This is a genomic window from Treponema brennaborense DSM 12168, assembly GCF_000212415.1.
Lineage (GTDB): Bacteria > Spirochaetota > Spirochaetia > Treponematales > Treponemataceae > Treponema_F > Treponema_F brennaborense.
On record NC_015500.1, the window covers coordinates 2076177 to 2133847 of the forward strand.

Genomic DNA, 57671 nt, shown 5'->3' on the forward strand with positions numbered 1-57671 from the left:
TGACAAGCGGTTCGTACTACATCCAGATTGCAACGCTGGCGCAGGAAGACAACATCAACGCAATTATTGAAACGTACGGAATAAAATATCCGATCGTACTCGTACCGTTAAAGAGCGGCAGTGCGTATCAGATTATGATCGGCCCGCTTTCCGTGGACGAATACGGAACGGTTCTGGCCCGATTCAAATCATACGGATATAAAGACGCGTTTTTACGGAAAATAAAATAGGAAACGCAGCGATCGTTCATAAAACAAACGGGGCAGCCTGAAAGATTTTCTTTTCGGACTGCCCCGTTTTCATTCGGAAACCGTACTAGATAACGGTACCCGGCGGAATGATCGCATTTTTTCTGATAACGATAATTCCTGCCGAACTGTAAAATTCACCGTGCGGACCGTGTTCGCCGTCTTCATACGTTTTTCCGCTCACCCCGATCTGGCAATTATCGCCGATGCGTGCGTTTTTATCTATAATCGTATGCGAAATTTTGCAGTTACGGCCGATACCGAGCGCCGGAACACCAGCTTCAAGGTTGAGACGGCGCTGTTCCGCGTTCTCATAATAATCGGCTCCCATGCAGATAACGCCGTTCAGTTCGGAGCCGCTTTCGATGGCACTGCGAACGCCGATAACCGAATCGGAAATCTTCGCGTTGGTGATAACGCAGCCTTCGCTCGCGATGGAATTATTCATTTCGGCGCGGTTCAGTTTTGAAGGAGGCAAATTGCGCGGATGCGTATAAATGGGCATGTCTTCGTCGTAAAAATTGAATTTCGGATTGATACGGGTCAAATCGAGATTCGCGTCGTAGAAGCTGCGGATCGTACCGATATCTTCCCAATACCCGTTGTAAACGTATGAATTGACTTTACGCTTTTTGATTGCCATCGGGATAATTTCTTTACCGAAATCGGTAAAGTCGTTATCCAAAGCGGACTCCATCGCTTCTGCGTTAAAAATATAGATTCCCATTGAAGCGAGATAATCCTTTCCTTCGGGAATATCCGCATGCGCATCCGCGGGAATTTTCCAATCGTCGATAGCCAATTCGGGCGCCGGTTTTTCCATAAAAGCGGTGATGCGGTATTTTTTGTCGATCTTCATGATACCGAACCCGCTCGCGTCTTCACGGGTAACCGACGTCGTCGCGATCGTGATGTCGGCGCCGGATTCTATATGCTTATCGAGAAATTTTTTCAAATCCATGCGATACAGCTGATCGCCGGATAATATGATATAATGCGTCGGATTCTGCGTTTTAAAATGGATAAAATTCTTGCGAACGGCGTCGGCGGTTCCTTCGTACCAGCCCGAATGTTCCAGCGTCTGCTCTGCCGCCAGAATTTCAACGAAACCGTGAGAGAACCGGTCAAAATTATACGCATTCGATATGTGCATATGAAGCGATGCCGAATTGAACTGCGTCAACAAATATATCTGCCGGAATCCGGAATTGATGCAGTTCGAGATCGGAATATCGACGATGCGATGATTTCCGCCGAACGGAACGGCGGGTTTAGACCGCTCTTTTGTCAGCGGATACAACCGAGTTCCTTTTCCGCCTCCCAGAATGATAGACAAAACTTTCGCCATTAATTTTACCTCCGTATTTTAAAAAACAAAGATCCCTTTCTTGTTGAGATAGTATAAACCCGTTCTTTTGAAAAAGCAACGGAAAATTTTTTGAATATTCCGCTTGAATCTTTGAACATTTCACTTGACCCGCGGTTCACGCATGACATACTATTAATCGCATGGATCGGCTGAAAGTGATTTATAAGGCGGAGCGGTAATGACGTGGATATTTTTTGCACTCGGCTCGGCGCTGTTCGCGGCGCTTCAATCCATACCGGCAAAAGCGGGTATGAAACACATAGACAGTACGGCTGCAACCGCGCTGAGAACGACGGTCATTCTGCTGTTCGCGTGGCTTATGGTATGGATAACCGGACAAAGCGCGCCGCCGCACATCAGCGTAAAAAGCTATCTGTTTCTGGCGCTATCGGGCGTCGCGACCGGCGCGTCATGGCTTTGCTACTACCACGCGCTGCATCTGGGAACGGTCAATAAAGTAACCGCCGTAGACAAATCGAGCACCGTGCTCAGCATGCTGCTTGCGTTCGCCGTACTGCGCGAACCGCTTTCGGCCAATATGATCGTCGGAATGATCGCAATCGCCGGAGGAACCGTCCTCATGCTCAAAAAGGGAAAACGGGAACAATCGGCGGCTGACGGTCAATCCGGTGCCGAAAACCGAAAATGGTTCGCGTACGCCGCCCTTTCCGCAGTATTCGCCGCATTGACGTCGATTCTTGCAAAATACGGAATAGAAAACGTTCCGTCCAATTACGCCACCGCGTTCAGAACCGGCATCGTACTCGTTATGGCATGGCTGGTCGTATTCATACAGAAAAAGCAAACCGCGCTGAAAAACGTCCGGAAAAAAGACATCGTTTTTATCGCGCTTTCGGGCATAGCGGGCGGCGCTTCGTGGCTCTGCTATTATCGGGCGCTGCAGAGCGGACCGGCGAGCGTCGTCGTTCCCATAGACAAACTGAGCATTTTGGGAACGGCGCTGTTCGCCCGCATTTTCTTTCACGAAAAACTGAATCCGTATCAAAAGACGGGGCTCGTGCTGATCACCGCCGGGACGCTGGTACTGTTAGTACATTTCTGACGTTCGGACGGTAACTCCTAGCACCCGGACGGTATGCTTCGGATTACACGGCCGGTATGTTTCTGACGTCCGGACGGTAACTCCTAGCACCCGGACGGTTAATCGGCTCCGGCGGGAAGCGGCTTAACTTCTTTTTTATATATGTAGCGTAAAAATACCGTGCTGCAGATGAGCGACGCGATTTCGGCGATCGGAAACGACCACCACACCGCACTGATATCGCCGGTTCGAGACAGCAACCAGGCAATCGGCAGCAATACGACCAGCTGCCGCGCAACGGAAACGATCAGACTGAGCACACCGTTGCCGAGCGCCTGAAACACCGATCCGCAGATAATGCAGAACCCGGCGAACAGGAAACTGATGCTGATGATGCGGAGCGCGGGAATACCGATGGCGGTCATCTCCGGCGACGCGTTGAACATCGACAGAAGGAACCCGGTGCATAGGTGAAAAAGCGCGAATCCGACGATCATCATCCCCATCGCGTAGATAACGCACAATTTGACGGTTTTCATAATGCGGTGCCGGTTCCGTGCACCGAAATTGTATGAAATAATCGGAATCATACCGTTGTTCAATCCGAATACCGGCATGAACACGAAACTCTGCAATTTGAAATAAACGCCGAACACGGCCACCGCCGTCGAAGAAAACGCCATCAGGATTATATTCATGCCGAACGTCATTACCGACGCAATGGATACCATGATGATCGACGGAAATCCGACGGAATAGATTCCCCTGATAGTCTGCAAATTCGGCCGGAAGGAACGAAAGGCGAACGTTATTTCATGGTTTTTTTTCAGATTGAATATGATCGACATGAACATACCGGCAATCTGACCGATAACGGTCGCAACGGCGGCTCCCGCGACGCCCATCGCCGGAAAGCCGAAAAGTCCGAATATCATAATCGGATCCAAAATTATGTTGACGACCGCACCGAGCCCCTGCGTGAACATCGTATACAGCGTTTTGCCGGTGGACTGAAGCAGCCGGTCGAACGTAATTTGTCCGAACAAACCGAAACAGAATATGGCGCAGATTTTCATATAATCACAGCCGAACTCGATGATTTCGGGAATATCCGTCTGGCTTTCAAAATAAACACGCACGAAAAACAGGCCGAACAGTAAAAACAAAACGTAACTGCATACGGCAAGAAACACGCCGTTCGAGGCGGTTCGGTTAACGGCGTCGAAATCCTTGCGCCCCAAGTTCATGGACAGCAGCGCGTTTATACCGACGCCCGTACCCGTTGCAATCGCAATCATCAGATTCTGGATCGGAAAGGCAAGCGAAACCGCGGTCAGTGCGTATTCGCCTATCATCGAAACGAAAATACTGTCCACGACGTTGTACAGCGCCGTTACCAACATGGAAACCATCATGGGTACCGACATCGTGATAATAAGTTTATTTACGGGCATAACGCCCATTTTGTTTTCCTGAATCTGATTTTGCAAGATATACCTCAAATAGCAGAAGATTTCTACTATTCTACAGCAAAACGCATAAAAAAGTAAAGTATACCGGAATCTCATTCCGTTTACTTGCATTGACAGAATACTTTCAGCATGATAAAATTATTAAATATCTACTATATTATAACTGAGGACATAATTCGTATGAAAGAAGCAGAAAAAGGAAAATTTTCAGCCGATACTCGAAAAAAAGAACATAAACCCATGAAAAAGGTTTTTCTGAGCATCGGTTCCATATTGATTTTGATTCTTGCGGCCGTTTCGTTCATTTTCATTCCGGCGATGGTACAGGGCTCCGGAACGGAACTGCCGCCTTTCGGTCGTTTCAATAAAAAACCCATTGAATATAAAACGGGATCGTATTTCGCCTCTATGGTGCAGTATTATTCCGAGCAAATGAAAAATAACGGAAGCCAATTGGACGAATCGGCATATTTTTCCATATTCAACACCGCGTTCAGTTCAACCGTTCTGAATATGGCTTTTACCCAGGCGGTGGAAGCGTCGGGCTACATCGTACCCGACGCGGCGATCGACCGTTCCATGCTGCCGTACTTCTACGATTCAAACGGAGTGTATTCTCCCAAAATTTTCCGCGACACACCCGATACGGACAAAATCGAACTGCGGAACCAGATTGCGAACGGTCTCGTCTATCAGCGTTACTACGACGACTCGTTCGGTTCGCAGTCCGAAGCATTGGGAGATTCGCCGCTGTACGGAATAAAAACCGCTTCCGCGGAAACGCCGTTTCTCCAGCGCATGGGAGAACGTCAGCGGAGTTTTGAATACGCGGCGTTCAAAACGGCGGATTATCCCCGTACGGAAGCTGCGGCATGGGGGATGCAGAATCCCGATCTGTTCACCAAATACGATATGTCCGTCGTTTCCGTCTCAGATGAAAACACCGCCAAAAAACTGCTCAAACAGCTTCAGAACAACGAATTGGTTTTTGAAGACGCCGTTGCCGAATATTCGCGCAATTATTACAGCAGTACGGACGGGAAAGTGGTCAACTCGTACCGGTATCAGCTGAAAAGCATCATGAAGGACGAGCAGTCGCTGAACGAATTGACCGGACTCGAGCCCGGAGCGATCAGCGGCGTCATTCCGACAGTCAACGGATTTTCCATTTTCAAACTGAACGCGCCGGCCGTCGACGCCGATTTTACCGACAGTGCGATGATTGAAACCGTGTACAGTTATATGAATTCGTACGAAGCGGGCGTTATCGAAAGATATTACGTCGATACGGCCAAAGATTTTGCCGCCGTCGCGACGCGCAGCGGATTTGATGCCGCCTGTGCGCAGTACGGTCTCACGAAAGGGGCGCTTGATGCGTTTCCGCTCAATTACAACGACAATCCGCTGCTGAAAACGATGTCCGCCGCGGATACCGCGCTCGCCGGCGCTTCTTTGAACGATAACTTCCTGAAAACGGCGTTCTCCATGCAGAAAGATGAAATTTCAAGCCCAATCGTCGTCAACAAAAACGTTATCGTCCTGAAAATGACCGAAGAAATCACGGTGCCGGCTGAACAAAATTCAACGGTGTCAATTCTGTATCCGTATTATATCACTCAGTTCGATCAGTCGTCAGTACAGTCCGCCATCATGTCGAGCGACAAACTGCAGAACGATTTCATACAAGTATATTTCAACAATTTCATGAAATACTAGGAGTACATGAATTCTGCAGATATACGCGACGAGCCCTGTCTGGTGCAAACCGGGCGGGGCTTGTCCGTTTTATACGGAAACCGATATCTTTATTCGCGCTACGACCCGGCAGCGGCAGCGGAACGGCTCGCAGATTCCGTGCAGCTGCGTGAAGACACGCTGATTTTATGTTTTTCACCGATTCTCGGATACGGACTGCAAACACTCGCCGCCAAGCTGCGGCAAAATTGCCGTATCTGCGTCGTGGAAGCGGATCCTCTCCTTTTCAAATTATACGAGTGCGCTTCGTATCCGAAAGGAACACTGGTCGTCGCGCCGAAGGACGTTCCGCGGCTACCGCAGATACTGGAACGGCGCAACGCAGCCGACAGTTTCGGGAACCTTTTTCCGCCGCCGGGCACGTTCCGCCGCTGTCTGCGGCTCGATTTTTCCGCCGCGCCCGCCCTGCGGGAACAGACGTACCGGCAGATACACCAAGCCGCGGACGGTGCGATCGCTTCGTTTTGGAAAAACAGGCTGACCCTCATTCGCATGGGGCGGACGTATCATCGGAATCTGTTCCGAAATCTGGGACTTCTGCCTTCGTCGAAGCCGTTCGCCGCCGGCTCCGTCGGAAAACCGATCGTCGTCGCCGGCGCGGGCCCTTCCGCGGACGGCGTGCTGGATGCGATCGCGGCGCTGCCGCCGGATACGAGAAACCGCCTGTACATCATCGCGGTGGATGCGGCGCTCGGCGCGCTGCTCGGCCGGCGCCTTGTTCCCGATGCGGCGGCGACGGTCGAATGCCAGTTCGCAATCCAAAAAGCCTACTACGGCGCCGCCGGGAAACGGATTCCCCTATTCGCCGATATGACGTCGCGCAGCGCCGCTGTACGGCCGGCGACGCACCCCGCGAACGGTGAAAGCGGCAGCGGAAGCACCGGCGGCCCGGTCGTTTTTTTCAGCTCGGCGTTTGCAGACACCGGTTTTCTGGACACGCTGCGAGCAGCAAAATTATTGCCGCAGGCCGTACCGCCGCTCGGCTCGGTCGGGCTTGCGGCAACGGAAATCGCGCTCATGCTGCGCGCGGACATATCGGTTCCGGTATTCGTTACGGGGCTTGATTTCGCCTTTCCACCGGGAAAAACGCATTGCCGAGGCACGCCGCAGCTGCAAACCGTGCTTATCGAGCAAAACAGGCTTTCGCCGTGCGGGAACCCGGCCGCTGCGTACCGAAACGGCGTTTCAGCGGTTTCAAAGCGCGCCGGAAACGTCGTAACGGACCGCGCGCTCGCCGGTTACGGAGCGCTTTTTGCCGACAGATACGGGACGGTTCCGAATCTGTTCGATCTCGCGTGCATCGGACTGCCGCTCGGCCTGCCGGTTCGTACGATCGGCGACTTCGTTTCGTTCACCGCCGCCTTGCCCGATTCCCCGGCACACGCTGCGGCCGGCGGGAGCGGCGACGATACCGGTTCCGATGCCGCCGCGTGCAGACAGGCCGTACTCGACTTCTACGACAAAGAAGAAACGGCGCTTGAAAAACTGAAATCATACCTCGTACGCGGCGGCGCGACCGACGCGCAACTGCGCGAACTGCTTTTGAACAGGGAATATCTGTATCTGCATTTTCCCGACGGATTCAAGCCGTCGACGGACGTTCCGTTTTTGAAACGAGTACGGGCGGAAATAGATTTTTTTCTGAAAGACATTCGATCGGGGCGGAAAAACGTCCGCGCCGGAACACGTCCGGAAACGGAAAACTGACCGGCTCCGGACGCGGCACGAATCAAGAACCGCACTAAGCCATAGCCGCGCACCGATTCCGCGAAAGACGTATGCGAAACCGGTGTTTTACGCTATTCTTCTTTCGATTTCAGCACGGCGAGGAACGCGGACTGCGGCAGTTCGACGTCGCCGACCATTTTCATCCGCTTTTTGCCTTCTTTTTGTTTTTCAAGCAATTTGCGTTTACGTGAAATATCGCCGCCGTAACATTTTGCCAAAACGTCTTTGCGCAGCGCGTTCACCGTTTCGCGTGCGATGATTTGACTGCCGATCGCGCCCTGAATGGCTATTTTGAACTGCTGCCGGGTTATTTCTTCTTTCAGCTGCGCGCACACGTGCCGCGCGCGGTCGTAGGCGTTACCCTTGAACGAAAGCTGCGCGAGTGCGTCCACACTTTTACCGTTTATCAGAATGTCGATTTTTACCAGATCCGTCGCCCGATACCCGATAACGTCGTAGTCGAACGACGCGTAACCGCGGCTGTAACTTTTCAGCCGATCGTAAAAATCGAACAGCACTTCCGCCAACGGCATTTCGTACGTGATTTCAACCCGTTTTTCATCAAGATACTGCATGTTCGTTTGAATACCGCGCTTTTCGGTGCACAGCGCCATAATGGATCCCAAATACGTCGCGGGAGTAATGATCGACGCTTTTATGTACGGTTCCTGCGCTGCCGAAATGCGTCCCTGTTCGGGATAATCAGCCGGATTGTCGATATATTTTTCTTCACCGCTTGTCAGCGTAACCAGATATCGGACGGACGGTGCGGTAAATATGACCGATTGGCCGTAATCTCGTTCGAGCCGTTCCTGAACGACTTCCAAATGAAGCAATCCCAAAAAGCCGCAGCGGAATCCGTGCCCCAGTGCGAGCGACGCGTCTTTTTCATAAATCAGACTCGCGTCGTTCAGCGTCAATTTTTCCATACTGTCGCGCAATTCTTCATAATCGTTTGAATCGATCGGATAAATGGAAGAAAAAACGACCGGCTTCACTTCCTTGAATCCCGGCAGAATTTCCGTCGCCGGATTATCGGCAAGAGTGATCGTGTCTCCGACCCGAACGTCGGCAACCGTTTTGATTCCGGCTATGATATAACCGACGTCTCCGGCAGACAATTCACCCGTTTCTTCAAGTTTGATCCGGAAAATACCGACGGTTTCGACTTTGTATTCGGTTCCGCTGTGCATGAAGCGGATAATCTGACCGTTTTTCAGGGAACCGTCTATCATGCGGATATGCACGATGACGCCGCGGTACGGATCGTAATGACAGTCGAAAATGAGCGCGCGCAGTTTTCCGGCGGGATCTCCGGACGGCGGAGGAAACCGGGAAATGATAGCCTCAAACAGTTCGTCCACGCCTTTGCCGGTTTTTGCCGACACCAGTACCGCGCTTTCACCGTCGAGCCCCAAATCGTGCTCGATCTGATGCTTTACGCCCGGAATATCGGCAGCCGGCAAATCGATTTTATTGATAACGGGAACGATTTCAAGATCGTGTTCCAGCGCCAAATACATGTTCGACAACGTTTGCGACTCAACGCCCTGCGCCGCGTCCACGAGCAGCAGCGCGCCTTCGCAGGAGGCTATCGCCCGCGACACTTCATATGAAAAGTCGACGTGCCCCGGCGTATCGACAAAATTCAGTTCATACGAAACGCCGTCGACTCCGACATACGGAATCGTTACGGCCTGACTTTTGATCGTAATACCGCGCTCGCGTTCAATATCCATGTTGTCGAGAATTTGATTCTGGAATTGACGGTCGTCGATGATACGGGCTTTCTGGATCAAACGGTCCGCCAGCGTAGACTTGCCGTGATCGATATGGGCAACGATACAAAAATTCCTTTTGCGGGATAAATCAGTCATTCGCCCATTGTATTGGAAATACGAAAATGATTCAACATGCCGATGCAAAAATCATACGCCGCGAAGCAGATTTTCGGAACGCCCTCACCGACACGCTGAACGCCTCCGCCGACATGAGGGGCAGTCGCGGTAACGGAAGCATACCGCGGCTGTAAGCGGTATCCGCCGCACGACTTAGAAATAGTACGGGCTGTCCAGCTGCGCACCGACGGCGATGTTTACGTCAAGATATCCGCTTTTGCGCTTTTTCGTGTACACCTGAACGAAAATGCCGTCTTTATCCGGAGTTATTTCGATTTTGATCAGTTCCACCGGATCGTACACGGAAAATCCCGCTTCATCAGCGGAACTGCCTTTCAGAATATTCGTCACCGTATATTTTTTCTTATCGGACACCGAAACCGGCGTCAGCTCCATGCCGAAAATGGGAATGAACGCTTTCGCCGTCACGTCGCTGCGGTAAATGAGGTAGCCGGGATTTTCGGGACGGGCTTCTATATACACGGTGAACGTTTCACTGCCGCCGTCCGCTTTTACCGTATCAACGGTAACGATCGTATCGGCCATCATATGAAGCAGCGCCGACTGAAACGCGTCGAGTCCGTCCACCGCAGTGCCGTTCACTGCGGTGATAACATCACCGGCGGCTATGCCGGAACGGTGCGCGCTGCCTCCGGGCATGACGTACTGCACTTCAAGCCCCGCAGGCCGCCCGGTAATGGGATCGGCCTTGATGTCTTTGCCGAAAGCGCCTATCCATCCGTGTTCGCGCTTTCCGCCTTTAAAAAGTAGCGGTAATTCGGCCTTCAGATATTCGACGGGAATGGCGAAATTAAGCCCCTCGTATGCGAGCATTCCCGCAAAAACGATCGCCTGCACGTTCCCCTTGCCGTCTATGATAGGACCGCCGGAATTTCCGGAATTAACGGCGGCGTCGATCTGCATGATGCTGCCCACCGTAAACAGTTTCCGGTCCACCGCCGAAACGATACCCGACGTCAGCGTCCGTTCCAAACCGACCGGAGAACCGATTGCAAAAATCCGGTCTCCGATGTCCAAATCCGCAGACGAACCGAGTGAAAACGAGAACGGTGCGTCCACTTCGACTTTCAGCAGCGCGAGGTCGAGCACCGGATCCCAACCGACCACTTTCGCGGGTATGCGAGTATCCGAATCTTCGGCAAGTTTTACGTACAGACGGGAATACCCTTCGTACGCCGGATCAACTTCCGACTGGATAACGTGATAATTGGTAACGATATAACCGCTCGGATCGATGAAAAATCCGGAACCGATGACCCGATCCGCGTAGCCGACGCCTTTCGTCACGCGGATTCCCAAATCGACCCATACGGTGACGGTTCCGTTTATGAACGACGACACCTTCGCAGGCGCGGAAACCGGTACGGCGTCGGAGGCAGCGTTTCCGGCGGAACCGACCGCTCCGCCCAATCCGGGAACGGAACGCACGACGCGGGAAGCCAAGGATTCCGCGGAAAACGGAATTTCGGACAACAGCGGATACTGCACCGCTTCGAGCGATGTATACAAGCGGAGCGCGTTCAGCACGTCGTCGGAAGCTTCGCTTGCAACGCAGCCGGCCGCGACGACGGCCGCGCATTCATCGTACAGAGCCGCTATTTCGCCGACGACGTCGCCGCTGCCCGCGCCGTTCCGTTTCAGCAGAAAAACGCGCCACAGCGCGGTAACCGGTTTGTCCGCAAGCATTCCGCGGACGGTACCGATTTCATTGCGGACGACGTCGTTTTGTGAATAATCGAACGGAACGTATACGTCCGGCTCGGACGCACAGGAGGCGAACAGTAAAACCGACGCGCAAACGGACAAAAAGACTTTATTCATTCTGCAGAACTCCAAAGACGAATTCGCCGATTCTGACTGCCGAAACGCGGGGAACGGAACCGTCGTCAGCAGGCTCTCCATCGACTACCAGAGAAACACCTTGACTGCCCGTTCGGTTAAGCGAATCGAGTACTTTTTTTGCAGTTTTCGCCGATGCCGCTTTTCCGAGCCAATATACGCCGGTATCGTCCTGCGAAACGGGCAGGTCGCGCGCATAACTGCCGTTTACTGCCTGCACCGTAACGCGCACCGGTACGCCGTTTTCCATCCGGACAGTAACCGATTCGCCGCCGAGCGGCAGACGGAACTGCGCTTCCGCCGTTTTTTTATCGGGAAGCACGGAATATCGGGCTGACCAGCCGCCGGTCGTCTGGTCGAGCCAGGTGGAAACGCGCGCACCTGCGGCGGCGTATTCTTCCGTAAAATCGACTACGGTATCCCGGTCCCGATCTATCGAAACCGACCGGATGAACACGCCCGGATCAAAAGCGAGCGGCCCGAACAGCTGTCCGTACAGTGCGTCCGTTTCCGATTCGTCAGCGTAAGAACCGGAGCGCGCCGGATCGAACCCGAACGTTTCCGTCAACTCGAAAAATCCGTCGCCGTCGGCGTCTACCGTCCGCACGGTCGGAATTCCGTTTGAAAACTGCGTCTGCGCGTACAGCGTATCACCGGTAAAATACTGTGCGAGCCGGAATTTTCCGTCGAGCACGGCGAACCGGATACGCGCCTGAGAACGCTCATCGGACGGCACTTCAACGGATGAAGCCGCCGCCGCAAGCGAGCGGCGATCCAAAACCGTCTGATCGGATTTCGGCGCGGGAACGAAAAAGTCGAATCCGCCGAGCGTTTCTTTCAATTCCCGATCCGCGTACAGCGTCAGCGGCGTCCACGCCAACGTGTCGGCAACGAGGCGGTATATCGTGCCGTCGGTAAACTCAACGCGGGAAACGAACGGATACTTTCCGTAATGAACGGTGTACCCGCTCTCCGGAACGATAATCCGTGCCGGCACGCCGAAGTCGCATTCCGCGGTCCATTCGATCATTCCGTCCTGATTCGCATCGTACGACACGCGCGCCGGCCGACCCCGCGCGTACGAAATCGACGCGTCGGTCAAGCCGTCCCCGGAATAATCGCACAGCAGAATGCCGTTGTATGCGTTCAAAAACGATTTGAACGCGGCAAGAACCGCATCGTCTTTCAGCAGGGAAGCGAATCTGACGAGCTGCGGCAGCGGAACGCTTTCTTTTGCGAACGAACAAAAATATTCGTACGCGTCGGCTTCGGCAATGAGTCCCGCCTTCAGCGCGAGCGGCGCGTACAACGGATGCCGCAGTCCCGCCGCGTTAAACGCACGCAGCATTCGCTCCCCCGGCTCTCCTGCGGTAAAAGCCGCCGCGTATATCGAAAATTCCGCGGAATCGGTCTGCAAGTCGGAAAAACGGGTGATCAGCGCGTCGGCGAGCGGCTGAACGGAAGGATCGTACGATAGATCGTTTTGCAGTTCGTATGAAAAAAAAGCCAGCGGAAATCGGGAATCCGCCGGAAAAACACGCGACGAAGCGTCGACCTTTTCCCGGGCGCGGCGCGTACCGTCGGAAGTTCCCAACCGGTAATACGCCAACACGCGGATGTATTCGGCTTCAGCGGCGTACAAAAACGTCCCGGAATCGAGTACCTCAAGCGCCCGGCCCGGTTCACCGGTATCGCACAGCAACCGCGCGTACAGCAGACGCGCGTTGTCGCGGCCGGAATCGACCCAGACGTTCTTTGCAAAGGCAGAATCGAGCGTGCTCAGCACTTCGGCGCGGGGTGCGCCGGATTCATTCAGTGAAGCGGCGAGCACGTACCAGAGTTCGGATATTTCCGCGTCGTACGCGAGGCCGAGCTCAGCCTGTCCGGCGGCGTTCCGATATTCCCGGCGCAGCAGATAGTCTTTACTCAATTGCAGACACCGCAGCGCCGTTCTCCGATTCGCCGCGTCCGCATACGAACCGCTCCGTACGTCCGCAGGGCGGGAATCTTGCGCAAAACAGGGAAACACACTGAACGCGGCACAGATGAAAAACAACGCGCCCCCAAAAAAACGTCCTTTCAACATATTTTCGCCCCCTGAACGTACGGCTCCTACGCTTTTGCCGGCCGCGGTTCAAAACCGAGCAGCGCCCGAATATCGGCATCGTCCATCGTCTCGCGGTCTACGAGCGCGTCGGTCAGCGCAGTCAGCTGATCGCGGTGCGCCTCCAGTAAATCATACGCGTTTCGATACGCCGTATCAAGAATACGCGCGACCGCAGCGTCGATTTTACACGAAGTTTCTTCGGAATACGATTTATGCCGGGCGATGTCGCGTCCCATGAAAATCGGTTCTTCTTCCTGTCCGTATGAAATCGCGCCGATATCGGGCGACATGCCCCATTCGCACACCATTTTCCGGGCGAGTTCCGTCGCCCGTTCGATGTCGTTTTGCGTACCGGTCGTCGTATCGCCGTACGTCAGTTTTTCGGCTGCATAACCGCCGTACAGCACGACCAACTGATCGTGCAGCCAGCTGCCGGTGTGCGAATATGAATCTTCTTCGGGAATTCCGACGGTAACGCCGAGCGCGCGGCCGCGCGGAATGATCGACACTTTATGCAGCGGCGACACGTGTTCAAGGTAATAATACGGCAGCGCGTGGCCGGCTTCGTGACAGGCGGTCATGCGCTTTTCGGTTTCCGGCAAAACCATCGATTTACGGGCCACGCCCATAAGCAGTTTGTCCCGCGCTTCTTCAAATTCTACCGAAGTAACGTTCCGCTGATTTTTACCCGCGGCGAACAGAACGGCTTCGTTCACCAGACTTGCCAAATCGGCGCCGCTCATACCGGGCGTAGAACGGGCGACCCGTTTCAGATCGACGTCGTCGCCGAGCGGAATTTTCGCGGCGTGCACGCCGAGAATCGCTTCGCGCTCTTTGATATCAGGCAGGGAAACGGTTACCTGTCGATCGAAGCGGCCGGGACGCAGCAGCGCCGGATCGAGTACGTCCGGCCGGTTCGTCGCGGCTAAAATGATCACGCCGTCTTTGCTTTCAAAACCGTCCATTTCCACCAGCATCTGATTCAGCGTCTGTTCGCGCTCGTCGTGGCCGCCGCCGAGTCCTGCGCCGCGCGCGCGGCCGACCGCGTCGATTTCATCTATAAAAATGATCGCCGGCGCCATTCTGCGTCCCTGCTCGAACAGGTCGCGGACGCGGCTCGCACCGACGCCCACGAACATTTCGACGAAATCGCTTCCCGATATGTGCAGAAACGCAACGCCCGCTTCACCGGCAACCGCGCGGGCAAGAAGCGTTTTACCCGTACCGGGATTTCCGACAAGCAGAATGCCGGTCGGAATTTTCGCCCCCATATCGAGATATTTTTGCGGATTTTTCAAAAAATCTATCACGTCGGAAAGTTCGTTTTTCGCTTCTTCCTGGCCGGCAACGTCGGCAAACGTAATTTTCTTTCCGCCGGAATAAACGCGCGCGCGGCTCCTGCCGAACTGCATACCTTTCGCACTCTGCGACGCATTCTGTCTGAAAATGAATATGAAAAAGAACACCATTATGATAATCGGAAGAAAGTCGAGTATCGCCCGGAAAAAACCGGTGGAACTTTCGGCACCGACGACGACTACGTTATGTTCCGCAAGCAGCGGCATCAACTGCGTGTCTCCGTACGGAATGACCGTCTTAAAATACGATTTGGAAGCACCCTGCGAAAAATTGGACGAACGGGCGACGCCTTCGATTATCCGCTCGTCGGTAATTTTCACTTCCGTAACGGAGCCGTTTTTAATTTCGGCAAGGAATTCCGAATACGAAATTTCGGGAAACCGGGCATTCTGCCCGTTCAGGATAAAAAAAATACCGGCGCCGATCAGCACGACGACAAAAAACATAAATCCGAAGTTGCCTTTTTTTACCGGCTGCGGCGAAATCTTATTATTCATATTACTTCCATAGTTTCTCAATATCCGTTTATTATACCAGAAAACGTATCTTTTTTACAGCGTTCCATCAATTTTCCGAAATTATTTCGATCCGAAACGTATTTTTTTCTCCGGAAGGCGAAAACGATTTCTCACAATGAAACACGAAGCCGCCGCCCGCCGTCCACGGAATGACCGAACGCGCTCCGTACGATTCGATAACGGGAACGTTTCCCCGCTGCGCCGCGGGAACGCCCGCTTCAGCACATATTTTTGAAACGCTTTTACGGATGCCGCCGCCCGTATAGGCGCAGTCCGCAGGCGCTGCACTGCGCACGACGACAGGCAGCTCGACGAACACCGAGCGGCCGCCGGAATATGCGGCGGATTCCTCCGGCGGCGGGGTTTCCTTTGAAACCGCGACGGTTCCGAACGGAAACTCATACGCGCCCGCCGCGGTAATCACCGCGTAAAAACCAATTTCCTCCGCAGTGCGGTCTTTTTCGGTTTTCCGGAGGCACAGCACGACGCCGTCGGAATCGACAGTGATGCCGCCGGCGGAAACTGAAAAACGGTGTTCCCCGCCGCCGGCGCGGCAGATCCGCCGTACGAACGCATACGGAATGCGGGTTTCGGTTTCGAGCACATCGAACGCCCGATAGATCAGCCGCCGTTTAATAGCCGCAGCCTGAAGCCGGAACGTGCGCGCGTCCATGCAGAGCGAATCACCGTCCGAACGCCAGGAACACGAATCTGCCGCCGCATCGATAAAAACCGCGTCTTCCGCCGCTTTTTCCGCGCCGGAAAGTACCGCCGTATCCCATCCGGGCACCAAAGAGTTCAGCACCGGCACCAGTTCGTTGCGGCATTTGTTTCGCAAATACCGGTTGTCAAAATTGGTCGCATCGGTGCGGTGCGGTACGGCAAGAATTTCAAGGTAACGGAGTATATCGGCGCGCCCTATATCCAACAGCGGCCGGACGAACGGCTCCCGACACCGGGGGATTCCGGAAGCGGCGCTGCTCCCCTGCAAAAAGCGGAGCAGCAGCGTTTCAAGCTGATCGTTCCGATTATGCGCAAGGCAAATTACGGCGGCGCCGGTCTGCCGCGCATCCGATTCAAAAATCCCATACCGCAGCGAGCGGGCCGCTTCTTCCAGACCGCGCCTGCGTTCCCGCGCAAGACGTTCGACCGCCCCGCGTTCAAACACCGCAACGCGACAGTCCGTCGAAGGCAGCGTTTCGCAAAAATTCCGAACGAAAGCAGCGTCACCGCCGCTTTCTTCCGGCGGCCGGATATTGTGGTCGACGGTTATCACCCGAAATCGGGCCGAAGCGGTATCGTTTTCGCCGGGTGTGCAGGACGCGGAATAGAGAGATTCCCTGATGCGGACGCTCGCGCACAGCAGCGCCATGGAATCGGCACCGCCGGAGACGCCGAACGCAACGATACTGCCGGGACGGAACAGTTCCGCACACGGATAACCGGCGCGGGAAAACCCGTCCATAACGCGGCGTTCAAAAAATACGGCAAATTCATCCGTTTCACTCGTGTTCACTGGCACCACCGGCAAAATATCGCTAAAAAAAAAGTCCCCGGAGCGGGGACTTCCTCTAGCGGATAAAACGCGTTTATGTTCTCGGAGCGGAAACGCTCGCGAGCGCGGCTTCGGGATCACTCAAAACGGTGATTTCTTTAGCCAATCCGAGATCTTTAACACGGAACACCTGTCCTACGCCCAAACCGGAAATATCGGCTGTAACGCGTATAGGCAGATTTTTGGGCAGACACTGAATCGTAATCTGCGACTGATGCGTCGTCAAAAATCCGCCTTCGCGAACGCCGGCGGGATTTCCGGAAAGCAGTACTTTCATCGTAACTTTCAACGCTTTCTTTTCATCGATAGCATGGAAATCAGCGTGCAGATTCCTATCCGTTTTAATATCGTATTCGGTATCTTTGATAAAGACCAAATTATCTGATTTTCCGTCCAATTTGAGATTTACAAGAGTGGTAGGTGTCGCACTCTTCCATACTTTTGTAAATTCGACTTCGTCAATATCAAGCATGACAGCTTCACCCTTGGAATTATACATAACTGCAGGGAGACGGCCGTTTTCACGAAGTTTTTTTGCAACACGCTTACCTGTTTCCGTACGGGTAACAGCGTTAACAACTAACTGATCCATCTGAGGACTCCTTATTCACAAATTACACGAAGCAGTATTTCAGCAAACAACTACCTCATATATATTATAACTGGGACGGCAGGATTCGAACCTGCGGAATACCGGCACCAAAAGCCGGGGGCTTACCGCTTGCCAACGTCCCAAAATAATCACTCTATCATATCGTCGCCGGATTGAGATTCCTCAACGTGCCCGGCACGATATTCCGCAAGAATGCGCTCCTGCAGTTCTGCTCTGAATTCGGGGCTGATAGGATGCGCAATATCCATATATTCGCCCGTCGCCGTTTTGCGGCTCGGCATTGCGATAAACAAGCCCGTTTTGCCGTCGATAATCTTCACATTATGAACGACAAAACAATCATCGAAGGTAACGGTTACGTACGCCTTCAGCTTGCCGTCCACCGCAATCTTACGGATCCGGATTTCAGTAATCTGCATAATACTCATCTCCTGTCTACATACAAAAACCTTATTTTTATAATAAAAAATCAGGAAGAAGCGAATGTATAACACCGCTTCCATTTTACACCAAGTACAAAACAGGCGTGAACTGCTTTATCAGAATCTTCAAAAACTCCAAAAACCGCAGATCCCGAGCCGGACATTTGGACATACGATGCACCGTTCAGCACAAGGTCATCTAAAGCTTGCCCAATAAGCGGATACCGCTGCACGAGAGGTTCCGTAAAGCTATTTACAAACGACCAGCTTTTAACCGGCCGCTTATATACATCATACAGCTCTTCCCGTGAAGGTCCGTTCCAATCCTGATGCCCCGAAGCGTAATACGCATCGACTAAGCGGTACGCTTCTCCCGTAGAACTATGCACATCAGGACAAATCAAAACAAAATGTAAATCCGTTCGGGGCGTTATCGGAAAAACCTTTTCTCCCCGCCCCGTTACCACCGCACATCCGGAACAATCCGGCGCGTCAACCAAAGAGCTGCCGCTCAAGAAAAAAAATACGTCACTGCCGACTTTTCCGGCAATACCATGCAGCACATCGGCAGTCAACTTCGTTTCAAACGACACGTTAAGCGCCTTTATAAAGGCCGCCGCGTCGGCGGAACCGCCGCCAAGACCTGCGCCGCTCGGAATACGTTTTTTCAGCGTAACGGCAACACCGTCCGTTATACCGGTCGCGCTGCAAAAAGCGTCGTACGCGGCCGTCAACGTATTATGTTCCGGCAAATCCATTCCGTCGCACACGACCGTACAGGTTCGTACCGCCGTATTTCCCGTCCTGATAAACAATTCATCGTATAACGGCACGGTTTGAAAAATGCTTTCGATATCATGATAACCGTCCGACCGGACCGGTAAAACCCTGAGTCCGATATTGATTTTCGCAGGAGCGGACACATGAATATCGTGCAACATAAGCTCTGCTATTATACAATAAATAAGGAAATTGTCAAATACTTTACGGATATTTTTTGAAAATGATTTTTTTTTATAATATCTAGTTGACATACGGCACTCTCTCATCTATTGTATATACATACTACTTGCTTATTAAGGACGTGGATGTATGCTCAGCGAAAGTGAATTGTTGGAATACTCATCACTAGCCGGTTACGGATTCGATTACGCGTATGATGACGATTATAACGACGAAGACGACGACTTCGACGATGAAGACGACTCATTAGACGATTTTGAAGACGACGAGTTTTTGGATGACGATTTTGATGATGATCTTGAAGACGATTTTGATGACGAAGAAGATCTTTACGACTATGAAGACGAGGATGAAGATCTCAGTTACGACGATTTCGACGAATAACCGGCATCGCAATTTTCTTTAATCAGTGCAGCGGGAATGTAAAAAGAACATAAGCTCCCCTTTCTACATTCCCGTTTCTTTTTCAGCGCAGCCGCTCACCGTTATGCCACAATTTTTCAAGATCGTAAAAAGAACGCGCTTCTTCCGTCATTAAGTGCACGACGACGTTCCCGATATCAATCAGATTCCAGTCGTCTCCGTCGGGAGTTTTCCGGTTGGTAACGTGTATTTCCATATCGTTGTCGCGTACGTAATCTTTAACGAGTTTATACAATCCCTTCCAATGGACGGAACTGGTTACCGTAACGATAACGAAATAATCCGTCCAGCTATTCAATTTTGATACGTCAAGAACAGTAACGTTTTGTCCTTTTCCGTCTTCCATCAGCTGCGCTATTTCAAGTGCTTTTTCCTGAACCGTTTTCATTATATAAATCCTTATAAACAATATGCGTAATTCAGCGGACGTACCGTCCGTCGAAGTCTTTTCCCAAAATGATCGTAAAATCGACTTGCGTACCCAAATCGGAGCCTGCTTCTTCCGGCAGCACTTCGTCGACAACGATATTCGTACACCGGATAAAATCTCCCAGCGTTTTGGCAACGTCTTCGTTCCCGATATGATTAATGATCACCGTTTTTTCATAATCGTTTGAATCGGCGTTTACCGAACTCAGCACGTCGTATCCGGCGCCCTGCAAAAGCGCGGCCGTGTTCCGCGCGAGTCCTTGCACGGCGGTACCGTTTTGTATTTCCAGTACGTAAATGCGGCTGTACACCGTTTCCGAAGCGGACGCCAGCGACCCGATAGACTGTTTGACCACGTCTTTTATCAGCTGACCGTCGTAATACGGGAACAGCAGCGTCTGTCCGTCCACCGCACGGGATGAACCGGTTACCGTCTGCGGCACCAGCCGTTCGGAATCGATTTGGGCAATGACGGACAGCAGGCGGCGGACGTATTTCGTATCCATATTGGCGTGCAGCAATTTACCGTACGGCGTAAAATTACCGGCGGAAAAGATCCGCGGCGAATTACGGTTCAGCGCACCGAGCAGCGCAACCATAACGTGCTGACGGCGTTCCTGAATGTCCGCGGCGGATTCCTCCGGCACGGTGTACAGCAGATAGGTCCGTATTTTGTCCCCGTCCAAATTGACCGATCCGGACGGCAGCAGCCAGCGTTCGCCGGTATCCGAGGCCGCATCAACCGGATACGGTACGAATATCCGCAAGCCGCCGAGCAAGTCTACCAGTTTTTGAAAATCGCCGAGATTCATAACGATCGAAAACGGAATCGTCTGTCCGATCAGTTTGCCGATTTCGGCCCGATACGCGTCGATACCTTTTTCCGTAAAAACGGCGTCTATCCGGTCTACCCGGCCGAGGCTCGAATAAATGGCTCCGGTATTACCGGGGATACTGAACAACGTACCGCGCGTGGAAACGGGATAGTAGACGAAGACGTCGGAAAACAAAACCGTTCCCCCGTCTTCAAGTACGAACAGCACTTTTAACAACTCGTCGTTTTCAAGAATTTCGGAAACGGGATCCGTCTGCAACGAAAAAACGAGAATGATCGCCGTAACGACAAGAATGAAAAAAATCAATATCAAAAAGAGTGCGCTCTTTTCGATCCGTCTGTTCTTATGAGCCATCAGTCCTCCAAGGATTCAAGGAACCGGCGGGAAACCGGCGCCACCGATTTGTTACGGTTTTCAAGCCAGCCGATATTCTCCTGCACAACCGTTCGCACCAAGCCGTTCAGCGACAGGGAAAACAGCCGGTCCAAATACGCAGGCGTAACGTGTTCCCGTCCGGGTTCTATTTTATCCGCCGCATAGATAATTTTCGCGAGCGCGCTCATACCGGGCGCGCCGAACGTGTGATTTCTGACAGCTTCGAGAATATCGGCGTCGTCCACGGCAAAATCGCTTTTCAGCATTGCAGCCGCGGCGCGTCCGTGCAGCAAAGAAGGTTTTTCCTGCTCCAATTCCGTAACGGGCGCTCCGTCGCGCGCGGCGAGCGACAACAGCAGACGGGGATTCATTTCTTTGCACATATCGTGCGCGATTCCCGCAAAATAACCTTTTTCAGGATCAGCGCCGTACCGGCGGCACAGTTTTTCGGCAGTCTGCGCCGTCCGCACGGAATGCTCGAACCGAGTTTGAGATTCGGCACCCAGCGCGTATTTTTTTACACGTTCAATTAATTCCATATCCATACAGTTTTCTCTGTATAATATACCGATAAACGGCGTCAGGAACAAGATACCGCCACCCTCCCGCGAACGGTAAATCACACCGCCGGTGCGGCTCGGCGGAATTGCGGATTCCGTTTCTGATGTCCGAAGAAGACACCGGAAGCACGGCGTTTTGCAGTTCCGTATGACGGTAAGAAAATACCGGCTGCCCCCGTTCCGACTGAATCAGCCGGCGAGCGAGGATCAGATCGGCCCGATCGGCGAGTTCCGCCGCACATTTCCATGAATCGAATCCGGCAACCAGATCGTCGCCCATAATCAAACCGATTTTGCCTGCAAGCAGTGAACCGGCCGTTCCGGCCGCATACCGGTCTTCCAGATACGCGAGCGTATCGTACGAATACGAAATACCGCCGCGCCTCAGTTCACAGTCGTCAACCGCGAAGAGCGGATTGTCCGCAACGGCGCGATTTACCATTTCAAGCCGGTCGCCGGCGGAAGCACCCGCAGCCAATTCCTTGTGCGGCGGCAGATTTGCCGGAACGAACAGCACTTTGTCGTAACCGAGCCGGGTACAGACTTCCTGTGCGAGCACCAGATGTCCGATGTGCACCGGATTAAAACTGCCGCCGAGAATCGCAAGCTTCACGCCGCTACGCCTCGCTGCCCGGATACTGCACGGGTTCTTCGCCGCAGACTGAACGGCTTTTCAAAAATTCCGATTCGGCGCCGCCGTCCGCAGCAGCCGTTCTGGGCACGTTTTTGGACGACGGGCTGACGTGTCCGGCGTCTTCCATCCGTTCGACCAGCGAAAGGATTTCGCGGCGCACCCTATCGAGTCCCGTTCGGGCGTATATCGACATCGGAATGACGATTTCTCCGGGATGCTTTGTGCGGATCGACTCGGCAACCAATTCGGCGCGTTCGGGAGCGCCGTCCGTATCGGTTTTATTGCACAACACGATGCGGGGTTTGGCGGCGAGTTCGGGCGAAAAAGAAGAAAGTTCCGCGCACAGCGTGTCGTACGCGTTCAAACAGTCGTCGTCGGAGCAGTCGATAATGAACAGCAATCCGGCGCTACGCGAAATATGTTTCAAAAACCTGATTCCCAGTCCCGCGCCTTCGGAAGCGCCTTCGATAATACCGGGAATATCGGCGATGATGATGTCGCGGTCGGCGTCTGCGTGCAGCACGCCCAAATTCGGAATTTTCGTCGTAAACGGATACGGAGCGATTTTAGGCCGCGCGTTGGTAAAATGATCGAGCAGCGACGATTTTCCCGCGTTCGGAAAACCGACCAAACCGACGTCCGCCATAATACTCAGCTCTACGCGGAGCCGGCGAACTTCGCCCGGTTTGCCTTCGTGCGCGTAACGGGGCGCCTGATTGGTAGACGTCTTGAAATGAGAATTTCCCCAGCCGCCGTTACCTCCGGTCAAAAACACGAAACGGTCGTCCTCGCTTTCGGTCGTAAATTCGCGGATCAGTTCGCCGCTGTCGGCGTCGAACAGGGACGTTCCCGGAGGAACGGGAATAATCACGTCTTCACCGTCGCGCCCGAAACGGTTGCCGCCTTCGCCGTCGGCTCCGCTGCGGGCCTTGAAAACCTGTTTGTAACGCATGTGCGCGAGGGTGCGCAGATTACGTTTTACGCAAAACACGACATCGCCGCCTTTGCCGCCGTCGCCGCCGGCAGGACCGCCCATCGGCACGTATTTTTCACGCCGGAACGCGATACAGCCGTTGCCGCCCTTGCCGGAACGGACTTCAATCAACGCCTCGTCTGCAAATTGTATCACTGTCTTATCCTTAAAATACAAAAATACCCGAAGAAGGTACGACCTGCTCCGGGTATATTCATCAGTTCAGAACTGTTCGCGTTACGCTTCAACGGGCGCGACGGACGCCAGTTTGCGGCCCTTGCGTTCGTGATACAGAACGGTACCGTCCGCCGTTGCGAACAAAGTGTCGTCCTTTCCTTTCTGAACATTGTCACCCGGATGGATTTTCGTTCCGCGCTGGCGGACAAGAATCGAACCGGCAGATACCGCTTCACCGCCGTACACTTTTACACCCAAATATTTGGGGTTTGAATCGCGGCCGTTTTTCGCGCCGCTTCCGCCCTTTTTACGTCCCATAATATGCCTCCGCTGTTAATCTTCAATTTGTTCCCGCATCGTTACGCAGTCGGGATATTCATTCTGAAGCGCCGTAAGACCGCTCCGTAAAAAATCCGCCGCATAAATCAACCGGCAGGATTTCCCGCCGGCAAAATCATCCACACGGAACGCGAGATTTCCGCGCGAAGTAATATCCGTTTTAACCGCACTTCCGAATGATTCCGACAAAACCTGCAGCGTAGTCCGCAAAAGAACCGTTACCGCCGCACAAACTATATCGGAACCGGACGGAGCGTATCCGGAATGCCCTTCCGCCCTGCAGGAACGGAACTGCCCGTTTCTGCTCCGCGAAAGATACACCACCGTCATAACGGATTACGCTACGACGATTTCCTGAACACGGACAGTCGTATACTGCTGGCGGTGTCCGATCGTCCGGTGGTAGTCTTTCTTGCTCTTGTATTTGTAAACGATAACTTTACCGTCTTTGAAAGAGTCTTCCACGACGACGCGGACTTTTGCGCCTTTTACATACGGCGCGCCAACGCTTACCGATCCGTCGCTGCTTACGAGCAATACCGTATCAATATCAATTGTGCTGCCTTTTTCAGCATCAATCTTGTCTACCTGAATGAGAGCGTCTTTTTCAGCTTTATACTGTTTGCCCTTATACTCGACGAGTGCGTACATCTTCTACCTCTGTATCCATTTTATATAGGGCCGTCTCGAAACTGAAGTTATCCGACAAACCCATGCACGCTCCGATATCTAACGGGAATATACCGGAACAGTTTATACCATAAGTACTATATATTATATCAAAAACATCCGGTCGTAGTCAATAGTCAAAACCGATTTTACGGGATAACGCATAAAGGAATGGACGGAACAATGCACAGCAGGCGCCGAAAAAAAGCAGCACCATATTATTGAAGGAATCCGTATCGAAAGATCAAAATCCTGCCATGACAACTGCAAAATCTATCCTGGAAACCGGATAGGTTTTAAAATATTCTTATTATACGGAAAATCCCTGTCGGTCTGCATTCGGAAAAAACGTCTTGCTAACACGCGATATTCGGGATGACAGGATTTGCCCTGCGACAGTCAGCGGTCCGTATGCACATAGAGGTTACCGGTTCCGCCGGAGGCATAGCGCTCAATAAAAACTATATGTCCCTTGAAACCGGCAAGACGATAGAATTGTCGGCAACCATTGATAACGGCACAACGAGCGACTACAACAACATCACCTGGTCGGCCGATAAGGTTGGCGGACAGGATATCGTAACCGTACTCGGGTCTGGTAAGACTGTGGCAGTGTACGGACTCGCATCCGGACGCACGTCCGTCACAGCGGAATGGAACGGAAAATCAGCAAAATGCGATGCCGTAGTCGAAGCTGCCCGCCAATTCGCGTTCGACACGCAGACCATGCGTGTACAGCCGGGACAAACGAAAACGTTCAAATATACGCTTGTGCCGGATACTGCCGATATCCAGTGGTTCACCAACTCGAACGAATACATTACCTACGCAGTCGATCCCGCGTCCAAAACGATATCCGTAACCGGCATAAAAGAAGATCCCACAGGTAGTATCGCACTGACGACACTTTCCGGAATATCACAGAGCATGAAAGCGAGCATCAGCATTACGACCAGCTGGGATTATAAACTGAACCTCGGTTGTTTACAACTTATCATAGAGAAAGCTGCAAAAATAACACAAAACGCTACAATTAATTTTTTCACTGTATTCCTCCAAGAAATTAATTACTTTTACTTGCTACATAAAAAGAATCGGGAGACTTCGCATTAACAGGTGTTCCGTCCCGATAGGCAAAGTAAGCGGCAAAAAAAGAACCGATATATGCCTCACAATACGAAATATTGGTATAATAGTCACCAACGGCCACCATAACGGCTTCAAAAGCGGCCTTATTTTCCAATAAATATTTTTGCACGGCTTCCATGTCAGAAGTGGCAACTGCCACATCCTGAATTAAAGCAAGCTTTCCATTATAGTAATTCACAAATTCGTCAGAAAGAGAATTCAACACTCTCTGATATTCGTTAGAAACCCTCGTACACCAATCACCTATTCCTGCCTCGGATAATTCGGTAATACCGAATTCAGTCCACTTATCGGCAACGGATAAATCATCATGATTATTGATAATTCTATTCGTTATCTTTCCGAATACACCTTCGCTGGTATAAGTATTCATTAACGAAACGGCATAGTTTCCGATTTGAGCAGGAGATTTAGTTTGCAAATTTTTTATCCGTGCAATGAATTCTTTATCCTGTGTATATTCGGGAATATATTTTTTTGCCACTGCTGCTTCCGGCGAAAAATTAGTATCATTTAACGCTGAAAGTTTTTTCCCGATCACATCACGCCGTTTGGCCAGATTCCATAACTCGTCTTTGAATGCTTTCGGATCATACGGAAATTCAAGGGGAAGTTTAGCAGCATACACCTCAAGCCCGCTAATCGGTTTCAATTTGTACGAACTGCTGTCTTCAAAAAATGCATCCGAAATTTCGACTGCAAATACCCCGAATGCACACACTGTTACCGCTGCCAATGCGGCCATCTTTTTGAGTTTCATTTTAACATACCCTCTCGAAAATAATTTACAAGCAATCGGCGATATATTTGGATTTTCCGATTTACTATAAAAGCACGTTTCAGAGGGTATCCGACGGCGTTCGGGAACCTCTGCAAAATATGGTATTAATTATAATACTATAAAGTCAAAAAAACAAGTAGTCTTTCAAATATCAAATTCTGTTAATCAGTCGTAGGCATTTTTCCTGTGTCCGAAATCAATGGCGTAAATAATATATTCATCATCGACAATTCTGCAAAAAATACGGTAATCGCCTACTCTATAACGCCATATTCCGGCTAAATTACCGATCAGTTTTTTACCACGTGAACGAGGATCTTCCAAATTTTCAATCTGTTTCAAATAGTTTAAAATTAATTTTGCAACTGAATTATCAATTTTTTTTATTTGCTTTCTAAAAGAATCCGTTAAAACTACTTTCACAGACCGAACTCTTTTTCAACTTCAGTAAGTGTATAGGTTTTTTCTCCATTAGACACGAAATCGAACCAAGCTTTTTCGGCAAGCTGATAATCCGCCCTATCCTCTTCCAGTTCCTCCAAATAACGTGAAATTGCATTTTCCGCAATTTTACTTTTAGTATATCCGAATTTTTCTGCGCATTCATCAAGTTTAACCAAAAGAGTCGGTTTCAAACTTATACTTAAAGATGCCATATCATGTCTCCTCTTCTTTTAGAATAATATTATTATTAGAAAAAAGCAAGGAAATTCTGAAGTTTTACGCTATTTTCACACTGCCGCCACGCTCTTCGGTTCTGTTTCTGACCACCGGCGTCTGCGATTGTCTTTTAAACGATTTTTTGTCCTCAAGTATACGTACGGCTTTTTCCGGCGCAATATTCTTACCGGTTCGGATCGATACGGCGTTAAAACCGGAGCCATCCTGAACGGCAGTCCGGAATGCCTTAAATACGTTTGATAAGCCGTAGTCTGCGTTTTTACTTTTGACCGGAGTTATAAGCCGATTCACAATCGATTCCGTACGCTTCCCCGTTCATATAATCCGAACGTATCATGATCAAGTATGACATGTCCCTGCAGCAGACACTTTCCGTCATTGCCGGTAAACAGCCGTTCCAATTCTTTTGTTGTATCCATATCTTCAGTGGCAAAGGTTCTATTCGGCAGGTGGGCTGAGATTGCCAGTTGATCTTTTACCGTGCCGTCCGGTGCGACGAACAGGTACCGGAACGTTTCAAAGCGTTTATCGCGGTAAATGCGCAGCGCCTGAGCCATTTGACTCCAGCCGTCGGCGCTGATATTTCCGGCAGTATCTACGTCAACGGATTTTCCCGTTATATCAAATACTCCGTGCTGCCTGAAATCCCGGAAACTTTTCCATAGACCGCATTTCTGTCCGTCATTGGTACCGCTCAGTATCGGATCACAGTACATGCGTGCGGCCATTTTTGCTTGCCGGATGTGATCGCGCGTAACGGCAGGATCGCCGGATGTAAGATATGTATCCGGATGTTCTGCTATGATGAAATTAAGATAGCCGGTCTTCGTCTTGACAGAATCGGTGTTTCCGGATAAGGTTTGATTATCCGATTGGAGAGCCGCTAAGGAGAAGTATACTCCGGCTGCCCGCTGCCAATCGGATATTTTTTTGTCGTCAACGTATCTAAGCAAACCTTTGGCTGTCCATTGGTCAAGCACATTCGTACCGTTTTTAGCTATAAGAGTTCTATCGTGAATACTGCAAATTTCATTTACGATAATTCTTTGTCTGCTGTGTGAAACGGCTGATTCCGTATCAAGGGCAAACGCAATAGGTTTTGATTCTTTTGTAAAAGTATCAGTAAGCAAAAGTCATGCTGAACACTGTTGTATTCGGCAGCATTTTCAAACAGTTCAAGCTGTCCCTGTAACAGATCAAGGTTTCTGTCGGTAAATATTCGTTCGTTTTGTACTGCTTCACTTTTCTTAACCGGCTCTTCATTTTGAGTCTTGTCATGATTCAGATTCAATTCAGTACGGTTCTTTTCAATCAGTTCCAATGCGAGCGGCTTAATATGAGTGCAAAACGATTCATATTCCACATATCCGGGGATACGGAAGGTTTCCGGCGTCGTTGACGAGATTTGGGAATATTCTTCCGTAGAAAGAACACTTTGCCGTTTTGAATTTCGTTTAAATTTTATGAAAGTCGGTTTTGAAACGGAAATCCCTTGCCAAACCGCTTCATCATATATTTCACAAAAGATTTCCTGATATCGATTTTTCCAACTGCCTGATTTATTGCAGTTCAGTAAATACTGCTGAATTTCGGAGACCCGCAGATCTTCAATTCGTCTGTCGCCGAAAACGTCGATTATATATTTAACGTATGCACGGCAATCAAGCATCGTGCGGGGACTTATCGACTTACCGAATTGCCGCCGTCGTTCGTAATGAACGGAACCGGGAATATACATATCTTTGGCAATACGGGAAACCGTCGCACTGCAAACTGCCGGCGGCGGTAATGAATCAATATACGCTTGTGCTTCAGCTTTGGACACACAACCTTTACATGATTTCCGCACCTGCGTTTTGTCGCTGCTGTAGTACCAGTAGTACCACTTTTTTATTTGCTTACCTGATTTAAGCGTAACGGTCTTTTTGAATAAATGATAATAGACAGCCATAATAAACCTCCGTATGCACTTTTTATGCAAAGTCATACCGAATGAGAAACGGCTGTTCTTTTATTTTCTTTCTTTACAATAAATTAATTCGGGATGACAGGATTTGAACCTGCGACATTCTGGTCCCAAACCAGACGCGCTACCAGCTGCGCTACATCCCGTCAAAACCGGGACCAGAGGGACTCGAACCCCCTACCTACTGCTTAGAAGGCAGTTGCTCTATCCGGATGAGCTATGATCCCATGCAATATGTTCAATAGTATAGCAAAAAAAAGTATCCGTGTCAAAGGAATCCTTTCTGCCGCAATAAAGTAGAAGGATTGGACATAATACACGGCCGAAAATAAAATACGGCACTGTCTGCGGCAAATCAATACGTTTTAAGTTGACAACGGGTATGAGGCAGATTACCATTTTAACATGAGAATAGCGCATCAGCTTCTGCAGACGGTACTCGCCGCCATTTGTCTTTTTGTGTTCGGCGGTTGTTTTGCCGTTCGCCCGGAAACGTACGGTACGCTCAATCAGCGTATTCTGGTTCTGCTCCCCGACGCAGGCCTAGACGACCTGCAGTTTACGATAGCGGAAACGAGATTATCGCTTGCAGGAAACACCCTGACGTATGCTTCGCTTTCGGGCGGAAGCGCCGTTACGGTTCACAACCGTACGATTTATAACTGCAGAAAGCTGAATACGCTCGATCCGAGTCAATACGACGCGCTGCTCCTGATAAACGGCGCGCAGCGCAGTACGTTTGCATCGGATCCGGATTTCATTCGGATCTGTACCCATTTAATCCACCGAGACAAACCGATTGCCGCTTCAGGATATGCGACGGCGGCGCTCGCTCCGTTCCTAAACGGAATGAAGGCATCGGCGTTTCCGAGTGAAAAACCGACGCTCGAACGTTCCGGCGCAGTGTACACCCGGGCGCTGGTTACCGCCGATCGGAACTTTTTAACCGGGTTCGGCGGATCGGATGAAAACGATACGCTTTTTATCCATTCGTTCATACGAATGCTCGCCGGAAAAAAGGAGCCCGTCGTTCAATCGGCGCCGGACATTCCGTTCACCGTCTATGATAACGGCGGCAGATTCGTACTCACGCACGGTGGCAAAACCCGAAGCGGCGTAATAACCGTTCCGAACGCAAATCACGGTGCGGCGCAAAAATCGCTCGTATTCGGCTTGCATTGGACCGCCGCCGTCGGCGAGCAATTCCGAATCCGCGGCTTCGACGAACTCGCGCCGGAACTCGATTTTATCATGGTATATCCCGACGGTTACAACGGCGACTGGGAAATCATGCCGGATCGGGAAAGCCGGCTCGATGAAAAAGGACTGTTCAAAACGCTCATCCGCGAATTCTGCGCGCACTACCCGATCGCTGCAGACAGAATTTACGCAACGGGTTTTTCGCTCGGAAGTTTCGCCGTATACAAACTCGCCGGAGAGTTTCCGAATACGTTCGCTGCGGTCGCGCCGGTTTCGGGTCTCATGTATCCGACCCGGGAGCGCCCGATCAGCGATTCGGGCAATTTGAAAAACTCAAACACGTCGCTGCTGCACATACATTGTCTTGACGATCGGAACGTTCCGTTCACGGGCGATCCGGTCTACGGGATTCCGGTCGCGGCGGAAAAATCAGTTTCATATTGGCGTCGCGCAGTGCGGGCGGAACCGAACGCCGCCCCGTATCCGGCTCCCGCAGGCGCGACCGCAAAAATATGGTCGAATCCCGAAACCGGCGCCGATATCGTCCTTGCAACGTATGAAACCGGCGGGCACGCGTGGCAACCGGAAACGACCGCGTACGTTGCGGATTTCTTCTATAATCATCCGCCGCGGGAAAACCGCGTGCAGCTCGCCACGGCGGACTTGCCCGCCATCGCCGAATCGGGCCAACCGCTCGGCTTGTCGGTACGGCTGGAAAACGCCGCATCCGTGCAAAGAATCGTATATAAAGCGAACGGAGCCGTTATCGGTACGGCGCAAAACGCACCGTTCGCCATCACCTGGATCCCGCCGGAAAACGGCAGATACGCACTTTCCGCACGGGCGGAACTCACTTCGGGAACTTCAATCGCCTCGACGCTGAATCCCGAAATTTACGTTGCATACAAAAACATCGCCGCACAAGCGGAACCGGCCGCCTCGGCGTCAAGTACGGAAACCGCGTTTTTGAGTGCGGATAAGGCGTTCGATTCGGACCCGCGTACCAGATGGGCTTCCGCATATGCCGACGATCAGTATTTAACCGTCGATTTGGGAAAAACGGTCCCTATTTCGGGCGTTACCGTTCTCTGGGAAGCCGCGTACGCGACGGCGTACGAAATCAGGATATCGAACGACGGCAGGAACTGGCATACCGTGTACGAAACGGCGCAAGGTGCCGGCGGAGACGAGACTGTCGCGTTTTCTCCGGTAACCGGCCGCTTCGTAAGACTAGACTGCACGGAACGGGCCACGAAATGGGGCTTTTCCGTTTGGGAACTGCTTGTACACGGCGAATCGCGGTAACGCTCGCCGAACGGGAATATCGGTATGAAAAAAATGCAAAAATATAACAGATTTTTCATCGACTGATCTTTTTTTTTTCAGTATATTTAGGACATGACGACACTTACAAAATTGGTCGGCGGGTTGGAAAAAAAATACAAAATATATACAGTTCTGACCCCGTTAGCCATGATCGGCGAAGTTGCAATGGAAGTCCTGATTCCGTTGATTATGGCGAACATAATCGATACGGGCATTACGAACCGCGACATCAATTACGTCGTGCGCACCGGAGTGCTGATGATAGGAGCGGCCTGCTTTTCGCTTCTTTGCGGCGTCCTGTCGGGATGGTTCGCAGCTCTCGCCTCCACCGGATTTTCCCATAATCTGCGAAGGAAGCTGTTCGGCAAAGTGCAGGACTTTGCGTTTTCAAATATGGACAAATTCGGTACCGCGTCGATGGTAACCCGGCTGACCACGGACGTTACCAACACGCAGAACACGTATCAGATGATCATCCGCATCTGCGTACGCGCGCCGGTCATGCTTATCAGCGCGACGATCATGGCGTGTTTTATCAACCTGAAACTCGCATCCCTGTTTTTTATCGTGATTCCGATTTTGGCAATCGGTCTGGTACTCATCGGAATAAAAGCGTTCCCCCGATTCCGCGAAATGCTCAAAAAATACGACCGTCTCAACAGCGACGTGCAGGAAAACCTGAACGGCATACGCGTCGTCAAATCGTTCGTACGCGAATCATATGAAGAAGACAAATTCCGCAAAACGGCCGACGAAGTCCGTACCGCGCAGGTAAAAGCCGAGCGCATCATCATTTTCGGTATGCCGCTCATGCAGATCATGATGTATGTGTGCATTATCGCCGTGCTCTGGTTCGGCGGCAACATGATAATCGGCGGCACGATGCAGACCGGCGAGCTGATCAGTTTCGTCACGTACATTACGCAGATACTCATGTCGCTCATGATGATTTCAATGATATTCGTCATGCTGGTTCTGTCCAAAGCGTCCATCGGGCGCATTCTTGAAGTACTCGACGAAACTCCCGACATAACGGATCCGCTGCCGGTCAAAGCGGACGCCGGCACGGATGCATCCGCTGCACCGGAAGCGGCCACGACACCTCAAGCGGCGGATATCGGCGACGGAACCGTCGAATTCCGCGGCGTGTCTTTTTCATACGCTAAAAACGCGGCGCTGCCGGTGCTCGACCGTATCTCTTTGACCATTCCGGCGGGAGTCGTCGCGGGTATTATCGGCGGAACCGGTTCGTCCAAATCGACGCTCGTGCAGATGATTCCGCGGCTGTACGACGCGACCGCAGGCTCCGTTCTCGTGGGCGGAAAAGACGTCCGCACGCTGCCGCTTGAAAAGCTGCGGAACGCGGTCGCCATGGTGCTGCAAAAGAACGTGCTGTTTTCGGGCACTATCAGTGAAAATCTCCGCTGGGGCAACGAACGGGCGACCGATGGGCAAATCAAAGCCGCCTGCACCGCAGCCGACGCGGCGGGATTCATAGAATCGTTTCCCGACGGATACGAAACGGTCCTCGGACAAGGCGGCGTAAACTTGTCGGGCGGACAAAAGCAGCGTCTCTGCATTGCGCGCGCACTGCTCAAAGAGCCGAAAATACTCATCCTCGACGACAGTACGAGCGCCGTAGACACGGCGACCGACGCCCGCATCAGAAGCGCGCTGCGAAAAAGCCTGCCGCACACGACGAAGATCATCATCGCGCAGCGCATTACTTCCGTAAAAGACGCCGACATCATTTTCGTTTTGGACGACGGCCGCCTCGTCGATTCCGGTACGCACGACAGTCTGCTGAAATCGTGCAGCATCTACCGCGAAGTATACGAATCTCAGCAGAAAGGAGCGGTCTGATGCCGCCCGTAGGACACGGCCCCCGCGCGGGAGGCCCCGGAAAAAAACCGCAGCACATCGGGAAAACAGTCGGTCGGCTGTTTTCTTATATGGGTAAATATAAATTATTGCTGATACCGGTCGTTATCTGCGTGCTGCTCAACTCCGGCGCCATGATCGCCGGAACGTATCTGTTGCGCCCCGCGCTCAACGATTACATCATTCCGCTGATCGGGCAGCAGCATCCCGACTTGAGCGAGTTTATCGGATTACTGTCCGTTATGGCGCTGATTTTTGCCGCCGGAGCCGTCGCCGGCTACGTGAACAACAGAATCATGCTGACCGTCGCGACGGGAACGCTGTTCCGCATCAGAACCGAAATGTTCGAGCATATGGAAACGCTGCCGCTCAAATATTTCGACACCAGAACGCACGGCGAAATCATGTCGCTGTACACGAACGACACGGATACGCTGCGCGATATGCTCAGCCAGAGCATTCCGCAAATGCTGTCTTCACTTGTAACCGTCGTCGGCGTGTTCACCATGATGATTCTGCTCAGTCCGCTGCTGACCGTCGTCGTCGTCGCCATGATAGGCGTCATGCTGCTGTGCATCGCGCAGATCGGCAAACGCAGCGGTTCCGCGTTCCGCGCCCAACAGCTGAACATCGGCACGGTGAACGGTTATATAGAAGAAATGATCGAAGGGCAGAAAGTAGTCAAAGTGTTCTGCCATGAAGAAAAATCGAAAGCCGCGTTCGCCCGGCTGAACGACGCACTGCGCGAATCGAGCGCACGGGCAAACTCGCTGGCAAATATCCTGATGCCGCTGATGGGAAATCTGTCGCACGTCAATTACGCGCTCACCGCAATGGCCGGCGCGCTGCTCGTTATCGCCGGACGCATGGATATCGGAACGATCGCGTCGTTCCTGCAATACACGCGGTCGTTCTCACAGCCGGTTACGCAGATGTCGCAGCAGTTCAACAGCATACTGAACGCGCTTGCGGGCGCGGAACGTATTTTCCGCCTGATAGACGAACGGTCCGAATCGGATGAAGGCATCTATACGCTCGTGAACGCAGTCGAAGCTCCTGCCGGAGCTTCCGCCGGCGGCCAAGCGCACCTCGTGCAATCGTTCGCACGAACCGGAACCTGGGCCTGGAAAGACACGACGGCGCCCGACACCGCGCCGTTCGTCCCGCTCAGGGGCGAAGTCCGGTTCGACGGCGTAACGTTCGGCTATGTAGCGGAAAAAACCGTACTGCACGACGTGTCTCTGTACGCAAAACCGGGGCAGAAAATAGCGCTCGTCGGTTCAACCGGATCGGGAAAAACGACGATCACGAACCTGCTGACGCGGTTTTACGACACGCAGGAAGGCAGTATCACGTACGACGGGATTCCGCTTGCCAAGATTAAAAAAGACGCGCTCAGACGATCGCTCGGCATGGTGCTGCAGGACACGCACCTGTTCACCGGCAGCATCGCGGACAACATCAGATACGGTAATCCGGACGCAAGTATGAAGCAGATACGGGACGCCGCGCACCTTGCGAACGCGGATTCGTTTATCGCACATCTTGAAAACGGCTACGACACGGTGCTCACGTCCGACGGAATCAACATCAGTCAGGGACAGCGGCAGCTTTTGGCAATCGCCAGAGCCGCGGTTGCAAACCCGCCGGTGCTGATCCTTGACGAAGCGACCAGTTCCATCGACACGAGAACGGAATCGCTCATAGAAAAAGGCATGTCCCGCCTGATGGAAGGCCGCACCGTGTTCGTCATAGCGCACCGGCTTTCAACCATCAGAAACTCGGACGTCATTCTGGTTCTTGAAAACGGCCGTATCATCGAACGCGGTTCCCACGACGAACTGATCGCCCGGAAAGGCAGATATTACAACCTGTATACGGGCATGTTCGACTTGGACTGATTTGCAGCTCAGCCGTATTTTGCCGCAAGCGTACGCACGATTCCGGCCAACTCGCAGCGGCACTCGGCGGGTTCAATCAGTTCAACGGCAGCTCCGAAACTGAGCAGCCAGCCGAACAGCCACTGTTTATCCGTAAAACGGAATCGGAACAGCAGTTTTCCGTCGTCCCGTTCGGTAAAACTCGCCGCACCGTATTCGTCTATCAGCCGCCATTTCATGCACGGCTCGAATACGGCGCACACGTCCAGCCGTCGTTCGGTGTACCGGTCTTCGGCAGCATCCGCAGCGGGCGGCGGCAGCGGGCGCGGCTTGAAAAACGATCCGCACGGCGTCAGCTGCTGCATACGGTTCAGTTTGAACATTCTGAAATCGCCGCGCTCAAGACACCAGCCCCACGCGTACCAGGACGACCAGCGGAACAGCAGCCGATACGGTTCCAGGCGGCGGAAGGTTTCGCCCTTCGGAGAAAAATACGTAAAACTGATATGTTCGCAGTTGCCGACGGCCGCCTGTATCAGTTCGATTTTAGGCGCAATCGACGATTTGTACCAAGAAGACAAATCGATGCTGATGTGATTGTTCGAAGCCAATACGTCGGAATTCCCGGCGGAAAGTTTTTCCATCAACTGCCGATACCGCGCGGAACCGCTTACGCTGTCAAGACTGCGTATTCCGGCCAAAATCGCCTGCATGTCGGACGACGTCAGCAGCGTCCGGTCCAGGCGGAAGCCGTCCATAATCGAAATCCCGCCGTTCTGCCCCTGCAGCGTTACCAGCGGAATTCCCGAGCGGCAGATATCTTCGATATCGCGCTGAATGGTTCGGCGCGACACTTCAAATTTGTCCGCCAGATACGGTGCGGTTACTTTATCCTGCTGAAGCAAGACGGATAATATCCCTATCAGGCGGTCGATTTTCAAAACACACTCCTCTCCCACTCAGCACGCAGCCGGTGATTTCATTCGCGTGCGCGTGCAGAAACGGACGGCACACGCGATTCTTAAAGCCGTACTGATCCGCGCCGGATGTTTCATGCGCTCAGTATAGCACAGTGTGCGGCGGGAACGAAAGAGGGAACGTTTTATTTGCCGGGGATAAAACGACGGCACACCGGCGCTGCGGAAGATTTACGCGCACCGGATACCGCTCACCCCGTTCAGGAAACCACAAACAGTTTCCGCTTGAGAAACGGGAATTTCTTGCTTAAGAAAATAAATTCCTTGCTTAAGAAATACTAATTTCTTGCTTAAGAAAATAAATTCCTTGCTTAGGAAATACCAATTTCTTGCTTAAGAAAATAAATTCCTTGCTTAGGAAATACCAATTTCTTGCTTAAGAAAATAAATTCCTTGCTTAGGAAATACTAATTTCTTGCTTAAGAAATACTAATTTCTTGCTTAAGAAAATAAATTTCTTGCTTAAGAAATTTATTTTCCTGCCGCACAGATTCCGGAATCGCGGACGCACGGAGGTTTGGTATCCGGCGCCGTCTCCGGCACCGGTGCCCGTCTTTCGAGAGCAACTCTACGGAGCGTTGATTGCATACATCCGCTTCCGATGGTAGTATCGAAGTATGGAGGTCTTGAGATATGGACTGCAGAAAAACCGGAAACCTGATAGCACGACTGCGCAAAGAGCGAGGTATGACGCAGAAACAGCTTGCCGACGGTTTGTTCGTGAGCGATAAAGCGGTTTCAAAATGGGAAACCGGCGCCGGCTGCCCCGACGTTACGCTGCTTTCCGCGCTGTCGCGCATCCTCGGTGTCGATACCGCCGCGCTTTTGAACGGAGACCTTGAACCGAACGATAGGAATGGAGGCAATATGAAAAAATTATCGTTTTACGTTTGCCCCGACTGCGCGAATATACTGAGCGCAACGGGACAGGCAGAAATTTCGTGCTGCGGCAGAAAACTGGAGCCGCTTGCACCGCAGGCGGCAGACAAAGCGCACGCAGCCCGTATCGAAAAAAGCGATACGGATTATTACGTTACGTTCAATCACGAAATGTCTAAAATGCACTATCTGACGTTCGCCGCATACGTACGCTGGGACAGTCTTACGCTCGTAAAACTGTATCCCGAACAGGAAGCCGCCGTCCGCATTCCGCAGCTGCCCGGCGGAACGCTGTACGTTGCGTGCAGTACGCACGGTCTTTTTACGCAGCCGCTGCGATAGACGGTTCAGGAAAACAAGGACAACTGGCCCGAGGGCCGTTTTTCTTCAAATCGGTGCAGATACCTGAAGACGGCGTCCGCGTCGGAAACGATGCCGTGCGCCCGACATATTTGATGAAACAGCTTCATCAAAGCGCCGCTATGCGGACTTGAAAGCACGTACCGGTCTCCGTATTGTCTGACATATCGTTCTTTCAGGCCGGGAAAATGCGCGTCGAGTTTACGGTAAAAATATTCGCGGTTACCGTCGCGCAGCGTCAATCCCATATCGAAACAGATAACACCGTATACGCCCGCTGCAATGCAGTAATCGAGGATACGCACGATATTTTCTTCGGTATCGTTTATAAACGGCAGGATGGGTGTCAGCCACACGACGGTCGGAATACCGCGTGCCTGCAATGCTTTCAGAACTTCAAACCGTCTGCCGGTAACCGCCACGTTCGGCTCGATAATCCGGCACAGCGCGTCGTCGGCTGTCGTCAGCGTCAGCTGCACGACGCATTTCGTGCGCGCGTTTATTTTTTCGAGTACGTCGAGGTCGCGCAGAACCAGATCGCTTTTCGTCTGCACCGCGGCGCCGAATCCGTATTCGGCGATAAGCTCGAGCGCTGCGCGCGTGCGGCCGAGCTGCCGCTCAAGCGGAAGATACGGATCGCTCATGGAACCGGTACCGATCATGCATTTTTTACGTTTCCGGGCGAGGGCGCGCTCCAAAAGCTCCAGTGCGTTCGACTTCACTTCTATATCTTCAAAATCGTGATCGATATGATAGCAGGCGCTGCGCGCGTCGCAGTAAATGCAGCCGTGCAGACAGCCGCGATACAGATTCATACCGTTTTCAGCCGATAAAATTCCCTTGACCGTAACTTCATGCATGGCGGAATGTTCGGCTACAGTTTGAACTTGCCGGTCAGTTCGTTCAGCGCCTCGACGCATTCACCGTTCCGGTTCGATTCACTCGTGATGGAATCGACTGAAGCGCCGATGGTTTCGACCGCGTTCGCAATAATCAGCGCGTTATCCTGCACTTGCCGGGAAATATCCGTCAGCCGCTGCATCTCTTTCAGTATGGCGGTCGTTCCGCCGTTCATTTCAACGGAACCGTCGCGCACCTGCACCGTGATGTCCTGAATGTTTTTCAGCGCGGTCAGTACCTGCCGGCTGCCTTCAGACTGTTCTTTGAGCGCCATCGAAATCTGATTGACCAAACCGTTCGACACCGTAACTTCGGACACGATTTCATCAAAGACGTTTTCCGCTTTTGCCGAAGCGGCAACGACCGTTTCTATACTGGACACGATGTTCTGCAATTCACCCGCAATCTGCTTCGACTGGGACGCCGTTTCTTCCGCCAGTTTGCGAATCTCGTCCGCAACGACTGAAAATCCCGCGCCGGCGTCTCCGGCGTGAGCGGCTTCAATGGCCGCGTTCATGGCGAGCATGTTCGTCTGACTGGCGATCGCGTCGATCACCGTATTCATCTCGAGCAGCAGCGCCGAACGGCCGGAAACGTCCGCAACGACGGCGCGCATGTCTTCTATACTGGTTTTTCCGTCCGTAGAAGAATCCTGCAGCCGCTTGAATTTTGCCGAAGCTTTATCGAGATTATTTGAAATCGAATTGATGTTGGACACCATCTGAGCGACGGCCGCCGACGATTGAGTTACCGCAGACGACTGATCTTCTATCTGACCGGACAGGCTTTCAATGTTCCGGGCGATCTGCTCAATAGTTGCCGAAGTTTCCGCTGCGGAAGCTGATTGTTCTTCCGTTTTGAAATTCAGATCGGTAATACTCGTCGAAATCTGCGTCATATCGTTTTTTATTCCCGCCGTTTTTTCGTTCAAATGGGCGGAAATGTCAGCCATAAGTTCGGATTCCTTCTTTATCTGCACGACCATTGCGTGCAGCGAATCGACGAATTTATTAAAATACCTACCTACGTCGGAAACTTCGTTGTTTCCCTTTACCGGCATCCGTACGGAAAGGTCGCCGCTGCCTTCGGCAATATCCTTCAGCGACCGGGAAGCTGCCAGCAGCGGCAGTATGATTCCCCGCCCGATAATGAACGAAGCGGCGAGCACCACGGCTGCGATTACGGCACCGATCAGAACGGTCGTACGGCGCATGGTAAAAACCGTAGCGAACAGCGTTTCATCGGGAACGGTGATGTACACGCTGTAATCGGTGTCGACGATATTGTTACGGATAATATGATAGTTTCCGCCCTTATACGTGTACGACGCTTCCGCCTGACCGTTTTTATCCAGATAGATCAGGATATCCTGCACTTCTTTCGGCAAAGAAAACAGACTCACCAGATTCGCGTCGTTCATCGCCGTATCGACATACTTTCCCTCATCGGTGTCGTATTGATAATATGTCATCACCAAATTATTGCCGGACGTAACGATCATTTCCGCCTGCGTGCCGAACACACGCTCGAAATTGGCGAGCAACGGCGTATACACGGCGGCGATTTCCGTCGTTCCGATCGCAAGACCGAGTATAAAAAAAACCAGACCTATTTTCTTCTGCAGCTTCATATGAAACCTCTAAAAACTAAAGATTTAACTTTTTATCATGCATACAGTAACCTTCATTATAATAACATACTTACCTAAAATTGTATACAAATTTATACGGAATGCGGCCGGGAACCGGCAAAAACGGGGATATCTTGCAGCGGTACTGAAAAACGAGATAAACTGGACACTGATAAAGGATATACAATGGATACGATCGTTTCGTTCCGGTTCGCACGGAAACAGGATATACCGCTGATTCTCTCTTTTATAAAAGAACTCGCCGTATATGAGCAGCTTGAAACGCAAATCGTTGCGGATGAGGCGTTGTTAACGGAATGGATTTTTGACAGGCGGAAGGCGGAAGTCATTTTTGCGGAAGCGGAAGGTACGACGGTAGGATTCGCGTTATTTTTTCATAATTTTTCGACATTTTTGGGAAGAGCGGGAATCTATCTGGAAGATCTGTTCGTTAAAGAAGCGTTCCGCGGCAAAGGATACGGTAAGGCGCTCCTGCAGAAACTGGCGGCACTCACCGTGGAGCGCGGCTGCGGTCGGCTTGAATGGAGCTGCCTGAACTGGAACACGCCGAGTATTCGGTTTTACCGTTCGTTCGGCGCCCAGCCGATGAACGAATGGACGGTTGAAACGTACACGCACGCTGCCGCCGCGTTTGAAGCGAAAATCGCAGCGCTTGCAAATTACGACGACGCATACCGCGATTTTGCACATCTGATTCCGCCGGGCGGCAGCCTGCTCGATCTTGCCTGCGGACCGGCAAACGCATCGAAGAAAATAACTTCGTACGCACCGCTCCCGCTCAAAATAACGGGGATAGATTTATCCGACGGGATGCTGGAACTGGCGTGCAAAAATCTGCCCGAAGCGCGCTTTTTCAAACAGTCGATCATCGATTTTACGGTTGCCGACGGATTCGGCACGGAAGTAAACGTGAATGCAGATTGCGGCCGACAGCAGCACCAAATCAGGGCAAAGGCGGGCTTTGACGCCGCGGTAAACGCGTTCGGCCTTCCGTATCTGACGCCGGAACAGGCCGAAGCGAGTTTTGCCGCAACGTTCCGCGCACTGGCACCGAACGGCGTCGTGTACCTCAGTTTTATGGAAGGATCCGGCGTCCGGATGGAAAGCGCGTCGTTCTGGCCCGATGAACCGATGCAGATCCACTATCATCGGGAACACGACGTCCGCCGGCTGCTTGAAAAAACGGGCTTTTCGATCATCAGCGCCCGCCATATCCCCTATGCGGAAAAAGACGGTTCCGTTACGACCGACGTCATACTTTTTTGCCGGAAAGCTGAACCGGCACGGTAACTGCGCAGGACGCCATGACAAGTATGGGGGCTGCGCTAACGCGGCAATTTATACGGAAATCGCGCTTCTTTTGAAAGTTTTCCGCTGAAAGTTTCCCACTGAAAGTTTTCCGCATAAAAAAATACGGCCGATACGGATATTATCGCTGCCCCAGAACACAACGACGAATACGGGGCGTTCCATCTCTCTAATAAAAATTCAGCGATATCAAACCGCTGCTTCACGCCCGAACTCCGGCAGTGCAGCCACTGCATATTTTATAGAACGATTTTTAATTTTTTCCTGAAAAATCAGCCGATGCGGCCAATCCGAGGCAAATTCGCTTCATTTTCGCCCATAATATATATGCCGAGTGAGCAGCGCGGCAGCGCATTGTATACGGCGCGTCATATACGCTGAGACGCAGCCCTCACCACCAGCAACCGTCTTTGGCCAACGCTGCCCGGTTATCGTAAATTCCGCTCGGAGCGGCTTTATACAGGAGAGACCATGAACGCAGATTTTCCCCGCTGGGAAGACGTTACCATCACGAACGACTTCTTCTTCGCCTACTCGATGCTTCACGACACCGAACTGTGCCGCCTCCTTCTGCGCACACTGCTCAAGCTGGACGCAAAAGAAATCACCTACGTCAACACTCAGGAAACGCTCGCCGCCGCCCCCGGCTCCAAAAGCGTCCGCCTCGACGTGCTGCTCGAAACCACCGGTGAAATCGTCAACGTCGAGATGCAGACGACCTCCGAGCCGAACCTGTTCAAACGGATCCGCTATTATCAAAGCTCCATCGACATCGGTACCGCACAGAGGGGCGCCGATTACGACGACCTGAAAAAGCTGTACGTCCTGTTCATCTGCACGAAGGATCCGTTCGGCGAAGGGCTGCCGCGCTACACGCTCAGGACCGTCTGCGACGAGCACACTGCGCTCGACGTTCGGGACGAACGGTTTGCCGTCGTCTATAATGCCTCAGCGTATGAAAACGAGCTTGATTCTGAAACGGCGGCCATGTTACACTACATAGCGGAAGGCGGAACGGACACGGAGACGGCGAAGAGCTTTGCCGAGCGGGTGTTCAAGCTGAAAACCGACGGTGCCGCCAAGGGGGCGTTCATGAAGTACGAGATAGAAATCAAACGCATCCGTAAGGAAGGCTTTGCCGAGGGCGAATCCCTCGGTTTTGCAGCAGGCGAATCGAGCGGTATTGCTAAAGGTGAAACACGGGGCATGGAGAAAGAAAAATACGCTACAGCCGGCAACCTTTTGTCTATGGGAGTGCTTACGCCGGAGCAGATCGCCGCTGCAACGGAATTACCGCTGGAAACCGTGCAGGAGCTTGCTTACAGGGAAAGATAAAACAGGCGACCTGCTTGATTCATGCAGCTTAGCTTATTCACACAAAAACACGTGTTCCTCAGTTTTATGAACAAACTCATACTCAATCGTGGCTTTCAGTCTGTTCTCAAGCTTTACCGGCAAAAAAAAATCTGTTTTCTTGATGTTGTTTCCCGAGTTTCCGTTCAGAAACTCACAGTCCGGAAGGTTGTCATGCACACCTAGATATTCGATGAACGCCGCCATGTACTCAACATGGTTCATGCTCTTGCGATTCGTTCCCTTACCGACCATCTGGAACTTTCCACCCGCAATCTACGGAATTCGCGAAATCTTTTTTGAACCACTCACGATATTTTTCTTCGGCAAGATATTTCATGCGTTCGTAATCATTGAATAATTGATTTTTCCGCTCTCACCAGTTTCCACCGGTACAAAACCGTAGACGGCGATGGAATTTGTACGGCGTTCCTATAAAACCGAAACCATCAATTATTGTTATTGCAATATTATTTGCTCCTCTATTGAATAAACATCAAATACCCTTTATTTAGCTGCTCAACTTTTCAGTTTGAACATTTTTTTATCTGATAAAGACATTTAAAAAAATCAATCGTTTTGTTTTTTTCATCAAAGTTAAAAACAAAGCCAATATTATTATTTATGACTCCATTGTAGATTTTGATATCTTTTGGCCCTAGAAATAAAACAGGTTTTCCTGCCGTCATATTGTTATATATTTTTGAAGAAACACCATGGCTATACATAGACCGATATAATGCAATAAGAGCAATATCACAATAACTATGATATTTACTTATCTCAAGATCTCTTCCAGTTGCTCGATTCTCTGTTCTTTCCTAAAACTTTGTTCATAATAATTTTTTCCATTTTTTCCCATCTGCAAAAGTTTTTCTTTTGGCATCATAGATATCTTGAATAACTCCTTAACAAATGCAATTTTGTCATTTGCAGAAACTGTAAAACCGCATTTTGCTTCATTAATCAAATCTGCTCCGTCACCGTTAAGCATTGCCAGTATTGGCTTTTCCTGTGCCATATAGAATTGAACTTTAGAAGGAATTGTTAAATTAAATATTAATTCATCTTTTAAACTTACAAGTAGTATTGATGCTCTACTCATAAAATATGGCATTGATTCAAGCGGAAATCTTCCAGGAAAAAAGACCGTCTTATTAATAATTGCACTACTTGTAGCTCTCTGAACAAGATGCACTCTTGCCCTGCCATCACCCAAAAATATGAACTTTATTTCTGGTTTTTGTTTTGATATTTCTATAGCTGCATCAAGTACACAGTCAAGATTTTGAGATTCACCAATATTTCCTGCAAATAGCACAACGAACTCTTTGTCTGAAAAAGAAGAGAACGGTTCAATATGTTTGTACCTTTCAATATCTTCTGGAAGAGTTGCTGACTCACACCAGTTAGGAAAATAAACGAGCTTTTCCTTATATTTTCCCTTTTCAAGAATTGATTTTTCAAATCCCTTTGAACCTATCAGAATTTTATCAGCATTATTGTAAACATACTGAACCTGCTTTGTAAGAAACTTTAAAATAAGAGGATTTGCAATTCCTGCAGCTGCGGTAATTGATTCCGGCCACAAGTCAAGCGTCCAGAAAATCATTGGAATCTTTTGATACTTTTTCAACTTTGTTGCAGGTATTCCAATAAAAAAAGGTGATGTTAAATGAACAAAAACCGCATCATAGTTGTGAAAGAATTTGTGAAAAAAAGTAAACACGGATGAAGATATATAGTACGAAAGGTACTGTAACGCAAGTCTTTTAGCTTCTCCCTTCCCACGAGAAAGTATTGGAAGCCGAATAACATGACAGCCATTCACATTTTCTCTATTTCTTTTATGCCAACTATAACCGTCAAAAAATTTTCCTTGGGGATAATCGGGAACTGCAGTTATGATCGTTACATCATAGCCTTTCTTGACAAGCTCAAAGGCTATGTCATTGATTTTGAAATCTTCTGGATAAAAATGGTTTGTAAATATGCAAATTTTCATAATACCTGCTAAAATAAAAGAAATTTATTAAATTGAATAATGGAATCAAAAAAAATGTCATTGCTGAAAAGCAGCAATGACAAGAATTTTTTTTAAGAAATGTTTATATTGATAAGATAAGAATTAATTACAAAATATTTTCTGGCGTTAAAGGAGTATAAGGACCGTCTTTGACCTCAAAAATAACGGTACCGCTTTCTTTTACTTCAATTTTATGCCAAGTATTTTTAGGAATGTGAACACCAAATTTTCCTTTTGATAAATCCAATTCAGCTACTTCCATCACATTTTTATCATCATCAATCAACGTAACGATAAGACGCCCTCGGATTAGAATATATGTTTCCGCCGTATCAACATGCCTATGAATTGGCAGAATTGTTTCTGGCTCCAGACCATTAAAAAGACGCTGAGCCTTAGAGTCCATAGAATCATGGAGATTATAGTTCATTCTGAGCCGATGGTTTCGTTTTGCTTTTTCAGTTAATTCGTCTAAGAATTTTGTATCAAGAATCAAGTTTTTCTCCACACCATTTTGTTTACGATGCCGACGTAACTTTGAATAATCTTTACAACTTTTGTGGAGACGTTCTCGTCGGTGTAAGACGGGACGGACAACCCGTCGTCGCCGTTAGCGTGCATCGAAACTGCCAAGTCCACAGCTTGTAGCACCTGTTCTTTTGTGATGCTTCCTATAGTAAAGACGCCTTTTTCCATAGCTTCTGGTCGTTCAGTACTGGTCCGAATGGAAACAGCTGGAAAATTGAAGTATGAGCCTTCCTCTGGAATTGTTCCACTGTCAGAAACTACGCAAAAGGCATTTTGCTGAAGCTTATTGTAATCAAAGAAACCGAGCGGCTGGTGCTGAATCACGCGCTTATCGAATTTGAAGCCACGTTTTTCTATCATTTTCCTTGAACGCGGGTGGCAGGAGTACAATACCGGCATATCATAGTTCTCTGCCATCGCGTTAACTGCATTCATCAGTGCCAAAAAGTTTGATTCCATATCTATATTTTCTTCACGGTGAGCAGAAAGAAGAATGTACTTATTTGCTTCAAGGTTCAATTCTGAAAGAATACTGCTTGAACTGATTCTATCAATACAACCATTCAATACTTCCGCCATCGGGGAACCGACAACATAGGTATATTCCGGTTTTACTCCGGTATCAAAAATATATCGGCGGGCATTTTCTGAATAGCATAAGTTTACGTCACTTGTTACGTCAACGATACGACGGATGACTTCTTCCGGCAGGTTTTCATCTTTACAACGGTTTCCTGCTTCCAAGTGGAAAATCGGAATCTTTAGACGTTTGGCAGCAATTACACAAAGGCATGAGTTTGTGTCACCTAATACTAGTACTGCATCCGGCTGTTCTGCTGAAAAAAGTTCATAGGACTTTGCAATTACATTTCCCATCGTTTGTCCTAGATTTTCACCGACTACATTCAGATAAAAATCCGGTTCGCGTAATTGTAAATCTTCAAAAAAGACTTTATTAAGCTCGTAGTCATAGTTTTGCCCTGTATGTATGATTTTTAAATCAAAGTATTTGTCACACTTCTTTATTACCGATGATAACTTGATTATTTCAGGGCGAGTTCCCATAACTATCATTACTTTTAGTTTATGTATTGTAGATAATTTCATTTTAGTCTATTCCCCCAAATATTGAGTATATAATTCTCTATGTTGATTCATAAAAGAATGCATTTCTTTTATCATTTTATCATAGCTTGATACTGAATAATTGCAATTAGTCCGAGAGGAGTTTTCAATCGATTTATTAGAAACAACACCACCTACCTCATTTACTTTAATAGGCAGACCATACTCTTGCACTATCATTGATACTAAGTCATGCTTTGTTATACTAGTATTATTTGAAACTTGATAAAGACCTGTAATGTTCTCTCCGATGGAATAATCTATTACTTTTGCCAACTCATATGTAGTAATTCCAGCCCAAATCGATTTTGTATAACCATTTAATTCTTTGTTTTGCATTTGGGAAAAAATCCAATGCATCAATCCTTCACCATTTTTCTTTAACTCAGGTCCTATAATCGAAGTTCGAAGCGTGAGATCCTGTTCATTTATAAGCTCGCCAAGATTCTTAGTCATTCCGTAAATATCCAAGGCATCTTTAACATCATTATCTTTATAGTTTCCTTTATTACCCGAAAAAACACAGTCTGTACTTATATGTATTACTTTTGTGCTGGGCAACTTCTCATGGACAATTTTGGACAGCAGGTGAGGAAAATAGGCATTGACATATATCGCATTTGCTGGATTTGTTTTTGAACCTTTAATTAGTATGCCGATACAATTGATTACATAATCAGGTTTTTCTACTGTGATAATCTTTGTCAGTTTTTGAGTGTCATAAACATCTAGTTCATAACTATTTGTTCCGATTTTACCAGAATGGCATACTGTTGCCAACTCGTATTTACCAGTTTCACTTAAGTGCAAGTATGCAACATGACCTGCCATACCCGTAGCCCCTAGAATTAAAAGCTTTTTTTTATTCACTTCTAATTTCCTTTGCCTTGGCTTTTGGCTTTAGTCCTAAATCTTCCTGAATAAATCGGAGTTTTAAAAGAAGTTCCTTCATTCCGTCAATATTAAGACGGCGTGTATTATGGCTATGATAGTCTTCGATTCTGGCAACATCCTCATTTCCTTTTGTAAAGAACTTATCATAATTTAAGTCGCGCGTATCGCAAGGAATCCTGAAATAGTTGCCCATGTCAATTGCACGAACCATTTCCTCGCGGGTGACTAACGTTTCATACAGTTTTTCACCATGGCGGGTGCCGATAAGAGAAATTGTCAAATGTTGTGGATGAAAAATCCTGGGATTTGTTTAGGCTGCAATCTGTAAGATTCCATCTACAAAAGTTTTATCTTCTTTGACCAGCTGGAGCTTTTCAAAACCTTTGAGCCGTCTCCAGTTCTTTTCAGCTTCCTTGCAGAGCTTAAACACCATTGCGAGCGTGGCATCCGCAGAACCATTTCCTTTAGTTGACCTGTGCCTTAGCCTTACCGTTGCGAACATCGATTCAATCGGGTTTGAAGTCCTGATATGAACCCAGTGCTCTGCCGGATAATCATAGAACCTGAACAGGTCATCGTAATCTTTTGCAAGGCACTCCGTTGCTTTCGGATATTTCAGCTCATACGTATCAATGAAATGCCGATAGGCATCCTGTGCGTGCTGTTTTGTGTCTGCAAGAAAAATATCCTGAAGTTTCTTTTTAGCCGCCGGCTGAACGCAGTCCGGCATTTTGTCCAGCACATTGCCCGTCTTGTGAAACCAGCATCGCTGGATTTTCATCTGACCCCAGACTTTATCCACTGCATTTTGAAATCCAAGCGCTCCGTCACATATTGCAAGTTTTGGAGCTGCCGTAAGTCCGCGGAATTTCAAGTCGCGCAGAACCTCAAGCCAGGATTCCTCACTTTCACGCACTCCCTGATGAACTGCCACAAGCTCCTTCTTTCCGTCTACTGTAACTCCAATTATTACAAGGAGACAGAGTTTCTGGTCATCAAGCCGGGCATTGCAGTAGACACCGTCAGCCCACACATATACGTATTCTTTTCCGTCAAGCCTTCTGTGTGCCCATTCGTTATATTCTTTCCGCCAGACCTCCTTGAGTCTTGTTATTGTTGCCGGAGAAAAGCCTTTCGCGCCTTCTCCGAAAATCGCCGTTAGCGCATCCTGAAACTTGTTTGTGGAGATTCCTTTCAGGTACAGCGTTGGAATCACGTTCTCAAGTGTCGGTGTTTTCCGCATGAACCTGGGAAGAATCGCACTTGTAAAACGCTCTGGACCAGGAAGAGCACGGTCGTCAATGCGAGGCTGGCGGACTTTGATTGTTCCGCATGTCGCCTGAATTTCACGTTCCGGCATATAGCCGTTTCTGACCACCGTCCTATGTCCGTCTGCATCCAGCTTATGCTGATGTTTCTGGATGAACTGGTCAACTTCGCTTTCCAATGCCGCCGCGAGCATCTTTCTTGCCGATTCCCGGACAAGATTTTCAAAAAAATCTGCACTTGCTGTAGTGCTTTTTTCCAAATTCCACTGTAAAATATTTTCCATAAGAGACTGTCCTTTGTTTTTGTTTGGTTTGGTCATTAAACTTTAACAAATCTCAGTCTCTTTTTCTATTTTTAATTTAACTCATCCACAACTTTTGAGTATAACTCTGCCGATAACTTTGACTTCTGTATCAGCATATTTTTTGTCGATTCTGGAATATGTTTGCTTTAATGCTTCAGCAAGTGTTTCAAGCGTCGCAGCAGGTGCTTTCTGGACGAACAGGTCGCCGTTATGTCCGTTTGTAAATGCGTAAATGACTAAATCAACAGCATCGTCAAGTGTCATCATGAAGCGTGTCATGTTCGGGTCTGTAATCGTTACCGGTTTTCCATCTTCCATCTGGTCAACCCAGAGCGGGATTACAGAACCCCGACTTGCCATGACATTCCCGTAACGGGTGCAGCAGATTGTCGTCTTTGCGTTGTCACCAAGTTCGCGGCCTTTTGCGACTGCAACTTTTTCCATGAGCGCTTTGCTCATTCCCATGGCGTTTATCGGATAGGCAGCTTTGTCGGTGGAAAGCACGACAACGTTCTTTACTTCATGCTCGATGGCTGATTCAAGCACATTGTTTGTTCCTTCAATGTTTGTCCGCACAGCTTCCATTGGAAAGAATTCGCAGGACGGAACTTGCTTCAGTGCCGCTGCGGAGAAAACATAATCGACACCTTTCATCGCAATATCAACAGAACTTTTATTCCGAACATCCCCGATGTAAAACTTTACTTTCAGACTTTGTAAAGCATGCCGCATATCGTCCTGCTTCTTTTCGTCTCGGCTGAATATGCGGATTTCCTTGATGTCGGAATCAAGGAAGCGGCGGAGTACTGCGTTGCCGAACGAGCCGGTGCCACCCGTGATGAGCAGGGTTTTATTTGTGAAAACTGACATAAATTTATACCTCGAGAAAATTATTGAAAACTATGTAAATTGAGAAAAATTAAATTTGAAAAGAGAAGATTACTTTAATTTCTATTACGATCTGTTAAAAACGAATCATTGTTTAAATGTACGAGACTTTATTCTTTGCCGTCAGTCTTTGCGCAGTTCCATTCAAGGCTAACGTATTGCAAGTTCTTCCAGCAAACCCAGCAAGTACTGCCACCATATTTCCGATGTGAACTGTGTACTGAACGCTGACGGTAAAAGGAAACGGCGCATTTCAAACAAAAAGTCCTTCTGACCTTGTTGAATTGAAGCAATGCGCTCTTTGTACTGATTTTTAAACTCCGCTTCGGGTATTTGCCTGTCCGAAAGTTTTTCTAAAAGAAGTTCGTTTTTGACATCGATGTTTTTCTGTGTAATCCAGTGGATATCCCATAAATCCCGGTTCTTTACACGGTTGGGACGCCGGGCAAATGCAATAAGCTTATCACACAGAATTTCCTGCAAGCTTTCTGCGTAAAGCAGTATGCCGTCCGTTCCCATGTCTACGCCATACATATTTTTCAGCATAGAAGGCTTCCGGTCATGGCTTGGAAGACGGCAGATGTCGATGTTTATTTTTTGTGCAGGAAAATCAGGCTTTTCCGGCCGTGTAATCACCTTTATTTTCCATGTGTCCGTATTCCCGAAATCCTTGACAGGTTCCGTCACGGTAACCGAAAGCGAATACTTTCTTTGAATCGCCCGGCAGATTGAATCGCCCAAGCTTTGCATATCGTCTTTTGAAAAATCGAATCCGCCGGTAAAATCCAAATCTTCACTTAGCCGGGGCGAACCATAGCAGTCCCTAAGGCAAGTACCGCCCATAAATGTCAAATTCTTAAGGATTCCGGTTGCGCTCATCGTCCTTAAAATGTCCTGATGTAAAAGTTCCTTTTCTATTACATTACGCAGGGCAGGGTATTCGGCTTTTTCTGAAACGACATTTTCGACCAGCGTATCAAATGCTGTCAAAGACGGCTCCTTTTACCGGTGTTACCTGCCTAGCAAGGTTCGTATCAGCTAAATCCAGCGGCCGCCGCGCGTTCTTCATGTCCCGAAGCGCAAGCTCGGGACTTGCCCAAAACATTCCGGTAGTCCGGTCAAGGTGCAGTTCCGGCATTGTTTTTTCCGGCTGTTTTTCAGTATGAATGAACTCGACGGAACCGAAACGTCCGCAGCCGATTACGCCCCGCCTTCCTGTCGTCATTATGGTAATCCAGCCCATGGGCATTTGAGAGATGATTCCGCATTCCGAAAGGACGGTTTCAAGGCTGACATAATTCCAACAGCCTGCACGGACTTTAGACGCGACTTTAAAAAGAATTAACGACGAATCGTATTCCGCTTTCGGGTAAAGATAAACGCCTTTGCAGACTCGTTCTAAAACGCCGTTTTTAGAAGCCCGGGAAAGCAGCATCCTAAGATTCTGTACGGTAATTCCCGGAAAAAGCGGATAAAAATCATCCTCGGAAAAAAGGCAATGCGTTTTGTCCGCACAATGTTCTAAAACCTCAGTCAATTGGTTCATGGGCTGCATATTGTACAAAACATAACAGAATATGTTATATTTTGTCAAGGCATTTCCCGACATAGCTTTGCATGGCGTTCAATACAGCAATGTACTTCTGTACCTGTCATTTCTTCCGCGATACCCATAAAATCACTCCAAGTATTTATAGCATTGCCCTGCAATGGGGTATGAATTTGCTTTGTCCCTACGACCAGCTGTCTTATGTCCTCCGCCCATTCAGCAGGGTCATCGGCATCCGCAAATACTGCATCTCTATAATCTGCAAGAACTTCCCGTGCATATGGCAAACTAGCGGCAATTACAGGCAGCCCGAACATCGCGCCTTCTACAAGCGGCAGTCCGAACGTCTCTATTTTAGAAGGGAATAGTAGTGCATCGCAACTTTTATAGTATGAAAGCAGATCTTCATAAGAGATACTTCCGATGCACGAAACAGCCGAACCAAGCCCCATCGAAAAAACAGTTTGAGCAACAAAACTTTCGGATGATACCGTAAAAATAACTTGTAGTTTTTCAACTGCTTCGGGTGCTTCATTTTTTAATATCTTCAGGGCATCCAAGATGACTGCGTGATTTTTATATCTTAGCGGTGTTGCCGGAAAAAGGAAGACTTTGCTGCTATTACTAATCGTCTTGTAAGGAACGACCGCTGTGTCAATACACGGCAGATTAGGTCGGACAACGTGTACTCGTTCCGGCGGGATATTGGCAAATTTCCTGCAGAATAAATCCTTTACTGACGGCAGCTGAACCGCGTACTGTGCGTTCCTGTTCCAGCGGTTTACAAAGAAACGGTAGAAATGCGCATACATAAACAACTTACGCTCGTCAGAGCGATGCCACTTCCATTGGTATTTAACCAATGGAAGTGGCTGGTGGTAATACACCAGCAACTTCACATCGCGGTACGCGCCGGTTAAATGAGGGCATGTGTTTTGGAAAGAAACCACAATATCCGGTATTATGCTTTCTTGCTCGCACCATTTTTGAAAGCCGCTTCTGTCCCACAAAAGACGTGTACTCCAGTTTTGGATGGGAAGCTCATGCACCGTGACGTTTGCCGAATTATGGAAAATACCTTCTGTTGTCGTGAGTAAATGCAGGTGGTATTTTGTTTCTTCGCTTTTGTACACATAGGACAGGAAGTCTTTTAGGATTGTTAGTGCACCGGAGGAGCGGGCGGCGGTGGCGTTGATTAGAAGAGTTTTCATAAAATAACTGTGATTGCCTTTAAGCATTTATAATGCAGTTAGTAATGTGTGCAACAACTATTAGTTAAGTAGATGAACTCGCACACCTTAAATTCTTTTGTGAGATTCATAAAATGACTTTACTTCGGATACACTTTTATCCCATGAGAATCGTTTTACATTTTCCAGTCCCTTTTTCTGTATTTCTGAATAATATTCGCTATCATATAATTTCCGTACATTTTCTACAGATTTATTAAAATTATCAGAATCAATATAAACAACCGTATCTCCTGCAATCTCAGGAATACTCGATTTAGCCTGAGAAACAACAGGACAACCACACGCTTGAGCTTCTATTACCGGTATTCCAAAGCCTTCATATTCGCTTGGATAACAAAGGAAAAAAGCTGAATTGTATAACTCACAAAGCTCTTCATCTGAAATATAATGTTTTTTCTCATACCGCCCTGTGAGTTTTGTATTCAGTAAAACCTCTTCACTCTGCGTTAAATTTCCACCGCCAATAATTATAAAATTACAATCATTCAGTTCGCTCACAATCCCTACGGTAAAATCAAATCTTTTATAGTCTGTTCTTGCACCAACAAATAAAATATTCTTTGTCTTTTTTATACTAGATTTGTAAAAATAAGTATCCGTTGCATATCCGTTGTGTATAACTTTTATTTTCCCTTTAAACTTAGGGTAATATTTCAACAAATCTTTTTTTGTATTCTCAGAAATGCAAATAACACCATTACTATGCATTACTGCATATTTTTTTTGCATTTTATGCAAATTTGCTTTCAAATCTTTACGGTAATATTCATATGTAAAATCATGAACAGTCGTTATATTTATTGCCTTTTTATTCTTACATAATCGATATAAACTTGAATGGAAAATAAACATTTCTTTTCTGTTTTTTAATTTTAGATTTAAATATCGTTTTATTGCTAAAAGAGATGAAGAACAAATATGTAAATTCGGTAGATCCGATTCATTAAAAAAAAAGTTATTTCTTGCTGAATCATAAGCATAGTGCACAACATTCTCTTTAATTCGCTTTATAAGCTCTGTCCAATAAACAGAACCTCCGCCAGATTTTTGCAAGGAATAGATTATGTCGTCATAAATGATAGGAATATTGTTATACATATAAATAAATTTCTATCCTCAGAAACAGTTTTTTATCGTTCAATTTTTTTCATCTCACCATTTTGTAGATACAGCATATTATCAGGAACATCCCTGTAAACAACAGAGTTTGCTCCACCCTCCCTCTGAGTCAATAACATAGATGTCACCTGAATTTTTTTCTAACTGACTTTCTTTGTTTGAATTCAGGATTTCGTGTTATTTAACAATGAATGTTTTTGTATTTCCTTTCCCCAGAGGTGCAACAGCAGGAGATTTGCTTCTTCTAAAATTCAGGGTCAGTTCAAAAATAATATTCATTAAAAAAATTACAAACTGACGGCTTGCAGATTCTATTTAAATCTGATTTTATTATTTCAAATTCGTAATTATTTCAATAAAAATACGGTATCGAATAATTCAACAATCCATAGCTTTTCAATGCATTACAGAAAAATGAATTCAAAAACAGCAGCACATACAGTACAGAAAAAGCAGACGCACCCAGATACAGAATTTCGCTTCCACTTTTTTTATATATACTGACAATTTCTATAAGAGCGAAAGCGGTACTGCAATAAGTGAAGAAAATAAGCCGATAAAAAATCGAAAGAACACGCTGAAGCGGAAGTATATACAAAACCGACAGGACAATTATAAAAAGTAGTTTGTTCCTTTCATCCTCAAATTTTTGTCTTTGAATCAGCATAAGAATAACTATCAAAAATGTGGAAAAATATGTACTAACCGCAATAGCATTGTCATTCGTGCTTATATATGTAACATATCTTGATGATAAAAATGGAACAAAAAAAGGTATCAACAAGGCAAATGCGAACTCCACAAGAAATGTCACAGCAAAGAAATATAAAATACTTTTGATGGATTTCTGTCGAAACAATTTATATAACACCAACGGAAAAACTAGGAAGACAGCAGAAAAATGAAAACCGATTGCCACAAGCATAGTCACAAAACTTTTTCCGAATTTCTTCTGTCTCAAAAAAATATAAAAATAATAAGACCACGAAACGGCAATCCCCATTCTCAAAACACAAAACGAAACAATGACTGTCGTAAAGCATAAAGAATATATTGCCAATATCGAAAAAAATGCAAAAGGAATTTTAAAGCAATTCAAAATATTTTTCAGCGCGATAAAATGAAAGGTGTAGACAAACACCAGAAATAAAGAAAATGATTTTAAAATCCTTCTGAAAATCCAGACGCACAGCAGATACAGAGGTTCCTGCATATTGCTTATAAAAAAATCAGAAAAGGAATATCTATCTGCATCATTAAACGAAAAATAATAACGAGGCAAATCATTCGTTCCCCAACGTCCTGCATTAGAGGTGTCTATATACTGAAACGATGAAGCGAACAAAAGTGTTCCTAGCAGGAAAATTAGAAATGGGAAATAGGAAGTACCTCTTGAAAACAAGATTTTTTTTCCGTTGTCCAAAACAAGATATTGTTTATGAGGAAATAAAAACTCTTTTTTATTATCAAGAAGCATAAAAGTTGTAAAAAACAATCCGTAGACGGAAGACACAATATAAATCAAAATTCTATAGCTCCTCTATCATCAGTGTTATAAACAGGTTATTCCACCTTTTATAAATACTTTCAGAACTGAATTTTGCTGAATTCAGTCTCGCAAGTTTTCCAAACTCAGCTCGTGCAGCATTGTCCTTGCAAAGACTAATTAATCTATTTATAAAAACCTCTTCATTTCCAAATTCAACTAAGTAACCATCGACACCATCTTCTATAACATCTGCAGGACCTTCTGGACAATCAAAACTTATAATCGGCAAACCGCACGCCTTTGACTCAAGTAAAATCATCGGCAGACCTTCCCAGCGGGAAGTCATAACGTAAATGCTTGAATTCAAAAGTTCTTTCTGAATGTCTTTTGTCGGCGCATTGATTTTTATAAAATCATTCACTTCAAGTGAAGAAATTAAACTGTCAAGTTCTTCTTTTTCTTCGCCTTCTCCAAAAATATCTATATGCCACTCAGGTATATGTTCTTTTAATCGTTGCGACATTTGAATTAAAATATCAAAACCTTTTTGTTCAGTAAGCCTTCCTACGGCAATAACTCTTTTTAAATTATAATCTGCACTTTTTTCTGTGAAAAATGAAAGTGAATTTGGAATAACAAATCTTTTTTTGTCTGCAATGAATGTATAATGAGAAGCATCGGCATTTGTAAGAAGAACTACGGCGTCAAGTTTTGGGTAAATTAGTTTTCTAATTTTTGTACTTATCCAAGGACATGCGTCATAATTCATATGTTCACATGCAATCTTTTTTACTATCTTCCCTGTAAAATACATTAAACAATTCAATGCATGTGTCGTTCCAAGAATATAATCCAACTTTTTTTCTTTCACAATTTTTTTAGTTAATTGTATAAATTTTATATATGACTTTGCTCTTTTTAACTTAGAGGTTTTATTAAGCGACAAATGAATAACTGAAACGCTATCTGCCAAATTATAATAAGGTTCGTCTATTGTTTTAGAGTAAAGACTTATAATCGTTGCATTATATTCTTTAGATTCCGCAAGCATATTCGCCAGATTTGTAACAGCTCTTTCAGTGCCTGCTCCAGTGCTTATATTTCCGATGACAATCGCTATTTTTTTCATACTCCATCATCTCACATTACTTTCTATGTATGCTAAGCTTCTTTGTTTTTCAGCTTCACGAATTGTATCTATAACTTTATGATCTATTTCTAATTCAATTTTTTCTTTCAACTCATCAGCATCAAAAACAGCGTGTTCTTCTAAATTGAAGCTTTTTAATAAACTTGTCATTTTTTCCTTGTTTGACTTTCTAATTAATGTGCAAAACTTTCTGTGAGAAATAATAGAAAAAATCGTTCCGTGGAAAGTATCTGAAACAACATATTCTGCTAATCTAAAAATTTTTAATAACTGGAAAGGACTTTCAGGAATAATACATTTATCAGCCCAATTATATCTGCAAAAAATAGTATAAATTTTCAATTCCTTTTTTTTTGCAAATTCTTTTATATTACCTACTTCTTTTTTTTCAGTTATTCTTCCAGCATATGAATAAACAATTAAAAACTTTTCTCTTATTTTTACATCAGGTGATAAATTAATCTCGTTCTCAAAATCACTTATTAAAACAGGGTCTAAATGTGATTCTACAGTTTTTCCTAATATTTTTTGAATTATAAATTTTGAATTTTCATCTCGAACAGAAATTGAACTTAATTTCGATAAATTTCCTTTAACCTCATTTAGAATTCCATTTTTTATAATATCATCATATGTCGTAGCACCAAAAGAAGCTGCATACGAAAACACATTATCGGCATTTTTTACATTGCCTAAAAGCTGTGTACTGAATCCCCATTTTGCATTTTGACAACAATGAAAAACTTCATCACTTCCTATAATTACACTCGAAAAATGCTTAGAATTATTCTCTTCATTTAATTCTAAAATATGAAAAAAATCTTTTGAAAACTGATGTTCAATTTTTTTCATATAAAATCGTGAGTTCAGTTTTTCAAAAAACAACCCATCTTTTACACTTTTTAAAATACTTAAAACTTTTTGATTTTTTGAAAGTTTATTTACTTCAAGTTCTCTGCCATCAATAATATCAACAAAATCAACTTCGCAAGCGCACAAAGATCTTACAAGTTTCCGTAATCCATAAGCCTGTAAAAAAGAACCGTAATTAATAACTTTTTGCATTGATAGGATACCTATTTTCATATCTATACCTTATTTTTGCATGAAAAAGCGTTATCCATGCATTTACTTTAATTTTTTTGGAATTAATCTCATTCTTGGTATATAAGCCGAAGTTATTTAAGAATTTTTGAATCGCATAATTTTGCAGAATGCTTCCGTAATTATTTAGAGTATCCAAATATGTAATAATTCCAGCTGATTTTTTCCGAAGGAAAAATTTTTCTTCATTTCACTTCTCTCCTAAAACGGTTTTAATGATTTTTTTCAGTTTCTTTGGCATATATTTTAAAGCTGTCTGTCTTAAATAAAATTCTAAAGATGAAGCGTACTTTATGCCGTTCGCAGTAAACTTTCCGCCCGCAAGAGAATCCTTATAAACAGTTTTTCTTTTTTCCG

54 protein-coding genes and 3 tRNA genes (2 of these 57 cut by a window edge) are annotated in these 57671 nt (G+C 48.1%); 13 read left to right on the plus strand and 44 right to left on the minus strand.

The window, feature by feature from the left end; all coding sequences use genetic code 11:
• On the plus strand, positions 1-230 hold the 3' end of the coding sequence (locus tag TREBR_RS09070) for an SPOR domain-containing protein (protein WP_013758886.1). 967 nt of this gene lie to the left of the window's left edge; only the last 230 of its 1197 coding nucleotides appear in the window; its start codon lies beyond the left edge, outside the window; the stop codon is at positions 228-230.
• Positions 231-315: 85 nt separating this feature from the next.
• Here the strand turns inward: TREBR_RS09070 and TREBR_RS09075 are convergent, their stop codons facing one another.
• Complete coding sequence (locus TREBR_RS09075; protein WP_013758887.1) at positions 316-1596, minus strand: glucose-1-phosphate adenylyltransferase; 1281 nt, start codon at positions 1594-1596, stop codon at positions 316-318.
• Between the two features lie 199 nt (positions 1597-1795).
• Between TREBR_RS09075 and TREBR_RS14755 the strand changes: the two genes are divergently transcribed.
• On the plus strand, positions 1796-2680 hold the full coding sequence (locus tag TREBR_RS14755) for an EamA family transporter (protein ID WP_013758888.1): 885 nt from the start codon (positions 1796-1798) through the stop codon (positions 2678-2680).
• Between the two features lie 98 nt (positions 2681-2778).
• Here TREBR_RS14755 and TREBR_RS09085 read toward each other — a convergent pair whose 3' ends face one another.
• The gene (locus TREBR_RS09085; protein WP_041610398.1) at positions 2779-4122 is read right to left on the minus strand and encodes an MATE family efflux transporter; all 1344 of its coding nucleotides are present in this window, start codon (positions 4120-4122) and stop codon (positions 2779-2781) included.
• Positions 4123-4311: 189 nt separating this feature from the next.
• Here TREBR_RS09085 and TREBR_RS09090 point away from each other — a divergent pair, with 189 nt between their 5' ends.
• Both TREBR_RS09090 and TREBR_RS09095 read left to right on the plus strand, forming a co-directional pair.
• A complete protein-coding gene (locus TREBR_RS09090) occupies positions 4312-5847 on the plus strand; it encodes a peptidylprolyl isomerase (RefSeq protein ID WP_013758890.1) in 1536 nt (511 codons plus the stop codon).
• A 6-nt stretch (positions 5848-5853) separates the two neighbouring features.
• Complete coding sequence (locus TREBR_RS09095) at positions 5854-7593, plus strand: 6-hydroxymethylpterin diphosphokinase MptE-like protein (protein WP_013758891.1); 1740 nt, start codon at positions 5854-5856, stop codon at positions 7591-7593.
• A gap of 92 nt (positions 7594-7685) precedes the next feature.
• Here the strand turns inward: TREBR_RS09095 and lepA are convergent, their stop codons facing one another.
• Positions 7686-9491: a translation elongation factor 4 gene (lepA, locus tag TREBR_RS09100; RefSeq protein WP_013758892.1), complete on the minus strand. Its 1806-nt coding sequence runs from the start codon at positions 9489-9491 to the stop codon at positions 7686-7688.
• A gap of 26 nt (positions 9492-9517) precedes the next feature.
• Here lepA and TREBR_RS14710 point away from each other — a divergent pair, with 26 nt between their 5' ends.
• The gene (locus TREBR_RS14710) at positions 9518-9646 is read left to right on the plus strand and encodes a hypothetical protein (protein WP_281054863.1); all 129 of its coding nucleotides are present in this window, start codon (positions 9518-9520) and stop codon (positions 9644-9646) included.
• Positions 9647-9665: 19 nt separating this feature from the next.
• Here the strand turns inward: TREBR_RS14710 and TREBR_RS09105 are convergent, their stop codons facing one another.
• From TREBR_RS09105 to ispE, 8 genes are all read right to left on the minus strand, one after another.
• Positions 9666-11354, minus strand: coding sequence for a S1C family serine protease (locus TREBR_RS09105; protein WP_013758893.1), 1689 nt, complete (start codon positions 11352-11354; stop codon positions 9666-9668).
• Positions 11347-13458 carry a hypothetical protein gene (locus tag TREBR_RS09110; protein ID WP_013758894.1) on the minus strand — a complete coding sequence of 704 codons (2112 nt, stop codon included), beginning with the start codon at positions 13456-13458 and terminating at the stop codon, positions 11347-11349. Before TREBR_RS09110 ends, TREBR_RS09105 begins: the two co-directional genes overlap by 8 nt.
• Positions 13459-13484: 26 nt before the next feature.
• Entirely contained in the window at positions 13485-15335 is a 1851-nt protein-coding gene (ftsH, locus tag TREBR_RS09115) for an ATP-dependent zinc metalloprotease FtsH (RefSeq protein WP_013758895.1), read from the minus strand.
• 67 nt (positions 15336-15402) lie between these two features.
• Complete coding sequence (tilS, locus tag TREBR_RS13750; protein ID WP_013758896.1) at positions 15403-16872, minus strand: tRNA lysidine(34) synthetase TilS; 1470 nt, start codon at positions 16870-16872, stop codon at positions 15403-15405.
• Positions 16873-16945: 73 nt separating this feature from the next.
• Complete coding sequence (locus TREBR_RS09125; protein ID WP_013758897.1) at positions 16946-17503, minus strand: 50S ribosomal protein L25; 558 nt, start codon at positions 17501-17503, stop codon at positions 16946-16948.
• Positions 17504-17573: 70 nt separating this feature from the next.
• Positions 17574-17646 (minus strand) — tRNA-Gln (locus TREBR_RS09130).
• A gap of 6 nt (positions 17647-17652) precedes the next feature.
• Positions 17653-17943 (minus strand): septation regulator SpoVG, encoded by a 291-nt coding sequence (spoVG, locus tag TREBR_RS09135; RefSeq protein ID WP_013758898.1) that lies wholly within the window; start codon positions 17941-17943, stop codon positions 17653-17655.
• A 50-nt stretch (positions 17944-17993) separates the two neighbouring features.
• A complete protein-coding gene (gene ispE, locus TREBR_RS09140) occupies positions 17994-18887 on the minus strand; it encodes a 4-(cytidine 5'-diphospho)-2-C-methyl-D-erythritol kinase (RefSeq protein WP_041610399.1) in 894 nt (297 codons plus the stop codon).
• A gap of 151 nt (positions 18888-19038) precedes the next feature.
• On the opposite strand from ispE, the gene TREBR_RS09145 reads away from it, so the two are divergent.
• The gene (locus TREBR_RS09145) at positions 19039-19293 is read left to right on the plus strand and encodes a hypothetical protein (RefSeq protein ID WP_013758900.1); all 255 of its coding nucleotides are present in this window, start codon (positions 19039-19041) and stop codon (positions 19291-19293) included.
• Between the two features lie 82 nt (positions 19294-19375).
• Here the strand turns inward: TREBR_RS09145 and rsfS are convergent, their stop codons facing one another.
• The 8 genes from rsfS to rplU form a co-directional block, all read right to left on the minus strand.
• Complete coding sequence (gene rsfS, locus TREBR_RS09150) at positions 19376-19720, minus strand: ribosome silencing factor (protein WP_013758901.1); 345 nt, start codon at positions 19718-19720, stop codon at positions 19376-19378.
• A 31-nt stretch (positions 19721-19751) separates the two neighbouring features.
• Positions 19752-20951 (minus strand): LCP family protein, encoded by a 1200-nt coding sequence (locus tag TREBR_RS09155; RefSeq protein ID WP_013758902.1) that lies wholly within the window; start codon positions 20949-20951, stop codon positions 19752-19754.
• Complete coding sequence (yqeK, locus tag TREBR_RS09160) at positions 20951-21517, minus strand: bis(5'-nucleosyl)-tetraphosphatase (symmetrical) YqeK (RefSeq protein ID WP_013758903.1); 567 nt, start codon at positions 21515-21517, stop codon at positions 20951-20953. The genes TREBR_RS09155 and yqeK overlap by 1 nt, the downstream gene beginning before the upstream one ends.
• On the minus strand, positions 21498-22145 hold the full coding sequence (nadD, locus tag TREBR_RS09165; RefSeq protein WP_013758904.1) for a nicotinate (nicotinamide) nucleotide adenylyltransferase: 648 nt from the start codon (positions 22143-22145) through the stop codon (positions 21498-21500). Before nadD ends, yqeK begins: the two co-directional genes overlap by 20 nt.
• A gap of 4 nt (positions 22146-22149) precedes the next feature.
• Entirely contained in the window at positions 22150-23295 is a 1146-nt protein-coding gene (obgE, locus tag TREBR_RS09170) for a GTPase ObgE (RefSeq protein ID WP_013758905.1), read from the minus strand.
• 81 nt (positions 23296-23376) lie between these two features.
• Positions 23377-23634, minus strand: a complete 258-nt coding sequence (gene rpmA / locus TREBR_RS09175; RefSeq protein WP_013758906.1) for a 50S ribosomal protein L27 — start codon at positions 23632-23634, stop codon at positions 23377-23379.
• Positions 23635-23649: 15 nt separating this feature from the next.
• On the minus strand, positions 23650-23985 hold the full coding sequence (locus TREBR_RS09180; protein ID WP_013758907.1) for a ribosomal-processing cysteine protease Prp: 336 nt from the start codon (positions 23983-23985) through the stop codon (positions 23650-23652).
• A 6-nt stretch (positions 23986-23991) separates the two neighbouring features.
• On the minus strand, positions 23992-24306 hold the full coding sequence (rplU, locus tag TREBR_RS09185; RefSeq protein WP_013758908.1) for a 50S ribosomal protein L21: 315 nt from the start codon (positions 24304-24306) through the stop codon (positions 23992-23994).
• A gap of 429 nt (positions 24307-24735) precedes the next feature.
• Between rplU and TREBR_RS09190 the strand changes: the two genes are divergently transcribed.
• Entirely contained in the window at positions 24736-25437 is a 702-nt protein-coding gene (locus tag TREBR_RS09190) for a hypothetical protein (protein WP_013758909.1), read from the plus strand.
• Here the strand turns inward: TREBR_RS09190 and TREBR_RS09195 are convergent.
• The 7 genes from TREBR_RS09195 to TREBR_RS09230 form a co-directional block, all read right to left on the minus strand.
• A complete protein-coding gene (locus TREBR_RS09195) occupies positions 25388-26233 on the minus strand; it encodes a hypothetical protein (protein WP_013758910.1) in 846 nt (281 codons plus the stop codon). The genes TREBR_RS09190 and TREBR_RS09195 overlap by 50 nt on opposite strands.
• 186 nt (positions 26234-26419) lie before the next feature.
• Entirely contained in the window at positions 26420-26677 is a 258-nt protein-coding gene (locus tag TREBR_RS09200; RefSeq protein ID WP_013758911.1) for a type II toxin-antitoxin system RelE family toxin, read from the minus strand.
• Entirely contained in the window at positions 26674-26910 is a 237-nt protein-coding gene (locus TREBR_RS09205) for a hypothetical protein (protein WP_013758912.1), read from the minus strand. The genes TREBR_RS09200 and TREBR_RS09205 overlap by 4 nt, the downstream gene beginning before the upstream one ends.
• Positions 26911-27222: 312 nt before the next feature.
• Positions 27223-28065 (minus strand): MuF-C-terminal domain-containing protein, encoded by an 843-nt coding sequence (locus TREBR_RS14800; protein ID WP_169310634.1) that lies wholly within the window; start codon positions 28063-28065, stop codon positions 27223-27225.
• Complete coding sequence (locus TREBR_RS09220) at positions 27969-28886, minus strand: hypothetical protein (protein ID WP_013758914.1); 918 nt, start codon at positions 28884-28886, stop codon at positions 27969-27971. Before TREBR_RS09220 ends, TREBR_RS14800 begins: the two co-directional genes overlap by 97 nt.
• An 88-nt stretch (positions 28887-28974) precedes the next feature.
• Positions 28975-29047 (minus strand) — tRNA-Pro (locus tag TREBR_RS09225).
• A 7-nt stretch (positions 29048-29054) separates the two neighbouring features.
• Positions 29055-29128, minus strand: a tRNA-Arg gene (locus TREBR_RS09230).
• 178 nt (positions 29129-29306) lie between these two features.
• Here TREBR_RS09230 and TREBR_RS09235 point away from each other — a divergent pair.
• The 3 genes from TREBR_RS09235 to TREBR_RS09245 all read left to right on the plus strand — a co-directional run bounded on the left by TREBR_RS09235 (position 29307) and on the right by TREBR_RS09245 (position 35209).
• On the plus strand, positions 29307-31406 hold the full coding sequence (locus TREBR_RS09235; RefSeq protein ID WP_013758915.1) for a discoidin domain-containing protein: 2100 nt from the start codon (positions 29307-29309) through the stop codon (positions 31404-31406).
• A 93-nt stretch (positions 31407-31499) separates the two neighbouring features.
• The gene (locus tag TREBR_RS09240; RefSeq protein WP_013758916.1) at positions 31500-33290 is read left to right on the plus strand and encodes an ABC transporter ATP-binding protein; all 1791 of its coding nucleotides are present in this window, start codon (positions 31500-31502) and stop codon (positions 33288-33290) included.
• Positions 33290-35209 carry an ABC transporter ATP-binding protein gene (locus TREBR_RS09245; protein WP_013758917.1) on the plus strand — a complete coding sequence of 640 codons (1920 nt, stop codon included), beginning with the start codon at positions 33290-33292 and terminating at the stop codon, positions 35207-35209. The genes TREBR_RS09240 and TREBR_RS09245 overlap by 1 nt, the downstream gene beginning before the upstream one ends.
• An 8-nt stretch (positions 35210-35217) precedes the next feature.
• Here TREBR_RS09245 and TREBR_RS09250 read toward each other — a convergent pair whose 3' ends face one another.
• A complete protein-coding gene (locus TREBR_RS09250) occupies positions 35218-36129 on the minus strand; it encodes a helix-turn-helix transcriptional regulator (protein ID WP_013758918.1) in 912 nt (303 codons plus the stop codon).
• Between the two features lie 669 nt (positions 36130-36798).
• On the opposite strand from TREBR_RS09250, the gene TREBR_RS09260 reads away from it, so the two are divergent.
• Positions 36799-37386: a helix-turn-helix domain-containing protein gene (locus tag TREBR_RS09260; RefSeq protein ID WP_013758919.1), complete on the plus strand. Its 588-nt coding sequence runs from the start codon at positions 36799-36801 to the stop codon at positions 37384-37386.
• Positions 37387-37391: 5 nt separating this feature from the next.
• On the opposite strand, the gene TREBR_RS09265 is transcribed toward TREBR_RS09260, so the two are convergent.
• Positions 37392-38264: an SPL family radical SAM protein gene (locus TREBR_RS09265; RefSeq protein ID WP_013758920.1), complete on the minus strand. Its 873-nt coding sequence runs from the start codon at positions 38262-38264 to the stop codon at positions 37392-37394.
• Between the two features lie 14 nt (positions 38265-38278).
• On the minus strand, positions 38279-39934 hold the full coding sequence (locus tag TREBR_RS09270) for a methyl-accepting chemotaxis protein (RefSeq protein ID WP_013758921.1): 1656 nt from the start codon (positions 39932-39934) through the stop codon (positions 38279-38281).
• Between the two features lie 186 nt (positions 39935-40120).
• Here TREBR_RS09270 and TREBR_RS14425 point away from each other — a divergent pair, with 186 nt between their 5' ends.
• Both TREBR_RS14425 and TREBR_RS13755 read left to right on the plus strand, forming a co-directional pair.
• Positions 40121-41245: a bifunctional GNAT family N-acetyltransferase/class I SAM-dependent methyltransferase gene (locus TREBR_RS14425; protein WP_013758922.1), complete on the plus strand. Its 1125-nt coding sequence runs from the start codon at positions 40121-40123 to the stop codon at positions 41243-41245.
• 489 nt (positions 41246-41734) lie between these two features.
• Positions 41735-42598 carry an Rpn family recombination-promoting nuclease/putative transposase gene (locus TREBR_RS13755; protein WP_013758923.1) on the plus strand — a complete coding sequence of 288 codons (864 nt, stop codon included), beginning with the start codon at positions 41735-41737 and terminating at the stop codon, positions 42596-42598.
• Positions 42599-43394: 796 nt separating this feature from the next.
• On the opposite strand, the gene TREBR_RS09295 is transcribed toward TREBR_RS13755, so the two are convergent.
• The 15 genes from TREBR_RS09295 to TREBR_RS09365 all read right to left on the minus strand — a co-directional run.
• A complete protein-coding gene (locus TREBR_RS09295) occupies positions 43395-44621 on the minus strand; it encodes a glycosyltransferase family 4 protein (protein WP_013758925.1) in 1227 nt (408 codons plus the stop codon).
• Between the two features lie 127 nt (positions 44622-44748).
• On the minus strand, positions 44749-45138 hold the full coding sequence (locus TREBR_RS09300) for a WbuC family cupin fold metalloprotein (protein ID WP_013758926.1): 390 nt from the start codon (positions 45136-45138) through the stop codon (positions 44749-44751).
• Complete coding sequence (gene wecB, locus TREBR_RS09305) at positions 45135-46277, minus strand: non-hydrolyzing UDP-N-acetylglucosamine 2-epimerase (RefSeq protein ID WP_013758927.1); 1143 nt, start codon at positions 46275-46277, stop codon at positions 45135-45137. Before wecB ends, TREBR_RS09300 begins: the two co-directional genes overlap by 4 nt.
• Positions 46278-46283: 6 nt before the next feature.
• Complete coding sequence (locus tag TREBR_RS09310) at positions 46284-47165, minus strand: dTDP-4-dehydrorhamnose reductase family protein (protein ID WP_013758928.1); 882 nt, start codon at positions 47163-47165, stop codon at positions 46284-46286.
• The gene (locus TREBR_RS09315; protein ID WP_041610405.1) at positions 47158-47469 is read right to left on the minus strand and encodes a polysaccharide biosynthesis protein; all 312 of its coding nucleotides are present in this window, start codon (positions 47467-47469) and stop codon (positions 47158-47160) included. Before TREBR_RS09315 ends, TREBR_RS09310 begins: the two co-directional genes overlap by 8 nt.
• A gap of 30 nt (positions 47470-47499) precedes the next feature.
• A complete protein-coding gene (locus TREBR_RS09320; protein ID WP_013758161.1) occupies positions 47500-48741 on the minus strand; it encodes an IS256 family transposase in 1242 nt (413 codons plus the stop codon).
• An 81-nt stretch (positions 48742-48822) separates the two neighbouring features.
• Complete coding sequence (locus TREBR_RS09325; protein WP_281054864.1) at positions 48823-49632, minus strand: polysaccharide biosynthesis protein; 810 nt, start codon at positions 49630-49632, stop codon at positions 48823-48825.
• A 168-nt stretch (positions 49633-49800) separates the two neighbouring features.
• Positions 49801-50640 carry a nucleotidyl transferase AbiEii/AbiGii toxin family protein gene (locus TREBR_RS09330; protein ID WP_013758929.1) on the minus strand — a complete coding sequence of 280 codons (840 nt, stop codon included), beginning with the start codon at positions 50638-50640 and terminating at the stop codon, positions 49801-49803.
• A complete protein-coding gene (gene abiEi, locus TREBR_RS09335; protein ID WP_245523710.1) occupies positions 50627-51196 on the minus strand; it encodes a type IV toxin-antitoxin system AbiEi family antitoxin in 570 nt (189 codons plus the stop codon). Before abiEi ends, TREBR_RS09330 begins: the two co-directional genes overlap by 14 nt.
• 44 nt (positions 51197-51240) lie before the next feature.
• The gene (locus tag TREBR_RS09340; RefSeq protein ID WP_013758931.1) at positions 51241-52410 is read right to left on the minus strand and encodes a glycosyltransferase; all 1170 of its coding nucleotides are present in this window, start codon (positions 52408-52410) and stop codon (positions 51241-51243) included.
• 87 nt (positions 52411-52497) lie between these two features.
• Positions 52498-53505 carry a glycosyltransferase family 4 protein gene (locus tag TREBR_RS09345; RefSeq protein ID WP_169310635.1) on the minus strand — a complete coding sequence of 336 codons (1008 nt, stop codon included), beginning with the start codon at positions 53503-53505 and terminating at the stop codon, positions 52498-52500.
• A gap of 418 nt (positions 53506-53923) precedes the next feature.
• Positions 53924-55048: an EpsG family protein gene (locus TREBR_RS09350; protein WP_041610406.1), complete on the minus strand. Its 1125-nt coding sequence runs from the start codon at positions 55046-55048 to the stop codon at positions 53924-53926.
• Between the two features lie 52 nt (positions 55049-55100).
• Positions 55101-56189: a glycosyltransferase family 4 protein gene (locus TREBR_RS13760; RefSeq protein WP_013758934.1), complete on the minus strand. Its 1089-nt coding sequence runs from the start codon at positions 56187-56189 to the stop codon at positions 55101-55103.
• 6 nt (positions 56190-56195) lie between these two features.
• A complete protein-coding gene (locus TREBR_RS09360; RefSeq protein WP_013758935.1) occupies positions 56196-57296 on the minus strand; it encodes a polysaccharide pyruvyl transferase family protein in 1101 nt (366 codons plus the stop codon).
• A 208-nt stretch (positions 57297-57504) separates the two neighbouring features.
• On the minus strand, positions 57505-57671 hold the final stretch of the coding sequence (locus TREBR_RS09365) for a Coenzyme F420 hydrogenase/dehydrogenase, beta subunit C-terminal domain (protein ID WP_013758936.1). Its footprint extends 1018 nt past the window's final position; only the last 167 of its 1185 coding nucleotides appear in the window; its start codon lies beyond the right edge, outside the window; it ends in the stop codon at positions 57505-57507.

Coding starts and splice junctions, on each gene's coding strand:
- TREBR_RS09155 (WP_013758902.1), bottom strand. CDS start 20,951: ATGGCTCATAAGAACAGACGGATCGAAAAGAGCGCACTCTTTTTGATA.
- TREBR_RS09295 (WP_013758925.1), bottom strand. CDS start 44,621: ATGAAAATTTGCATATTTACAAACCATTTTTATCCAGAAGATTTCAAA.
- TREBR_RS09095 (WP_013758891.1), top strand. CDS start 5,854: ATGAATTCTGCAGATATACGCGACGAGCCCTGTCTGGTGCAAACCGGG.
- TREBR_RS09110 (WP_013758894.1), bottom strand. CDS start 13,458: ATGTTGAAAGGACGTTTTTTTGGGGGCGCGTTGTTTTTCATCTGTGCC.
- rpmA (WP_013758906.1), bottom strand. CDS start 23,634: ATGGGACGTAAAAAGGGCGGAAGCGGCGCGAAAAACGGCCGCGATTCA.
- TREBR_RS09235 (WP_013758915.1), top strand. CDS start 29,307: ATGAGAATAGCGCATCAGCTTCTGCAGACGGTACTCGCCGCCATTTGT.
- TREBR_RS09325 (WP_281054864.1), bottom strand. CDS start 49,632: ATGTCAGTTTTCACAAATAAAACCCTGCTCATCACGGGTGGCACCGGC.
- TREBR_RS09105 (WP_013758893.1), bottom strand. CDS start 11,354: ATGAATAAAGTCTTTTTGTCCGTTTGCGCGTCGGTTTTACTGTTCGCC.
- TREBR_RS14755 (WP_013758888.1), top strand. CDS start 1,796: ATGACGTGGATATTTTTTGCACTCGGCTCGGCGCTGTTCGCGGCGCTT.
- rsfS (WP_013758901.1), bottom strand. CDS start 19,720: ATGAAAACGGTTCAGGAAAAAGCACTTGAAATAGCGCAGCTGATGGAA.
- TREBR_RS09190 (WP_013758909.1), top strand. CDS start 24,736: ATGCACATAGAGGTTACCGGTTCCGCCGGAGGCATAGCGCTCAATAAA.
- TREBR_RS09205 (WP_013758912.1), bottom strand. CDS start 26,910: ATGGCATCTTTAAGTATAAGTTTGAAACCGACTCTTTTGGTTAAACTT.
- TREBR_RS14425 (WP_013758922.1), top strand. CDS start 40,121: ATGGATACGATCGTTTCGTTCCGGTTCGCACGGAAACAGGATATACCG.
- TREBR_RS09340 (WP_013758931.1), bottom strand. CDS start 52,410: ATGAAAACTCTTCTAATCAACGCCACCGCCGCCCGCTCCTCCGGTGCA.
- TREBR_RS09220 (WP_013758914.1), bottom strand. CDS start 28,886: ATGGCTGTCTATTATCATTTATTCAAAAAGACCGTTACGCTTAAATCA.
- TREBR_RS09270 (WP_013758921.1), bottom strand. CDS start 39,934: ATGAAGCTGCAGAAGAAAATAGGTCTGGTTTTTTTTATACTCGGTCTT.
- TREBR_RS09085 (WP_041610398.1), bottom strand. CDS start 4,122: ATGGGCGTTATGCCCGTAAATAAACTTATTATCACGATGTCGGTACCC.
- ispE (WP_041610399.1), bottom strand. CDS start 18,887: ATGTTGCACGATATTCATGTGTCCGCTCCTGCGAAAATCAATATCGGA.
- lepA (WP_013758892.1), bottom strand. CDS start 9,491: ATGACTGATTTATCCCGCAAAAGGAATTTTTGTATCGTTGCCCATATC.
- TREBR_RS13760 (WP_013758934.1), bottom strand. CDS start 56,189: ATGAAAAAAATAGCGATTGTCATCGGAAATATAAGCACTGGAGCAGGC.
- TREBR_RS13755 (WP_013758923.1), top strand. CDS start 41,735: ATGAACGCAGATTTTCCCCGCTGGGAAGACGTTACCATCACGAACGAC.
- TREBR_RS09350 (WP_041610406.1), bottom strand. CDS start 55,048: ATGCTTCTTGATAATAAAAAAGAGTTTTTATTTCCTCATAAACAATAT.
- TREBR_RS09125 (WP_013758897.1), bottom strand. CDS start 17,503: ATGGATCAGTTAGTTGTTAACGCTGTTACCCGTACGGAAACAGGTAAG.
- TREBR_RS09360 (WP_013758935.1), bottom strand. CDS start 57,296: ATGAAAATAGGTATCCTATCAATGCAAAAAGTTATTAATTACGGTTCT.
- abiEi (WP_245523710.1), bottom strand. CDS start 51,196: ATGAACCAATTGACTGAGGTTTTAGAACATTGTGCGGACAAAACGCAT.
- TREBR_RS09245 (WP_013758917.1), top strand. CDS start 33,290: ATGCCGCCCGTAGGACACGGCCCCCGCGCGGGAGGCCCCGGAAAAAAA.
- TREBR_RS09195 (WP_013758910.1), bottom strand. CDS start 26,233: ATGAAACTCAAAAAGATGGCCGCATTGGCAGCGGTAACAGTGTGTGCA.
- TREBR_RS14710 (WP_281054863.1), top strand. CDS start 9,518: ATGATTCAACATGCCGATGCAAAAATCATACGCCGCGAAGCAGATTTT.
- TREBR_RS09180 (WP_013758907.1), bottom strand. CDS start 23,985: ATGACGGTGGTGTATCTTTCGCGGAGCAGAAACGGGCAGTTCCGTTCC.
- TREBR_RS09075 (WP_013758887.1), bottom strand. CDS start 1,596: ATGGCGAAAGTTTTGTCTATCATTCTGGGAGGCGGAAAAGGAACTCGG.
- TREBR_RS09260 (WP_013758919.1), top strand. CDS start 36,799: ATGGACTGCAGAAAAACCGGAAACCTGATAGCACGACTGCGCAAAGAG.
- rplU (WP_013758908.1), bottom strand. CDS start 24,306: ATGTACGCACTCGTCGAGTATAAGGGCAAACAGTATAAAGCTGAAAAA.
- TREBR_RS09145 (WP_013758900.1), top strand. CDS start 19,039: ATGCTCAGCGAAAGTGAATTGTTGGAATACTCATCACTAGCCGGTTAC.
- wecB (WP_013758927.1), bottom strand. CDS start 46,277: ATGAAATTATCTACAATACATAAACTAAAAGTAATGATAGTTATGGGA.
- TREBR_RS09320 (WP_013758161.1), bottom strand. CDS start 48,741: ATGGAAAATATTTTACAGTGGAATTTGGAAAAAAGCACTACAGCAAGT.
- TREBR_RS09240 (WP_013758916.1), top strand. CDS start 31,500: ATGACGACACTTACAAAATTGGTCGGCGGGTTGGAAAAAAAATACAAA.
- yqeK (WP_013758903.1), bottom strand. CDS start 21,517: ATGGATATGGAATTAATTGAACGTGTAAAAAAATACGCGCTGGGTGCC.
- TREBR_RS09265 (WP_013758920.1), bottom strand. CDS start 38,264: ATGCATGAAGTTACGGTCAAGGGAATTTTATCGGCTGAAAACGGTATG.
- ftsH (WP_013758895.1), bottom strand. CDS start 15,335: ATGAATAATAAGATTTCGCCGCAGCCGGTAAAAAAAGGCAACTTCGGA.
- TREBR_RS09090 (WP_013758890.1), top strand. CDS start 4,312: ATGAAAGAAGCAGAAAAAGGAAAATTTTCAGCCGATACTCGAAAAAAA.
- spoVG (WP_013758898.1), bottom strand. CDS start 17,943: ATGCAGATTACTGAAATCCGGATCCGTAAGATTGCGGTGGACGGCAAG.